The sequence below is a fragment of the Bradyrhizobium sp. JR4.1 genome (genome assembly GCF_040548605.1).
Lineage (GTDB): Bacteria > Pseudomonadota > Alphaproteobacteria > Rhizobiales > Xanthobacteraceae > Bradyrhizobium > Bradyrhizobium canariense.
The window spans coordinates 56672-114342 of record NZ_JBEPRY010000020.1 but is presented as its reverse complement, the minus strand read 5'-3'; the positions used below and the strand labels follow the sequence as shown (position 1 = coordinate 114342).

Annotated in this window: 48 protein-coding genes and 7 pseudogenes (1 of these 55 cut by a window edge); 30 read left to right on the top strand and 25 right to left on the bottom strand. The window is 59.4% G+C overall.

The window, feature by feature from the left end; all coding sequences use genetic code 11:
• Positions 1-519: 519 nt before the first annotated feature.
• From ABIB90_RS30645 to ABIB90_RS30635, 4 genes and pseudogenes are all read right to left on the bottom strand, one after another.
• Positions 520-834, bottom strand: coding sequence for a hypothetical protein (locus ABIB90_RS30645; RefSeq protein WP_245286323.1), 315 nt, complete (start codon positions 832-834; stop codon positions 520-522).
• Between the two features lie 306 nt (positions 835-1140).
• A pseudogene (locus tag ABIB90_RS41675) lies at positions 1141-1841 on the bottom strand (ISAzo13-like element transposase-related protein).
• 81 nt (positions 1842-1922) lie between these two features.
• Entirely contained in the window at positions 1923-2228 is a 306-nt protein-coding gene (locus ABIB90_RS41670; RefSeq protein WP_027520131.1) for a hypothetical protein, read from the bottom strand.
• Between the two features lie 107 nt (positions 2229-2335).
• Positions 2336-2527: pseudogene (locus ABIB90_RS30635) on the bottom strand (HesB/IscA family protein); the annotation flags it as partial.
• A 70-nt stretch (positions 2528-2597) separates the two neighbouring features.
• Between ABIB90_RS30635 and ABIB90_RS30630 the strand changes: the two are divergent.
• Together ABIB90_RS30630 and ABIB90_RS30625 are read left to right on the top strand one after the other, a co-directional pair.
• The gene (locus ABIB90_RS30630; RefSeq protein WP_156949087.1) at positions 2598-2741 is read left to right on the top strand and encodes a hypothetical protein; all 144 of its coding nucleotides are present in this window, start codon (positions 2598-2600) and stop codon (positions 2739-2741) included.
• A gap of 51 nt (positions 2742-2792) precedes the next feature.
• Positions 2793-4469, top strand: coding sequence for an ATP-dependent Clp protease adaptor ClpS (locus ABIB90_RS30625; RefSeq protein WP_354201959.1), 1677 nt, complete (start codon positions 2793-2795; stop codon positions 4467-4469).
• Between the two features lie 437 nt (positions 4470-4906).
• On the opposite strand, the gene ABIB90_RS30620 is transcribed toward ABIB90_RS30625, so the two are convergent.
• Positions 4907-5155: a hypothetical protein gene (locus ABIB90_RS30620; protein WP_156949085.1), complete on the bottom strand. Its 249-nt coding sequence runs from the start codon at positions 5153-5155 to the stop codon at positions 4907-4909.
• 1211 nt (positions 5156-6366) lie between these two features.
• Between ABIB90_RS30620 and ABIB90_RS30615 the strand changes: the two genes are divergently transcribed.
• From ABIB90_RS30615 to ABIB90_RS41665, 4 genes and pseudogenes are all read left to right on the top strand, one after another.
• A complete protein-coding gene (locus ABIB90_RS30615) occupies positions 6367-7911 on the top strand; it encodes a S10 family peptidase (protein WP_027520128.1) in 1545 nt (514 codons plus the stop codon).
• Positions 7912-7955: 44 nt separating this feature from the next.
• On the top strand, positions 7956-9542 hold the full coding sequence (locus ABIB90_RS30610) for a B12-binding domain-containing radical SAM protein (RefSeq protein ID WP_279661188.1): 1587 nt from the start codon (positions 7956-7958) through the stop codon (positions 9540-9542).
• Between the two features lie 74 nt (positions 9543-9616).
• Positions 9617-10774, top strand: a complete 1158-nt coding sequence (locus ABIB90_RS30605) for a radical SAM/SPASM domain-containing protein (protein ID WP_354201958.1) — start codon at positions 9617-9619, stop codon at positions 10772-10774.
• Between the two features lie 170 nt (positions 10775-10944).
• A pseudogene (locus ABIB90_RS41665) lies at positions 10945-11394 on the top strand (tyrosine-type recombinase/integrase); the annotation flags it as partial.
• A 278-nt stretch (positions 11395-11672) separates the two neighbouring features.
• On the opposite strand, the pseudogene ABIB90_RS41660 reads toward ABIB90_RS41665, so the two are convergent.
• Together ABIB90_RS41660 and ABIB90_RS30570 are read right to left on the bottom strand one after the other, a co-directional pair.
• Positions 11673-14880: pseudogene (locus ABIB90_RS41660) on the bottom strand (DEAD/DEAH box helicase).
• Positions 14864-15040 carry a hypothetical protein gene (locus ABIB90_RS30570; RefSeq protein ID WP_279661193.1) on the bottom strand — a complete coding sequence of 59 codons (177 nt, stop codon included), beginning with the start codon at positions 15038-15040 and terminating at the stop codon, positions 14864-14866. Before ABIB90_RS30570 ends, ABIB90_RS41660 begins: the two are co-directional and overlap by 17 nt.
• Here ABIB90_RS30570 and ABIB90_RS30565 point away from each other — a divergent pair.
• The 3 genes from ABIB90_RS30565 (at position 15032) to ABIB90_RS30555 (ending at position 17930) form a co-directional block, all read left to right on the top strand.
• The gene (locus ABIB90_RS30565; protein WP_354201951.1) at positions 15032-15739 is read left to right on the top strand and encodes a DNA-3-methyladenine glycosylase; all 708 of its coding nucleotides are present in this window, start codon (positions 15032-15034) and stop codon (positions 15737-15739) included. The genes ABIB90_RS30570 and ABIB90_RS30565 overlap by 9 nt on opposite strands.
• A 396-nt stretch (positions 15740-16135) precedes the next feature.
• A complete protein-coding gene (locus ABIB90_RS30560; protein WP_354201950.1) occupies positions 16136-16714 on the top strand; it encodes a helix-turn-helix domain-containing protein in 579 nt (192 codons plus the stop codon).
• Positions 16707-17930, top strand: coding sequence for a type II toxin-antitoxin system HipA family toxin (locus tag ABIB90_RS30555; RefSeq protein WP_354201975.1), 1224 nt, complete (start codon positions 16707-16709; stop codon positions 17928-17930). Before ABIB90_RS30560 ends, ABIB90_RS30555 begins: the two co-directional genes overlap by 8 nt.
• Positions 17931-18018: 88 nt before the next feature.
• Here ABIB90_RS30555 and ABIB90_RS30550 read toward each other — a convergent pair.
• A pseudogene (locus ABIB90_RS30550) lies at positions 18019-18984 on the bottom strand (ISL3 family transposase); the annotation flags it as partial.
• A gap of 141 nt (positions 18985-19125) precedes the next feature.
• Between ABIB90_RS30550 and ABIB90_RS30545 the strand changes: the two are divergent.
• The 4 genes and pseudogenes from ABIB90_RS30545 to ABIB90_RS30530 all read left to right on the top strand — a co-directional run.
• Positions 19126-19359, top strand: a pseudogene (locus ABIB90_RS30545) (IS110 family transposase); the annotation flags it as partial.
• A complete protein-coding gene (locus tag ABIB90_RS30540) occupies positions 19345-20382 on the top strand; it encodes a HesA/MoeB/ThiF family protein (protein ID WP_354201973.1) in 1038 nt (345 codons plus the stop codon). The pseudogene ABIB90_RS30545 and the gene ABIB90_RS30540, both read left to right, overlap by 15 nt.
• 22 nt (positions 20383-20404) lie before the next feature.
• Entirely contained in the window at positions 20405-20737 is a 333-nt protein-coding gene (locus tag ABIB90_RS30535; protein ID WP_354201972.1) for a ubiquitination-like system serine protease family protein, read from the top strand.
• Positions 20661-21509: an SDH family Clp fold serine proteinase gene (locus ABIB90_RS30530; protein ID WP_354201949.1), complete on the top strand. Its 849-nt coding sequence runs from the start codon at positions 20661-20663 to the stop codon at positions 21507-21509. The genes ABIB90_RS30535 and ABIB90_RS30530 overlap by 77 nt, the downstream gene beginning before the upstream one ends.
• Positions 21510-22203: 694 nt before the next feature.
• Here ABIB90_RS30530 and ABIB90_RS30525 read toward each other — a convergent pair.
• The 3 genes from ABIB90_RS30525 to ABIB90_RS30515 form a co-directional block, all read right to left on the bottom strand.
• Positions 22204-22380: a hypothetical protein gene (locus ABIB90_RS30525; RefSeq protein ID WP_354201948.1), complete on the bottom strand. Its 177-nt coding sequence runs from the start codon at positions 22378-22380 to the stop codon at positions 22204-22206.
• A 172-nt stretch (positions 22381-22552) separates the two neighbouring features.
• Positions 22553-23104: a hypothetical protein gene (locus ABIB90_RS30520; protein WP_354201947.1), complete on the bottom strand. Its 552-nt coding sequence runs from the start codon at positions 23102-23104 to the stop codon at positions 22553-22555.
• 269 nt (positions 23105-23373) lie between these two features.
• On the bottom strand, positions 23374-23625 hold the full coding sequence (locus tag ABIB90_RS30515; RefSeq protein WP_354201946.1) for a hypothetical protein: 252 nt from the start codon (positions 23623-23625) through the stop codon (positions 23374-23376).
• Positions 23626-24054: 429 nt separating this feature from the next.
• Here ABIB90_RS30515 and ABIB90_RS30510 point away from each other — a divergent pair, with 429 nt between their 5' ends.
• The gene (locus tag ABIB90_RS30510) at positions 24055-26334 is read left to right on the top strand and encodes a phospholipase D-like domain-containing protein (protein ID WP_354201945.1); all 2280 of its coding nucleotides are present in this window, start codon (positions 24055-24057) and stop codon (positions 26332-26334) included.
• A gap of 504 nt (positions 26335-26838) precedes the next feature.
• On the opposite strand, the gene ABIB90_RS30505 is transcribed toward ABIB90_RS30510, so the two are convergent.
• The 4 genes from ABIB90_RS30505 to ABIB90_RS30490 form a co-directional block, all read right to left on the bottom strand.
• Positions 26839-27102 (bottom strand): hypothetical protein, encoded by a 264-nt coding sequence (locus ABIB90_RS30505; protein WP_354201977.1) that lies wholly within the window; start codon positions 27100-27102, stop codon positions 26839-26841.
• A 135-nt stretch (positions 27103-27237) separates the two neighbouring features.
• Positions 27238-27474, bottom strand: coding sequence for a hypothetical protein (locus ABIB90_RS30500; RefSeq protein WP_354201976.1), 237 nt, complete (start codon positions 27472-27474; stop codon positions 27238-27240).
• Positions 27438-27944 carry a hypothetical protein gene (locus tag ABIB90_RS30495; protein WP_354201944.1) on the bottom strand — a complete coding sequence of 169 codons (507 nt, stop codon included), beginning with the start codon at positions 27942-27944 and terminating at the stop codon, positions 27438-27440. The genes ABIB90_RS30500 and ABIB90_RS30495 overlap by 37 nt, the downstream gene beginning before the upstream one ends.
• A 233-nt stretch (positions 27945-28177) precedes the next feature.
• Positions 28178-29836: a DUF6119 family protein gene (locus tag ABIB90_RS30490; RefSeq protein WP_354201943.1), complete on the bottom strand. Its 1659-nt coding sequence runs from the start codon at positions 29834-29836 to the stop codon at positions 28178-28180.
• A gap of 891 nt (positions 29837-30727) precedes the next feature.
• Here ABIB90_RS30490 and ABIB90_RS30485 point away from each other — a divergent pair.
• From ABIB90_RS30485 to ABIB90_RS30470, 4 genes are all read left to right on the top strand, one after another.
• Positions 30728-30874, top strand: a complete 147-nt coding sequence (locus ABIB90_RS30485) for a phospholipase effector Tle1 domain-containing protein (protein ID WP_354201942.1) — start codon at positions 30728-30730, stop codon at positions 30872-30874.
• A 177-nt stretch (positions 30875-31051) separates the two neighbouring features.
• Positions 31052-31252, top strand: a complete 201-nt coding sequence (locus tag ABIB90_RS30480) for a hypothetical protein (protein ID WP_354201941.1) — start codon at positions 31052-31054, stop codon at positions 31250-31252.
• Between the two features lie 66 nt (positions 31253-31318).
• A complete protein-coding gene (locus ABIB90_RS30475) occupies positions 31319-32017 on the top strand; it encodes an SGNH/GDSL hydrolase family protein (RefSeq protein ID WP_354201940.1) in 699 nt (232 codons plus the stop codon).
• Positions 32018-32061: 44 nt separating this feature from the next.
• Positions 32062-33093 (top strand): S1/P1 nuclease, encoded by a 1032-nt coding sequence (locus ABIB90_RS30470; protein WP_354201939.1) that lies wholly within the window; start codon positions 32062-32064, stop codon positions 33091-33093.
• A gap of 30 nt (positions 33094-33123) precedes the next feature.
• Here ABIB90_RS30470 and ABIB90_RS30465 read toward each other — a convergent pair whose 3' ends face one another.
• The 3 genes from ABIB90_RS30465 to ABIB90_RS30455 form a co-directional block, all read right to left on the bottom strand.
• Positions 33124-33552 carry a hypothetical protein gene (locus ABIB90_RS30465; protein ID WP_354201938.1) on the bottom strand — a complete coding sequence of 143 codons (429 nt, stop codon included), beginning with the start codon at positions 33550-33552 and terminating at the stop codon, positions 33124-33126.
• A 10-nt stretch (positions 33553-33562) separates the two neighbouring features.
• Complete coding sequence (locus tag ABIB90_RS30460; RefSeq protein WP_354201937.1) at positions 33563-33841, bottom strand: hypothetical protein; 279 nt, start codon at positions 33839-33841, stop codon at positions 33563-33565.
• Positions 33842-33905: 64 nt separating this feature from the next.
• Positions 33906-34403, bottom strand: a complete 498-nt coding sequence (locus ABIB90_RS30455; RefSeq protein ID WP_354201971.1) for a phospholipase D-like domain-containing protein — start codon at positions 34401-34403, stop codon at positions 33906-33908.
• On the opposite strand from ABIB90_RS30455, the gene ABIB90_RS30450 reads away from it, so the two are divergent.
• The 3 genes from ABIB90_RS30450 (at position 34402) to ABIB90_RS30440 (ending at position 35624) form a co-directional block, all read left to right on the top strand.
• Entirely contained in the window at positions 34402-34809 is a 408-nt protein-coding gene (locus ABIB90_RS30450; protein ID WP_354201970.1) for a hypothetical protein, read from the top strand. The genes ABIB90_RS30455 and ABIB90_RS30450 overlap by 2 nt on opposite strands.
• A gap of 84 nt (positions 34810-34893) precedes the next feature.
• Positions 34894-35061: a hypothetical protein gene (locus tag ABIB90_RS30445; RefSeq protein WP_354201936.1), complete on the top strand. Its 168-nt coding sequence runs from the start codon at positions 34894-34896 to the stop codon at positions 35059-35061.
• A 194-nt stretch (positions 35062-35255) separates the two neighbouring features.
• Positions 35256-35624, top strand: a complete 369-nt coding sequence (locus ABIB90_RS30440; RefSeq protein WP_354201935.1) for a hypothetical protein — start codon at positions 35256-35258, stop codon at positions 35622-35624.
• On the opposite strand, the pseudogene ABIB90_RS30435 reads toward ABIB90_RS30440, so the two are convergent.
• Positions 35569-36926 (bottom strand): annotated as a pseudogene (locus ABIB90_RS30435) (tyrosine-type recombinase/integrase). The gene ABIB90_RS30440 and the pseudogene ABIB90_RS30435 overlap by 56 nt on opposite strands.
• A gap of 245 nt (positions 36927-37171) precedes the next feature.
• Entirely contained in the window at positions 37172-37831 is a 660-nt protein-coding gene (locus ABIB90_RS30430; protein ID WP_354201934.1) for a hypothetical protein, read from the bottom strand.
• A gap of 295 nt (positions 37832-38126) precedes the next feature.
• Here ABIB90_RS30430 and ABIB90_RS30425 point away from each other — a divergent pair, with 295 nt between their 5' ends.
• On the top strand, positions 38127-39857 hold the full coding sequence (locus tag ABIB90_RS30425; RefSeq protein ID WP_354201933.1) for an ATP-dependent nuclease: 1731 nt from the start codon (positions 38127-38129) through the stop codon (positions 39855-39857).
• Positions 39847-41322, top strand: coding sequence for a UvrD-helicase domain-containing protein (locus ABIB90_RS30420; protein WP_354201932.1), 1476 nt, complete (start codon positions 39847-39849; stop codon positions 41320-41322). The genes ABIB90_RS30425 and ABIB90_RS30420 overlap by 11 nt, the downstream gene beginning before the upstream one ends.
• A gap of 113 nt (positions 41323-41435) precedes the next feature.
• Here ABIB90_RS30420 and ABIB90_RS30415 read toward each other — a convergent pair whose 3' ends face one another.
• Together ABIB90_RS30415 and ABIB90_RS30410 are read right to left on the bottom strand one after the other, a co-directional pair.
• The gene (locus ABIB90_RS30415; protein WP_354201931.1) at positions 41436-42401 is read right to left on the bottom strand and encodes a DUF2971 domain-containing protein; all 966 of its coding nucleotides are present in this window, start codon (positions 42399-42401) and stop codon (positions 41436-41438) included.
• A 17-nt stretch (positions 42402-42418) separates the two neighbouring features.
• A complete protein-coding gene (locus tag ABIB90_RS30410) occupies positions 42419-43048 on the bottom strand; it encodes a hypothetical protein (protein WP_354201929.1) in 630 nt (209 codons plus the stop codon).
• 213 nt (positions 43049-43261) lie between these two features.
• Here ABIB90_RS30410 and ABIB90_RS30405 point away from each other — a divergent pair, with 213 nt between their 5' ends.
• The 3 genes from ABIB90_RS30405 to ABIB90_RS30395 are packed head-to-tail and all read left to right on the top strand — an operon-like array spanning position 43262 to position 46539.
• Positions 43262-43513 (top strand): type II toxin-antitoxin system prevent-host-death family antitoxin, encoded by a 252-nt coding sequence (locus ABIB90_RS30405; RefSeq protein WP_354201928.1) that lies wholly within the window; start codon positions 43262-43264, stop codon positions 43511-43513.
• Complete coding sequence (locus ABIB90_RS30400; RefSeq protein WP_085360360.1) at positions 43510-43926, top strand: hypothetical protein; 417 nt, start codon at positions 43510-43512, stop codon at positions 43924-43926. The genes ABIB90_RS30405 and ABIB90_RS30400 overlap by 4 nt, the downstream gene beginning before the upstream one ends.
• Positions 43927-46539, top strand: a complete 2613-nt coding sequence (locus ABIB90_RS30395; protein WP_354201927.1) for a hypothetical protein — start codon at positions 43927-43929, stop codon at positions 46537-46539.
• On the opposite strand, the gene ABIB90_RS30390 is transcribed toward ABIB90_RS30395, so the two are convergent.
• Positions 46526-47725, bottom strand: a complete 1200-nt coding sequence (locus ABIB90_RS30390; RefSeq protein ID WP_354201926.1) for an IS256 family transposase — start codon at positions 47723-47725, stop codon at positions 46526-46528. The genes ABIB90_RS30395 and ABIB90_RS30390 overlap by 14 nt on opposite strands.
• A gap of 57 nt (positions 47726-47782) precedes the next feature.
• Between ABIB90_RS30390 and ABIB90_RS30385 the strand changes: the two genes are divergently transcribed.
• From ABIB90_RS30385 to ABIB90_RS30375, 3 genes are all read left to right on the top strand, one after another.
• A complete protein-coding gene (locus ABIB90_RS30385; protein WP_354201924.1) occupies positions 47783-48772 on the top strand; it encodes a hypothetical protein in 990 nt (329 codons plus the stop codon).
• Between the two features lie 458 nt (positions 48773-49230).
• Positions 49231-53487, top strand: coding sequence for an HTH domain-containing protein (locus ABIB90_RS30380; RefSeq protein WP_354201923.1), 4257 nt, complete (start codon positions 49231-49233; stop codon positions 53485-53487).
• Complete coding sequence (locus ABIB90_RS30375) at positions 53474-55438, top strand: hypothetical protein (RefSeq protein WP_354201922.1); 1965 nt, start codon at positions 53474-53476, stop codon at positions 55436-55438. Before ABIB90_RS30380 ends, ABIB90_RS30375 begins: the two co-directional genes overlap by 14 nt.
• Before the next feature lie 208 nt (positions 55439-55646).
• On the opposite strand, the gene ABIB90_RS30370 is transcribed toward ABIB90_RS30375, so the two are convergent.
• Complete coding sequence (locus tag ABIB90_RS30370) at positions 55647-56729, bottom strand: hypothetical protein (protein WP_354201921.1); 1083 nt, start codon at positions 56727-56729, stop codon at positions 55647-55649.
• 318 nt (positions 56730-57047) lie between these two features.
• Between ABIB90_RS30370 and ABIB90_RS30365 the strand changes: the two genes are divergently transcribed.
• The gene (locus tag ABIB90_RS30365; protein ID WP_354201920.1) at positions 57048-57416 is read left to right on the top strand and encodes a hypothetical protein; all 369 of its coding nucleotides are present in this window, start codon (positions 57048-57050) and stop codon (positions 57414-57416) included.
• Here ABIB90_RS30365 and ABIB90_RS30360 read toward each other — a convergent pair.
• Positions 57361-57671, bottom strand: partial view of a tyrosine-type recombinase/integrase gene (locus ABIB90_RS30360; protein ID WP_354201919.1) — the 3' portion only. It continues 1021 nt past the right edge of the window; 311 of the gene's 1332 nt are visible here — the last part of the coding sequence; its start codon lies beyond the right edge, outside the window; the stop codon is at positions 57361-57363. The two genes, ABIB90_RS30365 and ABIB90_RS30360, sit on opposite strands and share 56 nt — an antisense overlap.

Genomic DNA, 57671 nt, shown 5'->3' with positions numbered 1-57671 from the left:
GACACTGTTAGACATCCTTCACGCCCAGCGCGCTCCGATAGATCCACCTGGCGGTCGCCAGCATGGCCGTGCGTCGCGATCCCGCAACACATCGGCTGCGTTCGCCGCATCCGCCTGCGAAACGCCGAACCATGCGACGTCGAGGCGCGCCAGTGCTCGATCCAGGCGTGACGCATCCCAGAGGTAATTCAATTCATATGGAAAGACCTCGTCCTGAACCGCTCTAGCGAGCGCCGCTGGTGCGAACGCGCGCGGCGACCGACTACGAAGGACGACGGTGCCCGCAGACGACAGCTTTCGCTTGGTGGTCGTACCAAGCTGCCTGGCGTAATCGGCAGCGCCCTCCCCGCCCAGCTTCCCGACGATACGGCCCAAGCGGCATTGTGGCTGCCCCACTGGTAAAACCGCCGCAGATCAACTCGCGCGTCGCTGCGCCGCCTGCGGCGAGCCCTGGTACGTTGGTCGCACAACTGTCGTCAAGATGCAAAGCTGCCGGTGCCTCGGACGGTGCCTTCGAGCCTAAGCACGATTTGGAAAACGATCCCTAAACGGGTCGATACCGGTACGATCGAACGGCAGGAAAAAGTTCGGCTGCGACGCGCGCATCTGACGCTGTACGTCATCGTCAGCCTTGTCGAGCCGCGCATAGATCGCACCCTCGAGCAGCGCGTGGGCGATGGCCAAGCGCCCGCCCTTCGACGCCGCACCGGGGACAACGCTGCCGTCTTCATAAGTGAATGTCGCCCAACCGCAGAACAGCGTCTTGGCCGGCGAGATTACATATGGATTGGAGAACTTCATGCTGCTGAATTCAGCGCCGACCTGCACGGCCATCAGATGAGCCATCGCCGGTCAGAACATTCGATCCCAGGATCTTGCTAAGGAGCGCACAGCCGCCGGTCGCAATTACGACCGCCTCGGCGCGCACGGTCCAGCGATCATGCTTCTGCCGGCGCAGCCCGCTGGCGCCAGCAACGGCGCCATTCGCGTCCACGAGCAGTTCGAGCGTAGGACTATGATCTGCATCGAATTCAACCGATCCCGCCGGGGCGGACTCCCGTTCGGCACGGTGGGGTTGGCTAGTGCATTGTTGAGGGCAGCCATCTGGAGATCGGAAACGTTGACGCCTTGGGGATATTTCTATTCGTCCAGCTCGGCGCACACCTTGAGGCCGGCATGTGTTGTCATCGCGGCGATCAGCTGGACGATCGTGCGATAGCTACGCAGTGGCTTTCCCCGCGTTGATGGTGATGAAGAAGAAGAGACGATGCTCGATCTTGTTCCACTTGCTGGTGCCGGGCGGCAGGAACCGTGATCGGCAACTTGAACTCGTCCGCCAGTTTTTGAAGCTCGACCTTCCACAGCCGTACACGAGACCCGTTGCTGCCGGCGCCGTCGGCCGTGATCATCAGGTGTTTGGCTGTCGGATGACGCTTCTTCCGCATCGTCCGGCCACCATCGGCGGATCGCATTGACCGCGAAACTGGCGGTGTCGTGGTCCGTGCCGACGCTGACCCAGCCGACATTATTGGTGATGTCGTACACGCCGTACCGCACGGCGCGGCTTAGCTTGGGATCGATAAAGTCATGAATGTTGACGAGCTCAGGCCTGCCTTGGCGACGCCATTCCCGGCCGTTGTTCTTGAAATTGCCTACCAATTCCTTCTTCTTCGTGTCGACCGATATGACCGGTTCGTTCGCCACCAGGAACGTCGTGGCCTGCGTGTTGTGTATTGAAACTGCGCGTCGCGATCGATGTGCTGGCCGCCTTCTCGTGTCTTGTTGTTCGCTTGCAGGCTGTAGCCATGCCGCGCAGAAGCTCGCTGACAACCGTCGGACAAACCTTATGACGCTCCTTCACCAGCTCGGTCACCGCAGGCTGCGGGTCGTCCACAACAATGGCTGCATCGGATCGCCCTGCGTCATCGGTCGACCAGGCGCTTGAGATCGGCCGCGAGGGTTGGATCCCGGGGCGACTTCTTCTTGTGCCCGCCGGCCGCCTTACGGACACGTCCAGCCGGAACCGCCACGTTGTCGCGAATGTCAGAAAGTCCGTGATAAATCGTCGAGCGCGCCAATCCGCTGATGCCGGACATCAAGCTTACCACGCCGTGTCCCAGCGCTTTCGCCTCCAGGGCGACAAAGCGCCGGAGGCTCTGTTCATTCAGAACAGGGGCCATCTCCCGATAGCGCTTCCGCGCGGCGCGCGCCTGAGCGGCTCGAATCATCCCACGACGCTGTCGCGCGACTCATCATTGTGAATCCTGCGCAAATAATCCTCGCGATCTGTGGCAATTATGACTCAGTTGTTTATGGACGGGCCCTTATTGTCGACGACAATCACCTTGACGCCGTCGCGCTCGATCACGGTGCCGTCAGGCTTAGCCTCGTCGGCCAGGCTCATCCGGTATTTGAACGCGTCGCAGCCACCGGCCTCGACCATGATGCGCAGGCCGCTCGTCGGCTGCGCCGAAGCCGAGATCGAGCTCTTGAGCGCATTCATTGCGCTATCCGTCAGATTGATCATGGCTATCCTTTTTGCCTGGGTCGTTGCATAGGAATTGGCAAGTCGCATGCCAGCGCGCCCGAGCTTGACATTGTCCGAGATCGCGCCTGTTGGCTTTGCGGCGCGTGTAGGGTTGCTGACAAAGGTCTTCGAGGGATTGCGGCGGCTTTGCGTGTCTTCTTTATGGATTCAGCCGATGAAGCGTAAGGAACGCGGCGGCAAGCAATTTGCATAACGTGTCTAAGCCGGCCGAAGAGTCCGGTGATGAGCTTAGATCGGAAACCACATGACGAACACTGCCGAACAACTAGAACACGCACCGGGGGTCTTTGTGGACAATATCTGCGCAGGCGGTGCGCCCACTCAGCTTCTTTTGCACAATGACGGCAAGACGACTCTCGGTTTCGTGGTACGCCTGCTGCGCGAGGTATTCGACAAACAGGAGCGGGATGCCATTGCGCTCGCCAAACTCGTCTTGCAGCATGGCAAGGCCGTCTGCGGACGCTATCCTCCCTCAGTCGCAAAGGCGCTCCTCGAGGCGGCGCAAGAGCGTATCCGAGCTGAAGGATGTCCCCTGCTGATCGCGGGCGAAGCCGCGGGCGAACCGGACGGCTCCGACCTGTCCGACGTGCAATTCGAATATGCCTACGAAGCGCTTGAGTGGCACTTCACCAATATACCGCCGAGCGAACTCGCCACAACTGTGCGGCAATTCCCGGGCCACATGCAGGCCGATGTTCAGGTCGCGGTCGATAAGCTATTCGCCGATCCGGTCCGCTTCTTCGGCGCCTATGCAGAACATAGGTACGAGACGCTTTCATTCGCTCGGATGAAAAAGCGTGGACAGAATGCGATTTCGCTGGTGCCACCGCAATATCACCAGGTTGATACTGGCGAGACGGCGCCGGTCAAATGCCTGTACAATGGACTGTGGCTTTGCCGGGCGAGCGAATTTTTCTATGCCGTCGTGCTCTCTACTGAGTTCGAGTTCAAGCAAGAGCCGAGGATCCGGATTGAAATCGTTGCCCCTGCGGGGTCTGGCGGCGAAGCCTTTGTTCAGCGCAGCTTTGACGAACTGGAACGGGCGGTACACGCGGCACGTTCTTATCGCGGCAAGATTCTCTCATTCGAGAAAGGTGCGGATTACAGCGGCCGCTCAAGAGGCATCATGGTGCATCGATTGGCACCAGTGAGGCGCGAGGACGTGGTCCTGCGGGAACAGGCTATCAAATTGCTCGATCGCAACGTGTTGAGTTTTGTCGCCACGCGTGGCGCACTCCGCCGATTCGGCCAGTCGACCCGCAAGGGCATCCTGCTCTATGGCCCGCCCGGCACCGGTAAGACCCACACCATCCGCTATCTCGCCACCAACTTACCGGGACACACCACGCTAATCATCACCGCCGAAGAGGTCGGTGAGCTGAGCGCCTATATGGCGCTCGCGCGCCTGCTGCAGCCTACCATGGTGGTGATCGAGGATGTCGATCTGATCGCCAGCAAGCGCGACGACTTGACATCATGTGAGGAGGCCGCGCTGAACAAGCTCCTAAATGAAATGGACGGCTTGAAGGAAGACGCTGACATCCTCTTTGTGCTCACCACCAACCGCCCCGAGCAACTCGAGGGCGCCCTGGCCGGTCGCCCCGGCCGCATCGACCAGGCGATCGAGATGCCGCTGCCTGATACGACTGGCCGCGACAAGCTGATCCGGCTTTACGGCATGGGCCTGCCGCTTGAGGCGGAGATCGTAGCCGAGACGGTGCGCCGCACTGAGGGCGTCAGCGCCGCTTTCATTAAGGAGCTGATGCGACGCATTGCGCAATCATGCATCGCTCGTGACGGCGGAAACTCAGTGACCACAGCTGACATCGAGGAAGCGCTCGACGACATGCTGTTCACCGGCGGCCGCCTCAACGTGAAGCTCTTGGGTGGGGCCGGAGCGATGGCTGCGGGGCCTGCATGAAGGCGAAGGGAGGAAGATCACCCGCCAAGGGCTGCGCCAACTCCCGCATGCGCCGCGTGTCGACGACGCGTCTATGATTGATGAGCAGCGAGGCGGTTCGTGAACGCGAACCGCCGCGACAATCGCCCGCTCAACCGTCGCTCGTAATTCCTGTTCCATGCCGTCCTGCCCCTAGAGACGGGCTTCGATACCAATAAGGCAACGCCTCGCCACAGCCGACATGCAATGAGCAGAGCAGATATGCGGTAGCATGGAACTCTCATCGGAAGAGCAGGCTGAAATGGTGCTTGTCGGACGACCAATTGGAGCTTCGCCATCCGTCAAGGAACGAGAACGGCTGCGGGATTGCCGGCGAAAAGTCCCTCTGCGAAAGCGTCCACCTGGTGGTACATGCGCATGCAGTTTTCTCCGGCTAATGGCATCAGTTGACTCGTACCTCAAGATGGGTCCGACGAGCCGACAAGACGCGACACCAACTCCTTAGTTGAAGGATCGGCGTTTTCGGGTTTAGTGACGTCAATTCGCGGTACGCCGTGCGCCTTGGCAGCTTCAGCCAAGGCTGTGTTTTCGCGCAGCGAGCGTTCCACGAACTTCTCTATTGCGGCTTTCACTTGTTCGCCTTGCTCCGAATACCGGCTCCCATGCACGATACGCTCGCGCAGGACGGGATCTTCAACGTGGAACACACAACCAGAGCATCGCCGATCTCCCAGTCAGCTAGGTATTCAGGGCGAAGCGCAGCACTTTCAAATAGAAAACCATCTCCCATTTGGCGTTGCGCTCTGATCTTCTCCCGAATGATTGGCCGCATATTCTCATGATGCACCCGCGGGGAACCAATGGATCGTGTCATTCGATAGACGACGATAGAATTCTACTACGGCGTCAGGCACGCCGGTCCAAGGTCGCCCTGGATGACGCCCTAACATGTCGGTCGAAATCACTGGCAAGCCGGTGGCCAGGCCGATGCGATGCGCACAGGTCGACTTCCCGACATGCGAGGTACCAATCAGGAATAAACTATTCGTTTGTCACGAGGAGACCTCGCCGGCTGGAAGAGCCCTCTCTGGGGGCGGCTCTACCACGGCGATGCACTCCCAACCACGGCAAACGTCAAGTCCCTTCCCCGACAAGACCACCGCCATCTGGAAGCGATCGAAACGGCCTGTCAGATTCTTGATCCGGCTCGAACAGTTCCGCTCGACTCGATTGAACCCTCAAACATGGATTTTGAAAACAACCATGTCGCGTCTCATGATGAGGAATGACTGTACGATACGATATTCGATCCGAGACGAATGGCTGGACGGCCTACGACATCCGCACTGGTTTTGCTGCGCTAATCAATGACGTCGCCCAAAATGGCCTTCCCCTGGAAGACGCCGACGACCTGGCCGATCTGTTGAATCACCTACAATCAGAGCAAGCCTAAGTCAGCAGTCACTAAGGGTTTTGCGGGCGCCGCGATTTTCGCTCTGGTCGCCGCCCTTTGGTGTGGCGGAGGATAAACGTGTACGACGGGAGCTTCCACGGGTCTTCGAACTTCGCGACTTGGTCCAGTATTCATCATCGCGAGACGCGTATTTCCAGAACTTTGAGAAATCGCTGTCGGAGATCCCTCAAAAACTGAAGCAGTTCCCGCGACATCGAGCAGGACTTCCGATGTCGACGAAGGCCTTGGCCATGCCGTGAAGGCCGAGCGCGTTGAGCTGATCAGCGGTCAAGCCGCCAATCGGGGGCGATTGGCGATGGTGGGGGCATATAATCTGCACCCGCCGACGGTGACAACTACTGACTCTAGTAGGTTTGTTGTTTCCACGCATGAGCTAGTGACTAGGTCGTTTTGACAGACACGCCTTGCGCACCAACAGTGCAAGCCCTGCACAGGAGAACCTCTATGTCGTCGACCGCACTGCGCAGCACCTCTCTTGCGTTGATCCTTTTTGCCTGCGGGATCATGGGGAGCGTGCGGGCAGACAATCCGCCGCCGCCGCCCGCCAATGCCACAACGCCAGCCGGCCAGAACGCCGGCCCCGGCGAACGCGCCGGCCAAGCGCCGAGTACGCCGTCGGCGGCCGAGCAGCATCGCCTGCCGCCGGACTCCAGCACCAGGCAAACGCTTGATCTCCCTGGGCGGACGCTCTCTTTCACCGCGACGGCCGGCTCCATCCGCCTGTTCGACAAGAAGGGCGAGCCGGACGCCGACATCGTCTATACCTCCTATCAGCTTGACGGCACCGATCGCGGCACGCGCCCGGTAACGTTCTTCTTCAACGGAGGACCGGGCTCATCATCGGCTTGGCTGCAGTTCGGCAATGCCGGACCGTGGCGGCTGCCGATCAATGCAGACGAGGTCACGCCATCCACTTTTCCGGAGGTGAGGCCAAACGCGGAGACTTGGCTCGATTTCACCGATTTGGTGTTTATCGACCCCGTGGGCACAGGCTATAGCCGTTTCGTGGGGACCGGCAATGATGTGCGCAAGCGGCTCTTTTCCGTTAACGGCGACGTCAACGCCCTCGCGCTGGTGGTCCGTCGCTGGCTCGAAAAGCATGACCGGCTGTTGTCGCCGAAATACATCGTGGGTGAAAGCTATGGGGGCATTCGTGGGCCAAAGGTTGTGCACCAGTTGCAGATGCAGCAGGGCATAGGCGTCAAGGGCCTGATAATGGTCTCGCCAATCTTCGACTACGCCCGCACTGGCCTGCTGCAATACATCGCAACACTGCCGAGCTATGTCGCGACCCTGCGTGAAGCCGAGGGCCCGGTAAAGCGAGCCGATCTCGCCGACGTGGAAGCTTATGCACGCGGAGAGTTTCTGACCGACCTCATCAAAGGTCAGGCGGACAAGGAAGCGACCACGCGTCTGGCCGACAAGGTCGCGGCGCTGACCGGCATCGATCAGGCGGTGAGTCGCAGGCTCGCGGGCCGCTTCGACCCCGCCGCGTTTGGCCGTGAGTTCGATCGTAAGAACGGCAAGTTAATCGGCAATTATGACGCTTCAGTGCGTGGCCTCGATCCGTATCCGGACTCGGATTTCCATCATTCCGACGATCCGTCGAGCGACACGCTGCTCGCACCTCTGACCAGCGCCACTGTCGATCTCCTTACGCGCAAGCTAAACTGGCGGCCGGACGGCTCCTATGAGCTAGTCAACGACGCGGTCGGGCAGGCTTGGGATTACGGCCGCGGGCCTCCGGAGTCGCTGTCGGAGCTGCGCCAGATTCTCGCAGCGGACCCGAAGATGAAATTGCTAGTCGGGCACGGCCTGTTTGACCTCGTCACCCCTTATTTCGGATCACAGATCGTGCTCGACCAATTGCCGCCATTTGCCTCAGCACCGCGCGTCAAACTCGTAGTCTATCCAGGCGGCCACATGTTCTATTCACGAGATGGCTCGCGCCACGCGTTTCGTGCAGAGGCCGAAGCGATTATGAAGTAACCCGCACCGCGAACTAGCTCACAAGCAATACCGAGAGGTTCGCGTTGCGCGAGGCAGTCTTACCCTTACGCGGTATTCCGCCGATAGTTCTGGCTACGCCAGCGCCCATCACGCACCGTACCGCCGAGGAAAATTTGGGGCTCGGTTACCTGGCGAGTATTCTCAGAAGCAAGGGGGCGAATGTCCAAATCATCGACGGTTGGCTGGGCGGTCTGACGAGTGACGAGATCGTAGATTCGATAGCCCTGCTGCCGGTTCCGCTGTGGATCGGATTTTCCTGCTACCGATCCAATATGGCTCGGGCAATCGAAGTCATGCAGCTGCTTCGTCAGCGTGGTCTACAAACCCCGACGATCGCCGGCGGCTACGGGCCGACCTTTCACCCGGATGAGTTCCTGAACGCTGGGTTCGACGTCGTGGTCCTCGGCGAGGCCGAAGAAACTGTCTGCGAGTTGAGCGAGCACTTCGCATTCGGTAAACTGGACCTCTCCGACATTTCAGGTATCAGCTACAAACACGACGGCAAGATCGTTCGTAGCGGGCGCAGGCCAGCGGTCGCGAACCTTGACGCCATACCTTTTCCTAGCCGCGACACGATCCGCGCCTCACTTGAGCGGCGGAGCGCTGTGCCCGTGCTTTCGTCACGCGGCTGCGCAGCCCACTGCACGTTCTGCTCGATCGTTGCCTTTGCGAAAGTATCGGATGGTTCGCATTGGAGGCAGCGTTCGATCGAAAACTTCGTCGACGAGCTGGAGCAGGTTAGCCGCCTCGGGGCGACGTGTTTCAAAGTCATCGACGACAGCCTTATTGAGCCGCCTCGAGACGAGCTGTGGTGCCGTGAACTTGCCGACGATATTCAATCGCGAGGCCTGCGCGTGCGCCTGCGAGGTTCGATCAGAGCGGATCGCGTGACCGACGAGGCAATTAGGCAGCTCAAGCGAGCCGGCTTCTTCGCGTTTTCGTGCGGTATTGAGAATTATTCGGAATCCGCATTGAAGAGGATGGCGAAGAGTGCAAGCGTTGATCAAAACCTGCAAGCACTTGATGTCTTCAAGAAACACGCCATCTACGTGCAAGCCGGGCACATTCTCTTTGATCACGGCACGACGATGGAAGAGTTGCGGGAAAATCACCGTCGCATGTCGGACTACGTTTGGACGATCAGCAAGGGAATTTTCTCCGAGATGTATGCGGCCGAAGGAACGCCGTTCGCGAGGCTGCTGCGAAAACGAAATCTGATCGACGCCAACGACGATGGGACTGGCAACCGAAACTATCGTCTGGCCGACGAAGACGTGGTTCAGGCCTATACGGGCCTAAAGCGCTGGCACAAGAGCCATCTTCGCCTTTACGACAAAGCGATCGACGCCATCAGCGCGCCAAAGGCACTCGAGGACGAGGAACTGGTCGAATTCCACGCGCTTGCGACCGAACTGCGGCGGCACGACCTCGCCTTCATGGAACTCCTCCTGGACGCCGTTGAGTCGGGTGAGCATGACGTCGATGGCCTTGTTGACGCTCAGGTCGCAGGGAACAAGATCAAATACCAGACGCTGGCGACACGGGTTGACCACGCCTACGCGTCGGCCGGGCTGGTGTATGACGCCGACGCCAATCCTTTCTTCGGATGAGAAGGCTCAAAATGTCAAAGCCATTCGCGATCAGCTTCGACCGGCTCGAACATTATAAGCTCAACGTGGGCCCGGTGCAGGAGTTCGGCGACCTGCCCGAGTGCGAGGTTGCGATCAAGAATATCGGCTGGACGCTGGGGAACGATTGTCCATATCGCTGTACGCACTGCTACAGCATGAATGCTAGGGAGAAGGGGAGCGACCTTACCGTCGAGATGATCGATCGGATCGTCGATCAATTGAAGAAGCACGGCGTTGAAACGGTCAATCTCGGCGGAAATGAACCGCTCTTCACCAATGGGTTGAACCCCAAGGCGACCTTGCTGCCCTACATCATCAGGAGGCTCGCGGACGAGGACATCCTGGTGGGCCTCACGACCAGCGGCATATCGTTGGTGCGGTTGTACAAGGATCACTATCGGGAATTTCGTCTGTTGAACGATTGCGACATCTCGTTCGACTCGCCGTTCGAAGACGAACACAATGAAAATCGGGGAGCTAGCATCTTTCGGCAAGCTGTGGAGGCGCTCGATATCTGCCGCCGCGAGGGCATCTCGCGGACTTGCATCATGGCGGCGATGAACTGGAACTTCTCCATCGGGCACATTGAAGCACTCGCCAAGTTAGCGAAATCGCACGACGCCAACGTCCGGATCAACCCGATCAAGCCGACCGAGCCCGCGCATATGAGGATCGCGCTTCCGCCGAGCATGTACTATGCCGGTTTCGCCCGGCTGATGGAGTTGTGCGATCCCGTGGACCTGGGCGAACCTCCCATCGCGGCGGTGACCAACACCTCGGAGGCTCGGCGATGTCCTTGCGGACGAACGTCATTCAGAATCCACTCGATCTCGCCAGACGGCAAGGTCCATGTGAGTCCTTGCGTCTATCTACATGACTACAAATCGGAATTCGATCTGCTGACGAATGAGCTGTCGGAGATCATTTCCAGCCCGCAATTTCGCGTGTTCAGGCAGCGCAATGCAAATCCGGACATAGTCGAGGGATGCAGCGGGTGCTCGTTGCTCGCCAAATGCGGCGGGGGATGCGTGGCCAGGTCATATCTGTATCGTCGGCACATGACGGGCGGCACGACCATGCTTGCGCGCGATCCCTATTGCCCGGCGGAGCAAAGGCCACAGCAAGCCTTTCCACAATCGCCAGCTCTGAAGAGGGAGGAGCGATTGGTTCACATGGACTACCTTTGTACCTGGATCGGCCAGCCACACTAGCATTCTTCTCGACGAGATCAAGGGCGGGTTGATGTCTGAGAAACTTAGCAACCAAAGGAGCTGACTATGGGTGACGCACAAGGTGAGCGCGGCAAACCGCACCCCGGGCTTGCCGCGATCCGCAGCTTCTTCAACTTCGTCGCAACCAAGAACCCCGCATCGATCGCTCAGTGCGTGGAAATCCTTCACATCCCGGTCAAGCGGCTCCGGTGTCAGACCCCTGTTATCTGGCCCCGGCGGAGGTAGCAGCGATCCTTGCCCAGCCAAACCGCTCCACACTCGAAAGCATACGCGATCACGCACTGCTCTCGTTCCTCTACAACAGCGGGGCACGGATACAGGAGGCTCTCGATCTGTGTCCCGTTGCGATCCGGTTCGATAGCCAAAGTTGCGTTCGTCTTACCGGCAAGGGCCGCAAGGAACGCATCTGCCCACTATGGCCGGAAACCGTGCTGTTGCTGAAAACGCTGCTGGAGCGACAGCCGCGTGCATTGGACCAGCGGTTGTTCGTCAACCGCTATGGCGAGCCGCTCAGCGCATCCGACGTTCGGTTCAAGCTTGCGGCCCATGTGAAGGCGGCGGCCGAAACCACGCCAACGTTGCGGACTAAGCATGTGACGCCGCACAGCTTCCGACACGTCACCGCCGTACACCTCGTCTCGGCGGGTGTCGACGTCACCGTTAAGGCTCTGGCGAACGAGCTCGGCAAGGCACGCGCGATGGCCAACATCCTGGCTGCCCAATCGGTGGAGATGAGGGCCAAAGGTGAGGCGATGATCCAGCAGGCCGACAGACTTCTTTGCGAAAGCTGGAACGAGCGGATGTGGAGCGACGGCGACCTGCCGCGTCGAGAGCGTATCTGCTCCCGGCCACGGCGCTCCTTGACGAGTGGTCGGCGCTACGGGGGCCCAGCAGAAAGGAAGTCCTCTGGACCAAGATACGAAATGTCGATCCTTCCCGCCTCAAGCGACACCTGCGCTCGCGCCAAACCGATCCTTTCGGGATTGACGCCCCCTTTGAACGTGCCGAGCGGCGCGCCGTCCGCTGCGAGCACGCGTGCCTGTCCGGAGAATTCGTGGATTTGGACGTGAGTGCCGGCGGTGGCGCAACGCCGAGCCAGGCTACGTTCGCCCAGTACCGCCGATCCGCCCACGTGCGGTTGTCGCTGCGCTTGAAGCTCTGCAGGAACTGGATCCACATCGCATGGGTCTCAACGGTCGGCCAATCGCCGAGCGCGCTTCGCGCGTCGACATCCTTCGAAGCCAGCCACTGCCGTAGCTCCTGACCGCTCTCGAAGGTCGCGCCGGTGTCGCCGACCGCCTTGATCGCCGCGAGCCGCGAATTGATGAACGGCTGGAACGCAAAGGCGAGCTCGCCGATGCGCGTGATGGCCTTGATCGCCGCGTCGGCGTCGCCCGCGCGACGGCCGCGTTGGCCCGGACCAGGAGCGGGTTCGCCTCCGCCGCGATGGCGTCGAGCGAATGTCCGGCAGACCTACCCCGGCGAGGAAGTACCCCCGACCTCGTGTCGCGGTCGAATTTTTCCATATGAGCCGGCTGCGCGAGACCAGCCCCGCCTTCAACGCGTGCTGGATCGCGCCGTCGCGACGTTGCAGCCGACGATGCCAGAGGGAAGATTGCAGGATGTCGTCGAGCGCAGCCTCGATCCCGGCGTCCGGCACGTCGGCCTCGCCGATCAGGCTCAGGATTGCCGTGTCCAACGTCGCGACATGGCGTTCCCAGTCCTCCAAAGCCCTCTCGCGTACGTCTGCGCTTTCATTGGCGATCTCGGGAAACGTCCACGCTGTCGCATTGTTGACGACATACTCGATTAATGGGTTGATGTCGCCGCCGATGCGGGCGTGCATTCGGTTCAGCAGAGCCGCGATCAACTGGATCAGCCCGCTCTCCATGTTGCGCGCTGAGATCGCCGATCAGCGCTTCCCAGCTCCTCTGCTTCTTCGCGGCTTCGTCGTACATGGGAAACAGCACGATGCCTTCGACGTCGACGTAGGCCCGCCCGGCGCGTCCGATGACGTTCTTGAACTCGGACGTCTTGATCAACTCGCCGGAGCGATGCAGGGAACGCATGATCACGGCTGTCGCGGACAGATTCAGCCCTTGGGCAAGTGTCGGCGACGAGATGGTGACCTTGAGGACTTTTTCGCGCAGCAGACGCTCGATCTCCTTGCGGTAGGCGGTCGGCAGCGCGCCGTGATGCAGCGCGACCCCGATGCGGAGGCACTTGAGGATCGCACTGTCGGATCCGAGCCACTCTTCGCCCAGCGCGATCGCCGTCCTAAGCACGGCAGGGTCGGCTTCGAGCAGAGAGCGAAGCGAGCCGCGTTCGTGCAGATCGACGATGACGTCGGCGAAAGGTTCGACGCTTCGGCGCTGCGGGCAGAAGACGAGAACGGTCTGCTTGTCCTCGACCAGGCGCCATGCCGCAGCGAGGCAAAGCTCCTTCTGGTCGCGAGGAAACGGGATCTTGCGCTCGCGCTTCGGCCGCACTCAGTTCGGCGGGGCCGCTCCGACGATGAACCGCCGGACCCATGGTCGTTCGTCGCCGACGCGCAGGTTCAAATGCGCCGAGGACGACGATTTCGACCAGACGACCTCTCCGAACCGCAATCGGGTCGGTCGCCAATCGTTCTTGATCACGCCGCCCGACTGGTCCCGCCGCAGCCAGGCCGCGAAATCGTCGAGTTGTCGCCCTCAGGCAAAATGGCCGACAGACACACGATCCACCGCGTCGCCGCGTCGGAGCGGCGGAGCAGCCGCTGGATCTGCACTTCGTAGCGGACCTCGCGCTCCTCCAGGCCGATCATGTGCCCCTCGTCGAAGACGAGAAGGCCGACATCGTCGAGAAGGGATGGTTCGTTGCGAAGGGCGAAGTCGAGCTTCTCCGGCGTCGCCACGACTATATCGCGCTCCCGGATGGCGTCCTCGTCGAAGCCGCTAACGCCGATGCTGCCGTAAAGAGCAGATATCGTCTTGCCAAGAGGACCGAAGGTGCACTCGTTTCCGTCTGCGCCGACAAAGCGCGCAACGGGGTGACGAAGACCACCCGCTTGCCGCCGGCGAGACAGCGCAGGATGCAGAGCTCCGCTATCCCGGTCTTGCCGGCGCTGGTTGGCAGCGAAACGACCAAATTGTCGGTCTAATCCACGGCACGCGACGCCGCGTCGACCTGGGAAGGCCAGAGGTCCACTTCCGCTCTCTGACGGCTCTGCAGCAGCGCGATGAAGAGCTCGCGAAGGCGCGGCCAGTCCGCGGCTTCTCCGCCGGCCGGCTGCCGTGGCAACCGTTCGTGGAAGGTGTTCGACCACAGATCTCCGATGAGATGGACGGCGACGCGGTGGGTCCACCATTGCGGCAGCATGTTCAACTCGCCGCATATCGTCAGGCCGGTCCGGAGCCGTTCCAAGGCATGGTCGAGCAGACCGCGCTCTCCGCGCTCCACGCCTGCGCGAACAAGGACATCGCCGCCATGAACCCGTCCGTCAGCGCGGCATCGAGACCGTCGAATAGAAAATCCTCGCCTCCGGCTCGGTCGACGGCTTCCGTCGCCCCCTGGATGGCGTGGATGATGTGCTCATCGCTGCCCTCTCCGGAGGCCCAATAGTCAAGCGCGGTACGGCGGAAACCGCGGAAATTCCGACGCATGAGTTGGGCGAGCACCCGCTCCGTCGGAGAGAAGTTCTCGTCGGCTTCGACGATGGCCAACAGCGAATAGGCGCGCGCCGAATAATGCGCGAGATGATAGCTCGCCGCGGCCATGACGAAATGAAAGTCGCGGTCGACCTCGCCGCGATTGCCCTTGGCGATCACCGACTCGAGCGCGGTCGCGGCTTGTTCGAAAGCCGTTCTAGCTTGCGTCGCGTCGCCGCCGAGCTCCAGCAAGCGAAGTCCGAGTCCGAGAAGCGCGTATCCGTAGGAATGCAGATCGTAGCTGAGTTGCGGGGCGAATGCCGGGGCGTCCGGAGGCAGGGCTCCGTCGCGCCAGATGATCGCGCGCGCCTGGCCCCGCGCAACGAGACTTCCGCGAAATCCGGCGGTGGCCGCTTCCGCGATGTCGGCCGCTATCGCTTCAGACGTTGTTGGCATCGGCGATCACCTTGTCGTAGACCGCAGCTATGAACTTTCCGTGGTCATTCACGTGGAGGCCGATCCCCCATTGGCCGATCAAGCCGGAATAATTTTGCAGAGCGGTCGTCAGCATCTTTTCCGGGGCGTTGCCGGTGAAGACGAATAGCAGATGCGTCACGCTCTGTGCCGAGATGCCGTACTTTCGTTGCGCGTCGTCGATCTTTTCGGAAGGAAGTACGTCGAGGTCGATGCGGACTTTTTCGCCCCGCCCGCCGCCGAGGTGGCACCGCGACTGATCGGATGCGTGCTGCACCACGACAACCGAGGTGCCGAGACCGCGATCATGCTGATCGATGTCGAGGCCTACGGTGGAGGGAACGACCGTGCCTCCCACCTTCATCCCGAGAACCGCTCGCGCCGCAACAAGGGGGCCAAGAACCTGATGCCCCACGGGACTGCTCGCATCCATGGCAGCCGCGACATGTGGGGCCTCGACATCGTTTGCGAGGAAGAAGGTCAGGGCAGCATGGTGCTCGTCCGCGCGGGTCACCCCATCCTCGGGATCGATATCATGGCCGAGCGCCGCAGCAGGGCGGCTGGTGCGGACCGCGTCGTTAAGGTACGCGCCAGGGGCTACGAAAGAAGGCTCTGCAACGCGCCGTTCAATCTGGGCGAGGCGATGGGGCTCGACCCCGTGCTTGATGAGGCGTCGCTGGTCAAGCATCCCTTTCGTCTGCTTTGTCCCGTGAATCCCGTCGCCGAGCTGCTCAACGGGCCCAGAGTCAGGGTCACCCAGGACGGCGAACTCCTCTGGCGCTGGGGCCATCCCGATCACCAGGATTGGCTTAGGGACAAATTCAAAAAGAATTCGGAATGACGGACTTATCGGCGTCCCGACCGATTTCGAGCCTGATGCGCGCACGATCTATGGCCACGGTCGATCACCGGAAGTGGGGATGGCGAACCGCGAGAGGTTCGAGCGCGGGCTTGATCAGGTGGTCCGGACCACTGTGGAAGACGAGACGGACTTCTTCGCCAGAGCAGCGCGGCTTCGGCCCCGGTGCCGATATTCTTGTCGGCACTGCGACGATGTCTGGAAGCCTGATCTCGCGCCGTGGTCGCGATGCTTGGTTCTCCCCTTTGGAGCTCATCAGAGTGATATATTTTTGTTATCGGAACTTGAGTTTGATAAGTATACTTATCGGACTTGAGTTCCTTAGATTTTTGATATACTATTCTTATCAAGATGGTATTTTGATCAGGATTAAAGATCATGTCCTACCTGAGTGAAGAGCTTATCCGGACCGTTCAGTCGAAACGTACGCAAGAACGCATAAGCCAACGTGCGTTGGCCGACCGATCGGGTCTGACGCAAGCGCACATCTCCCAAATAGAGACCGGCCGCCTCGAACCCGGCCTTTCCAGCTTCATCCAGATGGTACGGGCGCTCGACCTAGAAGTCGTACTCGTGCCCAAGAAGCTGCTTCCAGCGGTGGAGGGCGTTCTGCGCTCCAACGCCAACGACTTCTCCAACAAGGAAGGCCCGTCGGGCATCTTTGTCAGGGCTGAACGAATCGTTTCCAAGCTGAGGAATCGCCACGGCAGCTCCGCGTCACTAGACCGCATCGCCGAATACTTCCGCTTCTTGAAGCAGGTCCACCTTTCGAAAACTGACCTGAGCCTCCTCAACGACATCGTCGACACACTCAGAGGCTACCGCTCCGAACCGATACCCAATTCCGTGCTGGAAAACTCCGCAGGCGTATTGCAAGATCTACGCAACCGGATCGCACATCCTGTAGAAGCCCCCCGTTCAGCCTACGCTCTCGATGATGAGGACGATGATGCCTGACGTATCGGTCCTCGACGTCCGCCTACACGACACCGCGATCGCGACCATCACCCTCGTGCAGGGCGACCGATCGCTGCTTGCCTTCAACCAGAACTATATCGACGACGTCGTACGCCCGACATTGAGCTTATCCTTCAAGGACCCGTTTGGAAACTTGCTCACGGCGTTCAAAACCTATCAGCAGGTCGTTCCGCCCTTTTTCTCCAATCTGCTGCCCGAGGGCCCGCTGCGTCGCTATCTCGCGGAACGGGCGGGCGTGAAGGAAAAGCGTGAGTTCTTTCTTCTCTGGATGCTCGGCCGGGACCTACCCGGCGCTCTGTCGGTCCATCCGGCGGAAGGAGAAGCGTTGCCACCTCAGGTGGCCGAGGATCTCACGCCGGACGAGCGGCAGAACATGCTGCGCTTCTCGCTCGCGGGCGTCCAGTTGAAGTTCTCCGCGCTCAAGAACGATCCCAAACATGGCGGCCTGACAATTCCCGTCGAGGGCGTCGGCGGCTCGTGGATCGTCAAGCTGCCCTCGCATCAATATGCAGGCGTGCCCGAGAACGAATATTCCATGATGACCCTTGCGAAGAAGATGGGCATGGAAGTGCCAGATCTCCAACTGATCGACGTCGAGGCGATCAAGGGGCTGCCGGAAGGAATAGGCGAGCTGAAGGGAAGGGCACTCGCCGTCAAGCGGTTCGACCGCTCTGCTGACGGCCCAGTCCATATGGAGGACTTCGCGCAGGTATTCGGCGTATTCCCGGACGAAAAGTACAACAAGGCCAACTACAGAGGGATCGCGCACATTCTCGGCATCGAGACCGGCGAAGCGGGCGTCGCCGAGTTCGTCCGGCGCCTCGTGTTCAGCACGCTGATTGGCAACGCCGACATGCACCTGAAGAATTGGTCGTTGATCTACCCCGACCGCCGGACGCCCGTCCTGTCGCCCGCCTACGATCTGCTGTCGACAATCCCTTACATTGCGGACGACAAGATGGCGCTGAACTACTCGCGCACGAAGAGGATGGACGAATTTTCCAAAGACGAGCTGAAGCATCTGGCGGCGAAGGCGAAAGTCTCAGAAAAGCTGGTCCTCGATACGGCTGCGGAAACGGTCCAGCGCTTCAAGAATATGTGGGCGGAGCTAAAGGCCGACCTTCCGCTGGAGCGAAAGGTCGTCGAAACCGTCGACGCGCACGCCCCATCGATCCCGATCTACAATGAGCTCTGAGTCGTGGCCTACGATGTCGGAAACCTCTCGCCGGCGGATTTCGAAGATCTGGTCCGCGACCTCGTAGGACGGGAATTCGGCGTGAGGGTCGCTGACCTCGCAATACCCTGCGGATGAGGCCCCGGCTATGGCCGGTGAGCCGTACGATCTCCTTTATGGAGACGCCCGTCTCAGCCTGTTTGAGAATTGCCGCGTTCGTGTCTTCTCGCCGAAGATAGCCCTCATATTGAATGCGCTCGGCGGCGGTCATTAAGTTGGGATTTATGGTGGCGGAGCCGACCGCGATGCGTACCTGGCGCATGGATTTGCGAACCGCATCCAGGAAGGCGTGGCTCGCGTTCTCCATGAGGTGCCAACGGTCGGCGACCTGGGTAGCGTGCGGGAGTGCCTTGGCCACAGCAAGGGCATATCCACCGCCGCGGTCGCGCGCGACCACAGCGATTTGTGGCTGCCCCGCGAGCCAGGCTTGCGCAGTGGCTGGCTCTCTGTCGGGTAAGAGAGTGATCGGTCGTCGCCGCTCGAGGTCACAGATGATCGTTCCGTACCGCTGATTGCGCCGCCAGGCCCAATCGTCGATGCCGATAACGCTCGGCGCAGCAAAGGGCGGACACCCGCGCTTTCTAACCACCCGAAGCAATGTGTCGTTGCTCACCGGCAGCATAAGTCGACGGGAAAAACTCGCCGCCGGGCGACCACCCAAGGCAAGGCCAAGGTGATGGACGATCAGATCGAGCCGGGTCGTTCGCCGCGCCCACGGTGCCAGAGCGCCCTCGTCGAAGCGCTCGGTGAAAATACGCCGACCGCACAGAACAGTAACGCAGCGGAAGCGGCGCGCCACGACCACCAGGCGAACCTGCCGCCCCGCCAGCGGCAGATCATTTAGGCGCCTCTGATATCGGCTATGGATCCGCCCAGAACTGGTCCCGCAGCTAGGACAGAGACTCGTCCCGCTCGTGGCGCGTACGGTGATCACGGTCGTAGCGCCATCACAAAAGGCGCTTTCCACGTCAAATCCGCGAGGGACCAGGGCCGACGGACGTAGGGCTCGCTGCATCATATTGATTCCTTTGTGAAACCAACGCGAGCCGACGCTTGAACTTCATCAAAAGTGATGGTGTGGAACGGCCCTTCGAACCGGCATCAAAAGTGCCTAACGTGGTCGCGTAGAGAGGCGCCACAAACGAAGGACCGTTCCATGGAGAAGATTATCACAGTGGGTTTGGATTTGGCCAAGTCGATCTTTCAAGTTCACGGCATCGCCGAAAACGGGAAAGTCTTGGTTCGTCGCACATTGCGGCGATCGCAGGTTCTGCCCTTCTTTCGGAGCCTTCCAGCTTGCGTGGTAGGTATGGAGGCCTGTGCGAGTGCCCATCACTGGGCACGCGAGATAGCGGCGTTGGGCCACTCTGTCCGCATGATGCCGCCAGCCTCGGAGCTGTACGTTACGCTCATCGCTTCGCCTCGCGACAACGGCATTGCGTTCACTGGCGAAGTACATTGGGAGGATGGCGGTAAAGTCGCCATCGATCGGGTATGGCGCGTCGGCGACAAGTGGCAGCTGATCAATTCCTTCAACTCGGAAGCGCCGCAGATTCCCGCGATATTCGACCGAAGCGTCCGTGCGTTCGGTCCTGATATCCAACAGACGCTCGGCCAGTTGCGGGTGGGCATCGTCGGCTGCGGGGGCACCGGCTCGGCCGTCGCCGAGCAGCTTGTAAGAATGGGCGTGCGCCATCTTACCTTGGTCGACGCAGATACGTTGACCGAAAGCAACATTACACGCGTCTACGGCTCGACGCCTAGCACGGTCGGGAAACCGAAGACGGCCGTGCTCCAGAGCCACCTGACGGCCATTGCGCCAGAGCTGCAGAGCCACGCGGTCGCGGCCATGGTCACGCTGGAAAACACGGCTCGGGAGTTGATCCCCTGCGATGTCGTATTCGGCTGCACAGACGACAATGCCGGGCGCCTAGTTCTTTCCCGGCTATCGACCTTCCTCGCCACGCCTGTCATCGACCTCGGCGTTTTGCTCGGTGGTGATGGCGCGCTTGCGAGCATCAATGGCCGCGTCACGACGCTTGCGCCAGGGGGCGCTTGTCTCGTCTGCCGCAACCGGATCGACCTTGCCCGCGCACAGACCGAACTGCGGACGCCGGAAGAAAGGGTCCGGCTGGAGAACGAGGGCTATGCACCTGTGTTAGGAGGCGTTGAGCCTGCGGTTGTGAGCTTCACCAGCGGCATCGCTTCGGCCGCCATTAACGAACTCCTAGAGCATCTGATTGGCTTCGGTCCCAGCCCGAGGCCGACAGAAGTGCTCTTCCGCTGGCACGAGCGGGAGATTTCAACCAACAACGCGAAGCCACGGCCAGGCCATTACTGCGATCCCGAGAGCCAGAAGATCGGCAAAGGCGAGAGCAGTCCCTTTCTTGAACAGGCGTGGCCCGGGAAATGAAGATCCGTTGGTGGCAGTGGATATGGCTGCATTGGCTGCCGCGCCAACCGCTGCGTTGCCTTGGCGAAGTCGAGTCGGCCGACGAGATCCCCGAAAAGCTGCCTCAGCACGCCGCTGTCGTTGTCAGGACTTCAACTCGCCCGAAGTGGGTCGCATTCGATTGCCCCTGCAAGAGCGGCATCGAATCATGCTCAACCTGGATCAAGCCCGTAGCCCCTGGTGGGGTTTATCTAAGGTTGATGGCCCTCTATCTCTTTCTCCGAGCGTGAATTACTATAATGGCCGGCGCAGATGCCACTATTTCGTTAGAAATGGAAAAATTGACTGGGTGGGGGATTCTTTCGGTGATCGATAAAAGTGAGGTGGTCTCGGGGTCAGCGGCAACGACCGAATCGGTTAAGGCTGAACGACCGCTGACAAAGACCCCTATGTATGCAGCGATGAACGCCGGCCGCTATCAAAGGCAGGAACTCATCAAGCGGATCAACGCTGCCGAGCGCACAAACCTTATCTGCTATGTCGGCGGCTTGGAGACTGAGATCGACCGTAACGATGTTATCGGCTTCGTGGAAATGCTCCACAACATCCCGGAAAATTCACCAATCGATCTTCTGCTCAATACCGGCGGCGGCGATGTCGACGCCTGCGAAAAGCTAGTTTCGCTTATACATGCAAAGGCACGCGACAAGGAGTTTAGGGTCATCGTCACGGACCTGGCGAAGAGCGCCGGAACTCTGATGGCGCTGGGAGCCAATAAGATCATCATGAGTGACGCTTCTGAACTCGGCATGATCGATCCGCAATTTCTTATGAGGGATGCGCGCGGAAATGAGCTTTTTTACTCAGTAACGGGCTATTTGGAGGCTTACGAAGAACACTGTGACGCGCTGCGCAGAAATCCTCAGGACCAGGTGGCGCTGCTCATGCTCGATGGCTTTGATGCGCGGACCGTCAAGAAATTTCAGGGTATTCGCGATCGAGTCAGGACGTTTGCGGAAGACATGCTAAAACGCCGCGGTGCGCCCAGCTCGACGATTTCGGCAGGAGCTGATGAGTTCCGCTCGATGGAAAACGCACGGCCAGCCTATCGACTATGCGAACGCCAAGCAGATTGGCCTGCCCATTGAATACCTGCCGCCCACCAACGAGCGTTGGAGCCGATATTGGGAGCTGTACTGTTTGCTTCGGCTGGAAACCCAAGAGGGCAAAAAAATCTACGAATCGGCATACGCTTCGCAGATCGTGTGATCACCAGCTAAGACAGGCGGGGCACCGGCTGCACGAATTGCATCGTCAGGGGCTCGTGCGCCCTGCCATCACTCCAACTCATTGTCAGCCAATTGGTCGAGGCCGGGTACGATATGACGATCCTCCCCCGTCGATATCGTGCTCCACGCAGAAACGGATACTTGCTCTCATCCAGTGGTTCTAGCAGCAGCACGAATCCCAGGCCTAAGATGTTTAGCGTCAGCGCTTCGATGTCCTCTTGGGCGCTTGTCAGCGGCTGTAGCTGGAAGCGCGTATGGTTGAGAGTTCGGTCGCCAGTATTCATGGTGCAATAGAGCCCCGCCCCCTCTGGCCAATGGCGGGGGGCGTCGAGCATGTCCAGTAGCGCTGCGTCGCGTGAGAACGCGCCAGATAGCCGCTCCCTGCCTCTCGCCAGATTTTTCGAGACGCCCGCGGCTTTGGCCGTCTTCAGTAACCAACGTTCGATGTCATGTCCCGAGACAAGCGCATGCCTTGAGTCCGAATCATGCTCTAAAAATGATGAGCGATGCGAAAAAGTATTCGGCCGGATCGTCAAGAAGATGAAGCGCACTGTTATGTTTGGTGCAAAGACAATTCGCTCGAAGGCTTTGCGGCGGTAGAATTTTCGTCTCGCCAGGCGCCAAGGCCGGCAATCGAGAAATCGCCGTCAGCCATTAAAACTCGGATGACCGCATCCGAAATAATATGCTCGCCCGAGATCGGACCGACGCACGAGCCCAGGTCCTTCATGTAGCATTTTCCTACAACTGATCCCGCAGGCAGGGTCTTAAGCCCAAGCACTGCCGGGGATTTGTACCAGTCCTCCTTTGAAATAACACAGCCGTCCAGACCGTGTCGAACCGCACGGGCAAGGACCATTCAAAACGGCCTCTCGTTTTCGCTTCGCCTCACCCACGCTCGATTAGGGTCTCACCCGAGTGTTGTATATGGTGATCCAAGCTTCATGCTCCGCCTTGAGATTTTCGACGAGGACCTTCACCGTCGCTTCGCTGATGGCCTGAGGCCTTCCATGGCTGAATTCGTTTCGACGCTTGTGAATGTCATTGAGCAGGTCGGCAACCGCCAGGAATCCGTGCTCGCGCAGATCGTCGAAATAGCTTGTGCCGAAGAATATCTTGTACAAATCGTAGAGTCGGCTCCCAACCCCAGAATATCGCCTGAGTTGGTCATCCAGCACGCGCTGTGGAAGCTTTCGCATCGCTGAACGGTGAAGTCTCTCGATACGGGTCTCGAAGTAACCCCAGAACAGCAGCACCAAGGCCGCCTGTGCAGATGGACGTTCCGCATCGGCAGAGTGTGCAAACGCTTGAAATTCGACAACCGGGCGCTCCCACTCCCGCTGAAGCATCTGCAGGTAAATGTAGTCTTCATAGCGCCCCTCAGCGCCCACGAAGGTTGCACCGACCCTAATTTCTCGGCCATCTAAGGTTACCTTCTGGGGCGACGTGTCCATTGGGCCCGCACCACATGCCGGGCGAGGCACATGTATCCTCCGAATACCGGGACAATCCGCCCCACACCTCACGTAGCCCGACCAAAGACCAGTCCACGAATCTCCTGGCAGCTCGTCGTACCACATCAGAAAACCCTCGCGTCGATCAGCCCTTTCGGGGATTGGGTGCGCGCATTAGCGATACCCGCGCCTGCGCTTCTCTATCCATTTCGAGATCAAGGCGAGATCAGCCTTACCACGAGTCGGGTAGCCGCGCCCTGAGCGATCGCCTAGCGGCCCTTTAGGCTGAGCGCGACGAAATCGAGGCGGAGATTGCCGCCGTCGCCCCGCCCGCGGTCGAATTCCACCCCAACGCGGCGAACGCCTACCGCGATAAGGTGCGCAATCTGAAAAAGGCGCTGGCCGACTCCGAAGAGGACAGCCGTTTGGCGGCCCATGAGGCCATTCGCGAGATTGTTGAGAAAGTCGTTATCCATCCACGGGGTGCGTACAAGCCGGTGGAAATTGAGATTTACGGCCAACTCGCCGCCCTGCTCAGAATTTCTGAGAGGGCGGCGGCCGATCCCCTAGAGTCTAGGGGGTACTGGTTGCGGGGATAGGATTTGAACGTAAGACCTCCAGGTTGTGAGCCTGGCGAGCAGCCGGGCTGCTTTCCAATGTCAACCGCAGGTCAAGGGGCAAGGAATCCGGCGGATGGGCCGCCCGGGGAAACCGACGCGATCACGCCGCTCGCGTAAGGGCGGAGCAGAACGACTGCAGCAGAGCTAGGGGTATGGACAATCATGGCCCCGGCTGTGATGCGGGACAAAGCAAGCATGAAGGGTGCCCCATGGTTCGGAATGCTCGGAGTGTTACCTCGCATGTACCCAACTTCAGATTGACTCTTCGCACGGTTGAAATAGCCTATCGCTCAGGCAGCATTTTAGATTTTTCATTTCAGGGAGATTTTTATGAACTTGATCAAGCGCGCCGGTGCCTGGTGCAATGGCGAGGTCGCCTACCTCGCATGGGACGTAGAAAAACCGATCAAGGGGTGCGTCGGCTTCATGGTGACGCGCGTTCACGAAACCGGTAGGGATGCAGGCAAGCGCCGGATCCTCCCGACATGGATCGCTTTCACCGACCAGAACAATCCGAACTGGAATGAACAGGACTCCTCCGTCTGGCCCATCCAGAACTTCCATTGGCGAGACCTTACGCTTCGCAAGTCGCGCGACACCACGAAGGTCCGACCGATCGACTTCAGGGTTCACTATGAGATAGTTCCGGTAGCCCTTGCCGACGCAAGTCAGAAACAAGTTCCAATCTCGCCCACGGCGCCTGCGAAAGACGCATTCGGGCAGCCGAGCTACCTCGGGCCCAAGCATCCGCTGGTCGCGATAGGCAGCCCGATCAAGACGAACGCGATCAATGTGACACATACCTACGGCAAGAACGTCAAGGCGACCTTCACCAACGGAATCCTCTCGACGCAAAACCTCGTCCGGCAGCTGGAAAGCGTGAAAAAGGGTCCGCCCAAGAACTCGATCAAGGATGCAAACTCGGACAAACCGGCCGGGCGCGCCAAGGCAGCCGGCCAGAAGGAGACCCACCTCCTCAAAACCCTGAAGGAAGAAATCCGGCGTCCGGATTCAAAAATCCGGGAATTCCTGATGGGAGATGTCTATAAGTTTGTGACCGAATTGGTCGACCGCGCCAGGAAGGAAGGGGGCCAGGTCTATCTGGCGCTGTACGAGCTGCACGACACTCAGCTGATCAAGCTCCTGGTCGACGCCATGAAATCCAAGCTCATTCACGTCATCCTGACGACGGCGGGCAACCTCAATCCCAATCCCAAGGGAGCAGCGAAGAAGGGCGCCAAGAAAGGAGTCTCGAAAAAGAAGGCGGCGAAAGCAAACAAGCTTCCGGTCCTCTGGGACACCGAGAACGACGAACCGCGCGCGCAGCTTCACAAGGCGGCCGGCAAGGACAAGGGTCGGATGATCGACCGAATGTTCAATTCGTCAACGAGAATCGGACACAACAAGCTCGCCGTCTATGTCAAGGGTGACAAGCCGATCGCCGTCATGACCGGCAGTACCAACTGGACTGAAACCGGCCTGTGCGCACAGTCGAACAACTGTATTATCGTCGAGGATGATGCCGTTGCTGCAGACTATTTCGCCTATTGGAACGCGCTGAAGAACGACGAACTGGCTGCTCCACGCGAGGGGGTAACTGTGACGGTGAGAGGCAAGAAGGTCCAAGGTGCCGAGCCGAACTCAAACAAGCAAGGCGCCAAGATACGGGCCGAGAATCAGAAGTCGCGGCAGGCACACAAACTCTCCTCCAGCGGCACCGCCAAGGCCTGGTTCGCCCCTAACACCAAGCAACCGACGGTGCCAAAGAAGAACCCCGGCCGGCCAGCCGATTTGAAGGAGGTCTACGACCGGATGGACGCCGCCAAGAAGGCGATCTATTTCCTCGTCTTCATGCCCGGCCGCTCCGGCGTGAACAATATCATCGGTAAGGGCGCGGCGATCGAAGGCGCCGGCAACAATGACGACGCGGCCGCGGCTATCGCGAGCGCCAGCGCCGGAGACGACGGCGAGAGCGCGCGGTTCGCAAAGAGGCTGACCTCGATTGCCAAAGACCGCTTCGTGCTTGGTGCAATCAGCGATCCGACCGCAATGCCAAATTACAAAGCGCCCAAGAAGGGCGAGAAGAGGTCGCCCGCGAAAAAGCGGGCCATCAAGATGCCGCCGCCCGCGATCTGGTGGCCGGGCGGACCGGGAACCCAGGTGGCGATGGTGCGCGCCGCGGCGGTCCGCATTCCGTTCGGCAATCTTCGGCCTGAATTATTGACGGCAGGACACGCCATCATCCACGACAAGATCGTCGTGATCGATCCCCTCGACAAGAAAAACTGCACCGTCATCACCGGTAGTCACAACCTCGGCTACAAGGCGTCCTATTGCAACGATGAGAATTTCCTGATCATCGAGGGCAACCGCGATCTGGCGGTCTCCTACGCTGTCCACGTATTGGATCTTTATGAGCATTATCTCATGCGCGCCCGCTTGGAGGAGAAAATCCGCCAGGACATCCAAGACGGCAAGCTCACGTCCTACGAGGAAGCCGCCGCACAGGTCGTGCCGCACGGACTGCTTTCACTGACCGACACCTGGCAAAAGGGCAAGCTGGAGAGCAAAGGTCCATCGAGTCTGAGCTACTTCCTAGCCAACGCGTAACCTGGCGGCTTCGGCGGGTCCATTCTCGAAGATGCTGAGGTCTCCGAAAGCTGGCTCGGCACCCAGTGCGAGGTGGTCGAGAAACACCTCGACCGCAAGCACGACCGGATGCGCGAGAACCCGTTCGCGTTCTTGCGCAACCTATTATCGCTAGGCGTGGTACCGGCGCATTCTCTAAACGAACGTATCTGGACGTTTGAGGCCATCGACCCGACCATGCAGAGACATTTCACCCGCAACGAGAGGCTGGAAACATGGGAAGCCATCAGCTGTTAGTGATCTCTTCGGAGGGCACAAGAGCAGGACCAACACATTGAGGACGAAACTCCGAGCGTCCAAAGGAAGGTAGTCCTTCGGCATACATCCCCATGTTTCCATCATGACCTGTCCAGAAGCAATCAGCGAGTGCCATTGCGACAATATTGATGGAAGTAGTTGCAGTTGATGCGCAAAGAGGGGGCGGGCAAGCACAAGCGCAGCGGCGGCGGGGTTCAGTCGTCAAGCCTAGACCCAGCGTGACGTCGTCGCTCGGAGCAGAACGATCTCGCTGTCATGCTTAGCGAACGCGGTGGCGAGCGCTTGTCGTGGCAGCGAGGCCTCACGTTCGAGCAGCAGCGCGAGCATTCGCCGTGGCCGAGGCTTGCGGCCTCGCCGGTCGCCGGTTGCTTCGATGTCGGCGAAGGCTTTGGCCAGACTGAGGGTCAGATAACGCCACTCAAGCTCGTTAGACGTCAAATGTACGGTCGCGGGAAAAACGATCTGCTTCAAGCCAGACTAATCGGCGCAGGCTGCACCAAAATTTCGTCAGAGCCCTTATTCCATGCCGAAACACACCGAATTTCGCTACAAAGCAATTCGGCGAAGCGTCATCCTGCAAGCGTTCCGCGACCCCTTCTTGAATCTCTATTCTTCGTCGTTCAAGCCGATAAACGACTGAAACAGCGTCGCGGCCGTGACTTCATTTCTTACAACGTCCATTTCTGCGGATGGTCCAGCCTTGAAGTGACGGCGTAGCGCTAGACATGCCTGAAAGGTTTCAACCCGCGAAGCGGCGGTTGTAATTTGCCTCAGGGCGGCATGATGGCGATCATAGTCTCCGGCTCTCACCATTTGGGGCAGCATGTCGATGATCGGAAGCACGGTCCCTCCCCCTTCTGCAGCCTTATGAGCGACGATCTGTCCAAGCACGCCACAGAGGAATCCGAAATCAGGGGCAACGCGTATGGCGAAACAGCGGGCACGCTGCGCCGTGGACGATTGATTTGCCTGTTGTTTAACCTCTCCCTCGTGCTTCCGAATGAAGTCGTGTAGGCCATCACGCCCGTTTCAGGATGGCCGCTGTGCTCCTGAAGCTCGCCGAGGGCCCCCATCAGACCGGTGACAAGCCCCTTCGTCAGACCTGCCGCAACCGCCGCGTTCTCCGCGTGCATGGCCCATTGCTCCCATGCGATCTCGTCCGGACCGTCCCTCTCCCGTTTGAGACGCGACAGCGGAAACACCCCGGCGCGATCACGCGCGCCGGCGCCGCTGATCAAACCATCGCGCAGCGCCTGCGTTATCTGCTGAAATACCGGAGCCTCGACCGTGACGGCCCGATAGGCCTCTGGCACGGTGCATTCGGCCCGACCGGGCGAGCGCGATCGATCCGAGCTCCGGCAATCGGCCCGCGACCGCCTGCCACAGGAGATCGTCGACAACATCGAAGTGCGCGCTGATACGCCGTGGCTCGTCCAAAAAGTCCCCCACCCCTTCCGTCACGGTCATTCGACCCGCCGCTGAGGGTCGGGCATCTCCGCGCTTAGCCGATTAAGAAAGCGTTGCCAACTACCGCAGCCACGCAGCTTTAGATTCGCTCTACAAGATGAACTTCCACTGGGAAACCCATCAGTTCAATGCGGCTCGCGACGGCTCGAAGACTCACTTTGCTAAAGAACGGAATGCTCACCGTCCCGGATTTTTTGTATCGATCCCGCATGATCCCGAACACAACGGTAAATTCGCTCGGTACCGGCTTCGAACGCCCATCGGGCAAAATGGCATCAAAGCCAGCCTTCTTCGACTTCGCCTGCCGCTTCTTTACCTCTTTGCGCAACTCGATCCGGAACTGCTCATCTCGGACAAAGGACTCGGCCGACACGACACCCTGATTCCATAGATGACTGATCGGAGCCGACGAGTGCCCGTCCTTCAGATGAATGAATTGCCTGGTCGTCGAAAGAAAATCGCAGGGTTCCAGATTCGCGCCAGGCGCGCCCGCAGGTGAGAGCTTCACCTGATCCAAATTAAGCAAGTTCTTGTGTGCATCCAGCTCCGCGATGAACTCGCGCTCATTCTGAGTGTTGGTCGACGCCACGAACGGCTTTTTCGCCACGAGCTTGAGGAAATCATTCTCTACAGCCGTATGAAATGTCTTATCGACCACGAACCAGTCACCGGCAAACAGGACGTAGGTATTGCCCTTATACGTTAGTTCGTAGACGAAGCAGTCATACAGCTTGCGCTTCTGCTTCTTGTCCCCTCCGCCATCAGCAATGACGCGGATGTCGTGGCTCGCGCGGAGCTCGGCCATATCGGCTATCTCGGCAATTTGTCCGGCCTTGAGCTCCTCGACATAATCCTCGATCGCGATTTGCCCGTAGGCTTGCTTGCGACCCGATTTTAGGCCGATCCCGAAATACCCCACCTCGACGCTCTCTTCCGGGCTCAATATATCCGGCAAGGTGATGTGAAGGTCCGATGCGTTCCCCTTCACCAATTCTTGTAGCTCGGCAAATACGGCCGCGTCGAGTTGCTCGATAAGATCTTGCTGGCGAACCGGCGTCACGAAGTCGATAAAGCCGAAATCCTCCCTGTAATCCGTTGCGTGATAGAGCCTGAGAGCCGTTTTGCATTTCTCGACCACATCGGCGGGAGACGTCTTGGTGTGTAGCGTCAGAGCGTCTTTTCCAGCAAGAGATCTTGCGAAAGAATTGTCCCTCGGCGATCCTGCGGCAAGCCTCAAAAGGTCGCGGTCAACGTCAATGCCGAATCCTCGCAGGTCGGCGTCCCGACTTGCCTGGATGCGCTTTTGAAATGTTGTGGCATCAAGCGTCGCAATATCCACGCTGCGCAGATTCGAGCGTGCGACTGCATTCAGAACGACTTTCAGACCGAAGCTTCTTTCGAAGGCGTCGGGATCAAGCGAATGATGACCCGTTCCGAACGTAAGCGCTACTGTGCGCGTCGCCTTTCGCTTGTCCTCGGGCGGCACATCCAAGAACAACACAGCCGCACAGCTCTGGTTTACCAGCGGCCGGAATTCCCCAACGGCAAAATCACGGACGAATTTGAACCAGGCCGGCGATACCGCCGGCGCCTGACCAACAAATAGCCTTCCAGCTTCAGATGCCCGCTCCTCAAGCCCATGGTCGTCTCGGAGCGACTCATCAATGCTTTGCCCCTCTCGAAGAAGCCTTACGGAAAGGCTCATCGACTTGTTTGTTCTTTCATCCTCGTCAGCCATTCGCGCCCCCTGCCCGTTGCTCGCAGCGAGGACACCTGGATTGACCCAATGTGGAGTGGAAGAACCTGCTCTTACTAATCTGCATTGACAGTCTTGAGCCTGCCCAAGCTAGCCGGCTCCGCGTGGAGATCCCTAGCGAGGATTTTCACTCTTCCCCTCTTCCTAGGGTTGTCTATGGCGCGAACCGGCGGCTTGTTCGCCTTCGCCATGCCTCACAATCCATTCATAGCAGTCATTAAATATACACAACTTACTGTTTATGCCCTGAAAAAGGGGCAGGTCTGCGCCACTTGAGAACCGGCTGGGCCAGAACTCTTTGAGCGACTGCGCTGTTGGCCCACATAGTTCGCTCAAGCCGGCCGGCCAATCGTCAGCTACTCGACGTTGACCGATACTCCATCATCTTCAGCCATTCTACCAAAGTAGCCGAGGATCGGCGCAGATTATATGCAATTTTTGCTCGTATCGATTGAAATGCGCCGCCGACCTGTGCCACACTATCGCTGTAGTTGAACCGCGCGCGGAAACGCGCATGTGCGATTTCATGCCGATGCAATTGAAGCGATCCACGTTTTAACAGCGTAGAGCCGATGGATGTTTGGCGCTGCTTGAGCCCATGCGCGAGCTTTTCAAGTGAAACTTTCCGAATGCCGCACACATTGCGAAGCCCTCGCGAAGCGCTCAGCCAATCAACACTCGTCCCGGGTCCCCGACCCGCAAAAAGCACGAACGAGAGCGAAGCCGCGGTTGGAAGTGAATCCTTGATTTGCAATTCGACTTCGTGAGAACGCGACAGCTAGGGACGTAACATGGAAGAAGAACTTACTGGTTCGCATCAGCAGCCTAGGGCCGTCGAAGAGGGGATCGCTCTGTCGCTTCGGGCGGCCGCGAGTGCCCTGGTCGCCGACGGCGGAGAAACAAGATCAGCGCGATGCCCAAGGCAATCTGTTCTTTGAACAAGTGTGGTTTCCCGGCGTACATGCCGATATCGGCGGGGGCATCTGGAGAACGAAGCCAGGCTCTCCGACGTGGCTCTGAACTGGATGGTCGCGGGCGCGTCGCTGATTCCAGACGGGCTCAAGCATGACGGCGGCGTCCACCGTGTTTCCCCGAACCCTACCGGCCAGCAACACAACGAGCAGGCCGGTGGATTCGTGAAGGCCGGGGGTGCGTCAGCTTCCAGTGGATCCAAACACCGGTGCGTCAAGCTCGCCAATGCACAAATCGGTCTATCGGCGGTTCGAGGCCGGTCCGGTGCTGCTGTTCGACCGCATGGCGGCGTACATTCCCGACAACATGCGAGTCCACGTGGACTTCAGGCATTACTTCGATCGAAGCGCCCCGCAGCCGCCGAAATGCATCGCCGACGACATCGAGCTCAAATGGGAGAAGGCCAACCATGTCGGTCGCCTCTAGCGTAATCGCCCCGTCACATTTCGACGCCAAATTCCATCGAATCTCTCGAGCGCGTAGCTGAACCTCATGCCCGCAGTCGATCAGACCGCCATTCAGGCCCAACTGAAGCGGTTTCAGTACCACATGCGGTGGCTGTCGGGACGCTTGGCTGGCGTCGGAGCGATCAAGATCGTGGCCATCGGCTCGTCGACCACGGCGGGTGAAGGCGACATCGTACCCTATCCGCAGCGTCTCGAGCGGGCGCTGCGCGCAAGCTTTCCGGGCAGGAATTTCGATGTTCTCAACCGCGGCGTCGGCGGTGAAGAAGCTCCGGACGAGCTACGAAGGATTCAGGGAGACGTACTCGGAGAGAAACCATCGGTCGTGGTATGGCAGGTTGGTACTAACGCGGTTTGGAAGAACCAGGATCTCGACGCCACCGCCGGCGCGATCCAACGCGGTCTCGCGATATTCGCAAATGAATTGATGGACGTCGTGCTCATGGATCTTCAGTACGTGCCGGCCGTGCTCACTCCGCCAATGGAGGAGCGAGCACACCGAATGGTGGCATTGATTGAGACGGCAGCGAGCCGGGCCGGCTTCCCGGTCAACGTGTTCCACCGCTTCGCGTTGATGAAGCAGTGGCATGAGGCAGAACGGATCTCCTTTGACCGGATGGTCGATCCCACCGATCCCGACCGCCTCCACCACAGTGACTGGAGCGCCCGCCGGATGGCAGAGGCGCTCGCCAACACGATCGCGATCGCCGCGACCGTGGGCTCATGAATGGAACGAAGTGTTGCACTTTTTCCCACGCGAGGATCCCGATCATGGCTAGAATTGCCGCCACCATTGTTGTGCTCTTGAGCCTCTTCTTGGCAAAACCCGCGTCCGCTTGGGGACCCGACGGACACCGCTTGGTCGGGTCGATTGCCGACCAGCTCCTGACCCCGAATGCTAAGCAGCAGGTGAAGACCTTGCTGGGCGTCGACCTACGGCAAGCCGGGCCATGGCTCGATTGTGTGAAGAGCGTGCACAGGCAAAACGATGGCAGCCTCGCCTACGTCGTGGATCCCCAGTACGAACCTCCCTGCACCCCCTTCGCGAACGACCGCAACGCCATGGTCGATTACGCCGGCCGAAACTGGATCGATTGCGTCTATCCGGAAGGAGCGAGCGCGACCGCCAATCTTGGCTGTCACAATACGTACCACTTCGACGACGTGGCCGTTCAGCGCAACAAGTTCGATCGAAACTATGCGGGTACCAATGATCATGATCTGGTCGCGGCTACCAACGCCGCGATCGCCGTGCTGCTTGGCCGGCCGGCTCCGCCGCCCTTCGACATCAAAGACAAGAAAGAGGCTCTGTTCATACTCGCTCATCTCGTGGGCGACATGGCACAGCCGCTTCATGTCGCTGCGCCGTACCTCGATCCCAACGGAAGCCTGGTTGATCCGGACGTCACGCACACGATCGACCCGTCGACCGAAACCGCGGGCGGCAACTGGATCCACGATAAAGGCATCACCATCGGAAACGACGCGTTCCATCATGCCTGGGACGACACCCCATCCGATCTGGGAAACACCGCCCCGCTGGCTTTGGTGAACGTCGCAAAGGCCGTTCCGGCCGATACGGACCGCATCGAGAACTGGTCAGCAATTTGGGCCACGGACACGATCGCGGTGGCGAAACAGGCGATGTCGAATGTGACCTACACGAAGATAGGTCCCAGGAAGTGGACGATCTCCTTCTCGGATCGAGCCGCGTACCTTCAGTCGGCGGATGCTATCAAGCGACAGCAGCTTGCCAAGGCGGGAGCCCGTCTCGCCGAGATCGTGAACCACGTTTGGCCCTAGCCAGAAAAACACTTTCGCGGGAACGATCCGTCAATCTTCGTACTCGGCAGCCGAGGGCGGCTCTTTGGGAGACGGCTCGGGCGTCGTCGTATTCCGCTTCTTGATCCGCATCGCCGGGGTAGTCGCATAAAGATCACGCGGAGAGGCCTTGTCGAGGTCCTGCAGATCACGATAGTTGGCCAAGAAATCCAGGATGCTCGGCCTCAGTGGCGGTGTGTCTGGCGGCGCTCGAGGTTTTGAGCTTGCGGTCAAGGTCGAGCTTGGTGAGCTCGATTGCATGCTACGCCATTCGACCTCTCTATCTTGTCTGTCGCGCGCACCTACGACAAATTTGGTGATCACCCCGGTAATGACGCCAACGATCACGGCGGCGGTAGCACTTACGACGGCTGCTACGGCCGTCAACGTAATCGGCTGCAGCTTAGACAGCTCTTGAAAAAACTCTTGAAGCGCGCTCATGGAGAGGATCTCAGGCTGACACGGCTCCGCCCGCCTGACCTTCCGTTTTGCCGACAATGAATTTCCGTTCCAGGACCTTTCCGGTCGAATCCTTGGCGATCACGACCAATTCTGCCCCGCCCACGCCCTGCGGCATCCGCATTTCTTCGTGATACGGTGGGTCGGGACAATCGCTATCGTGCACCACCTTCCCGGTCAGCCGGACGGTAATGCGGGTTACGCCGATGCCACCCAGGATCGTGAACCGGAAATTCCTGCCTTCGACGGGCGGTTTTGCATCCAATTCCACTCGTGAAACCATTCGCTAGTCAAGGGATATCGTACCACTCAGCGTGGCAGTGCCTTATTGAACGCTACTGTGGACACCATATTGCCAAGTGCTTCTTGCGCGAAGCGGATAGATAGCGGCCCTGCCACGCGGGATCGTCCGATAAGTGCGACCACGGTACCTTGCCCTGATCGAACTGCCGCTTGACGTAGGCACGCCAGGAATAGTGCTCGTAGGTGGCAAGACAGGCGACGCTGTACGCCTCCGCCAGAGATCGATTGCCGTGCACCACGACAAAATTGTCGTCGTTCTGCTCGCTGGCGGAGGCGGAAAAGTTATGGGATCCGGTGACCACCTTGCAGTCGTCTGAAAAAGGGTCGATCACGATCATTTTGGAGTGCGTAATCGCATGGCCGACGCCCGGGTCGCGGCTGCGTCTTCGATCCCGAGATGAGATCCGTGCTTCCGAACGTCGAGGAGAGCTTTGGTTTTGCGGAGACACAAGTCGTCTCGTTTTCCGACCTCTACGCGGGGAAAATCGTCGCCCCCTCGACCGCCAACATCCTCGCGATCTTTTTGACATCCGCGATCTTCTGGCGAATGAGGGCATCACCGACGATCTAAGGCGCGCTTTCATCGTCTATCTCATCAGCCATGACCGGCCGATTTCGGAGGTTGTGGTGCCGCGGCGAAAGGATATTCGCCAGGAATTCGAGCACGGCTTCGAGGGTATGACTGCAGATCCGGTCTCGCTGGATGAGCTATTGAAGGCCCGCGAGGACTTGATTGCCGAGGTATCTGGAAAGATGCCGAAGGAGCATCGGGAATTTCTGATCGGATTCAAGCGCGGGAAGCCAGATTGGGCTCTGTTGGGCGTGGGTGGAGCGGCAGAGCTTCCCGCAGTCCGTTGGAAGCAGATCAATCTTGATGAGCTGCGTGCCGCAGATCGCGAAAAGCTTGTGGCTCAGTTGATCGCAGTTCTCAATTGAGGACCATGAACGTGACGTCCGTCGACACGATCATCTGCTGTTCGGCGGGGTATGGCCTGCGGCATGAGGCCTCCGAGCCAGTCCATGCTCGCGCGGATGTCAAGCGTCTTCGGCGCGCTGTTCGACCGCGCGCAGAATGCCTCGATCCACCGACTGCACGAGGCGCAGCGCTCCGGGCAGATCAACACTTCATTTTTTCCTATCTCGGCCAACTTGAACTTGCCGACCCCAAAGGCTGGGCGCTTGTTCTAACCTAGATTATCCCGGCGCCCCCGGGCTTGGGCAAGGATTTTGATTAACCGGGAAGTCCTCCGAAAACAGGCACGATTCGTCCTATTTGTACGACAAAGCTACCCAGCAGCCATACCTGCGCTCTCGATTTCTGTATTGCTGCTGACGTCTGCTATCTTATTGCCTCAAACCGGATCAGGGTTTGGGGCGGAGGCATGAACGGTGAAGACGAAAAGCCTCCGACCGAGGCAATAGGGTCGCCAAGTAGTGCCGAGATGCCGCCTGCCACAAAGCGGCGTCGCAAGAATCGTGGCGTGCCGCCGCCCGCGACGTTCGATATCGATGCGCTGCCGGCCAGCTCCAATTTAACTGCATTAGAGGCGGCCGCCGTTATCCGGCGCACGCCTGGCGCACTGGAGCAGTGGCGGCGTGATCCGAACCACCCGCTGAAATGGCGCTACGTCGATGGCCGCCCGCTTTATCGTGTCGATGCGGTGCGCGACTATCTGGCCAGATCCGATAAGACCACTAAGCTGCCCCAGCCGCATAATGCTCGCGGAGACGGCCGAGCAGCTCGGCCTTGATGGGGTCGAGCGGATTTGTCCGCTGCAGCCGCACCACCTTACCGACCCGTTCCGCGCCGACTAACTGCGCGATGTAGTCATGAGCCGCTTCGAACGCCATGTTTCGGATGATCCACTGTTCATCGTGATTGTAAACCTGATCGATTCCACGCGGCTTTTGCCCCACACACAGCCGCTGGATTTCGTTGTCGTAGCCGCAACGAGACATGATGGTTCGCAAGCTCCGCCTTAAGTCATGCATGGTGAACTTGGCGACATCCGCTTCCTTGATCAGACGGTTGACCATCTTGGTGAAGCCCGACATCTGGCCGCCGGTCTTTGGTGATGGGAAGACATAGTCGGAGGTTGCCCGCTGGAAATGTTTCGCGGCCGCGAGCACCTCGTCAACGAGATGGGTACGCGGCACGTCGTGGTGCAGGCCCATCTTGGTCCATATGGCATCGAAGGTGATGCGGTCGTCCATGACGTGCTTCGACCACTCGATCATGGTTGGCTCGCTGCGGCGCGGGCCGCCCAGTAGGCACATCCGTACCAGAAGCCCGAAAGTCCCGAGCTTGCCGGATGCCTGCCAGACCTTGATGATCTCCTCATCGCTCAGCGCGCGGCCCTTCGTTCGGCGCCCAACTCTCTGCGCTCGGGTTTCCTTGGGCGCGCGATAGCCGGCGAGTACGTTGTGCTCCACGTAACCCTCGCCGACGCACCATTCGAGGAAGGTGTGCGTGTGCTTGCGCACGTCCTTGGCTGCGCCGCGCCTACCGGTCTTGGCGATCTTGTCCACCGCCGCCATGATTTGCCGTCGCGTCAGCGCGCCGATGGCGAGATCGAAATGATCCTTCAGACCGCGTCGCAGCGCCGACATTGCCGGTTTCCAATTGACGACCTGGCGTCCAGTCAGGGACGTTTCGTAGGGGCCATCTTCAATGATCAGGGGGCCAGCGTGGTGCACTGCCTCTCTGCCAGCTGTTGCCGCTTTGCCTCGCGTTTGGCCTCGTTCGGATCGACCCCAATGACTACCTCGCCGGCGGCGACGGTAGCGGCCTTGCGCGCGGCCTTCTCATTGAACTTGGGCCATGCGCCCAGCGTCTTGCGTTGGGTGCCTCTCGTCCCAGGCTTGGTGAACAGAAAGACCCAGGTCCGTCCACCAGTCGCGCGCATCCTGATGGCAAGCCCCGGCTGCTCTGTGTCGTGCAGATAGAACTGCGACTTGCCCGGTGGCAGCGTGGCTGCACGTATCGCCGCGTCAGTGAGCCTCAGGTAGTTCGTCGTCACTTCGGCTCTGAGACCCTTCTCGCTGTTTCCCATCGTTTGTGCCCTAACTTCTTGTGCCCTGGGACACGTCGAAGGAGACCCAAGAAACGGATCACAAACCGTTCCCTCCACGTTCCCAGCTCTGTTGTGCCCCACGGGAAGATTCACGCAGGGCACGGCAGGGGCATACAAAATGTAGCAAGGCCAGCTATGGCCTCCTATGGGCCATCATGGCCGCAAATCCCTGCGCTGTAAGGACTTTTGCAATAAAACTATGGCTTGATTAGGTTAGCTAAGGCCTACGGATTGTGGTTCCACGAGGAAATCGCGACCGCCCAATCGTGTCGATCAGCCCATCCCTTCTGCTCGCGAGTGATGCCGTGGGCATAAGGCTCATTGGTGCGGATGAAGGTCTTCGCTGCGGGGTCGAACCACGCTGCATCGTGATCGGAGCCCGGCATCCGATGCTGGACTTGTCCCCTGGGGAAAGATCGTTTCGCCTTTGACGGGACCAATCGGGCTGCCTCAATAAACTGAATAGTCCTGGCAGCCTCGCACGCCGCCTCCCGCGCCGCCTCCTGCGACGACGCGGTATATGTGTCTGCGAGATGATCAGGACCTTCTCGACGCATCGTACCGAGCCCCCCGCGATCTTTGTATTGCGCCGGCTTAACAAGCGCGTCCAGAGGTCCGCCGAGCGGCATTTTCAGGATCTCGCAGCCCGTAACCTTCGTCGTACGATCCCGCCAAAGAACGGAGATGTACAGTTCGACCGATGGCCCGGCGGCTCCGAAGCCGTCTCCAAGCTTGCGCAGTGCGTGCTTGTAATTTTCGAAGCCGGCCGCCTTTGATGCCTTGTCCAAGGCGACAGCATGCTGAATGCCGTCGGACTTCTTGAATCGCTTGGCGAGCTGCTTGATGCCCTCAATAGAGGACGGACGAATGTGATCGTTCGACACGTCAGGTCTCCCGGCCCTTAGCGAAGTGTCGCCCGTCAACCACCTCTCGAGCCCGACATGACATGGCGGGAACGATTGATCTGGACAGCGCCTCAACGGCTTCGCTACGACGGGCGGCAGGCTCCTGCCGGGAGCCGAGTCGAGGATACCACAACCGAGCTTTTCGCGAAAGGATGCACCCCAGGATGCGGGAGGACCTCAGGTTGCGCTACTGTATTACCTCTCCTGGAGGGACCCGAGATCGTGGCAATCTCAAACTGAAGGACAGGTTGTGCGGTACGGCCTGGGGGAATGAATGCGCATCGTCTACTTGGAAGTAGAAAATTTCCGCGGCATCAAAAGGCTGAAATGGGCACCATCCCCCGGCATGAATTGTCTCATTGGCCCCGGGGATTCGACCAAGACCACCGTGCTGGACGCGATCGAGCTGTGTCTCAATCCCAGGTCCTACATTTTTGCCGACGACTGCGATTTCTTCGATCTCGACATCAAGGCACCGATCCGGATCTCCGTAACGCTTTCTGACCTGCCGCCGCACTTCAAGGCCGAAGATCGATATGGGCTCCACCTCCGCGGCTGGGATGTCTCGGCCAAAAAAATCATCGACGAGCCGGGAACAGGCTTGGAGGAGGTGCTCTCGATCAACGTCGTTATCGATCAGACCTTGGAGGCCCGGTGGTCGATACATAATGACAGGATCGACACGCTCGATAGCGATCCACCGACGGTCCGGTTCAAGGACGCCAGGCAGCTCGCGACAAACCGCCTCGGCCCCTACGCAGAGAGACACTTGGGTTGGGGTCGGACCTCTGTGCTTACTCGCATCGGCGAGGCAGGTGATGGCTTCAGCCTGCAGCTCGCGGAAGCGGCCCGTGCCGCCCGTTCGTCGTTCAAAGCTGGCGACCGAAATGTCTTCAAGAGCGCAGTCGATCGAGCGGAGGAGCTGAGCAAGCTTTTCGCAGTGCCGGTGCGGGGCAAGTTTACGGCGGAGCTCGACGTACAAGGTGTCAGCATCACTTCAGGCGGCATCTCACTTCATGATGGCGATCTGCCATTACGCAGGCTCGGCACAGGCTCCGCACGTCTCCTTGTATCCGCTCTCCAGCACGACGCCGGTCCTCCACATATTGCGATCATCGATGAGATCGAGCACGGCCTTGAGCCGCATCGTATCGCGCGCCTACTGCGATACCTCAAGGCGCCCAGAGCCGCCCCTAACGCGGCTCAGCCTCAGATATTTGCAACCACACATTCCCCGGTCGTGATCCGCGAGCTGACTGCGGCCGATATCTTTTCAGTCCGGTCCGATGCCGGCATCACGACCGTCAAATCCGTTTCTGCCTTTGCAAGGGATTCCGACACGGCACAACGCCATCTCAGAGGAAATCCCGAGGCATTCCTCGCCCGCAAGATCTTGGTTGGTGAAGGTCGTACTGAACAAGGACTCGCCCGCGGTCTGGATGAATGGTGGCAGGCATCCGGCAAGGACTCATTTGCCTTGCAAGCGACTGTCGCAATCGATGGGGGAGGCAAGGACAATGCGCCCCTTGTCGCCGAACATTTGCGCGACCTTGGCTATGAGGTCTGGCTTCTCCTGGATTCCGACGAAGAGCCGAATGCGACAGATCTGGAACGCGCCAAGGGGAAAGGCGTGGTTGTTCACCAATGGCCTGACAGGTGCTCGACGGAAGAACGCCTGTTTCTCGACCTCCCCTGGGCTTGTGTACGCTCGATGATTGCACTCGCCATTGAATTCAGCAGCATGGAGAGCGTGAGAGCCGTCATCGACAACGCCCTATCCGCAGCTGGGCTTCCTACTGCCACAGCGGTCAGACTCGGCAGTGACCGCGATACCGCGCTGGTCCGACGCATCCTCGGCAAGGTCGCGAACGACAAGAAATGGTTCAAAACCATCGAGCGCGGCGAACGGCTGGCCGCGCTGATCGGGCCTCTTCTTGGCGCGATTTCCGACAAACCTCTCAGCGGAGGTATTGCCGCCATGAGGAAGTGGGTCGATGGCAAATGATGACGATATTGCGCGGCTCGCTGTTAGCATCCGTCGTGGCAGCATTGTCGCTGCAGCTGGATGCGGAAAAACGGAACAGATTGCACTGGCCGTCGGAATCTCTGATGGGCGCCGGCTGATCCTCACGCACACGCATGCAGGTGTTGATGCCCTGACCAAACGCCTTCGTAAGCACCAAATTCCGACCGCGAAGTACCGCATCGACACCATTGCCGGATGGTGCTTGCGATTTGCAGCATCCTTTCCACAACGTTCGGGGTTCGCTGGGGTTGTGCCGACAACAAGCGCCCACTGGGACGATGTCTATCATGCCGGCGCGCGCCTGCTCGATAGCGGCGCTGTCGACGGCGTCCTGCTCGCATCCTATAGAGGATGCTTCGTCGACGAATATCAAGACTGCACCAAACAGCAGCATCAAGTTGTTTCACGGCTCGCCAACCTTCTGCCGACTTGCGTGTTCGGCGATCCATTGCAAGCGATCTTCGATTTCGGAGATCAGCAACCGGTCGACTGGGATAGCGACGTATTCCCGCTGTTTGAGCGTTCGGCCGAGCTTCTGACGCCATGGCGCTGGAAGAACGCGGAAAATCTAGAATTGGCCGAGTGGCTGCAGGGCGTCCGTACCGCCCTTGAGAACGGCAACGATCTCGACCTGCGATCAAGACCAGGATGTGTAACTTGGACGTTTCTGCCCGCGGCAGCTCAAGGCCGTCAGAGAACCATCGTCGGGGAATGCCTCGCTTCCATGCGCGACCCCGTGCAAGGCAGCCTGATCGTCATTGGCGACAGCACAAGCGAGAACCGGCGTTCCGCACTGGCACAAAAACTTGCCAAACAGGGTTTTGGCAGCCTCGAAGCGATCAGTTGCAAGACCCTCTATGCCGCCGCCAAGACGATCGATCGGACGACCGGGTTGGCCCGAGCAAAAGCAATCGTCGACTTCGCGTCCAAATGCCTGACGGGCCTCGAAAGGGCGGAGCTCCTCAAAGCGCTCGGAGCCCGCCAGCAAGGTCGGCGCCTGGGACAGGCCAAGTTCAGTTCGCTATTTCCACTCAGCGACGCCGTGATCTCCAGCGGTTCGGAAGCGAGCATTCTCGCCCTTCTGCAAACGCTCCACGACAGACCCGGGGTTTATCTGTATCGTCGTGAGATGTTCTATGCGATGCGATCAGCCCTGCAATTGAAGGCGACGCGCCAACTTGCCACGCTGAGCATCGCGATTTGGGAAGTTCAAAATCGGATGCGGCATGCGGGGCGTCGCCTCGGGAACCGAAGCATCGGCAGCACGCTGCTGGTGAAGGGCCTGGAGTTCGAACGCGCGATCATCATCGCAGAAGACGCGATGACGAGGAAGGATTGGTACGTCGCACTGACCCGGGCGACAACGAGCATTCGGATCATATCCTCGGCGGAGCGATTCCTACCGTCACGGCATCAAATCGAACGTAGCCGCAGCGCTCTATAACCAGGTCGGTGACCGGAGGAGATCTATCGATGTATGCTTTGCACGTAGGTTGAGTCTCGTCTCCGTACATGCTGAGGAGTTTCGGCATACGGACCTTAGCGAAGGCAGAGCCATCAGGACGGCTGCCCCTCCCTCTGGGCAGCGGCGATGGATTGGAATGCTTCGTGGATGTCACGAGATCGCCTCGGAAAAACGGCCCTCATTTCTCCGTCTTCCAGCGGATATTTCTTCAAATTGAAGGTCCCGTGGAGTTCGCGCATTTCATAAAAACGAACGGGGCGTTGCCTACCATCCAGGGCCGTAACGATGGCGTACTTTACGGCTTCCTTGCAGCGCATTCCGAAAATCACCTCTTCGAGCTCCAGCAAGGAACGCTGCACTCCGCGCTGTCCAATCAAACGCCATTCCTGCTCGTATCGCCAGCTCGCCGCCTTTCGCAACAGGACGGCCTCGTCGACCTGACGACGAGCGTCCTTGTCGCCGTCGAGCATCGCCAAGATCTTGCTGGCATCGACCAGCCGCGTGCCGCCGTACTTTACCTTATGGAGATGATCGAGCGCGTCGGACGGCACCGAATACCCGATGCAAACACCGTGATGCTGGTCACCATAGTGGCTCCACATCAACGGGCAGGTGGCGCGCTGAGCCATGGATACAATGCCCTTGTCGTATTGCAGCAGCAGCTCCTTCTCCAGATAGTTGCCGAGCAGAAACTGAAGGGGATCATCTATTTCATAGCTTGGGTCGGTCGCGTTGTAGCTTATTTCCGAGATGACCTGATCGGCCTGTAGGCGGCTAAGTCGATCGATATGATCCAGGGTTTTCGGACCTTTGTACCTGATTGTCCGGGCCGCGGCTTTCATCTCCGCGCTCACGCGCCGCTCGACGAGTTGGCGTAACGCGCGCTCGAGATCTGAGGCAGGAAGATCGGTGTTGAGCGACGGCCGAGTATCGAGCGGATCATTGAATGTGCTCGGATCGGCATAAAAGAGATTGTCCGCAATGATCATATCGAGTGTGAGATTATTGAACGCGCGGTATTTAAACAGCCGCCCCGGAATGCTTTGTTTTTTGGCCATTGCTCCCCCTTGATCGGCTATTTGGGTCCAGAGTTCTGAACCACCTGAAAATAGTGTTCCACGTTGTCGCCGGTCAGCATCACCTTCTCCGCCCAATCGATATTCATGAAGGGCTTGCCGGTTGCTGGATGAATGGAGTCAGGGTCGAAATCACCCTCGAACAGATCGCGGCGAAGCACATAAAGCTTTCGCGCATATTCGCTGTTATGCTTGAGGCAATTGACCAGAAGCCTCAATTCCTCGAGGCCCGCTTTGTCGATGACAATCAACGCCTCTGTCAGTGCGGCAACCAAATCGGCATGGTTTGGCTTCTTTCTCGCCTGCGGCACCCATCGCCGCGCACCGCGCTCCCATAGGTGGTAGATTACGACCACGAACGCCTTTCGAACTAGGAGGAGCGCGGCTTCGGCCTCCAGGCGGCGCTCTCCGAACTCTTCGCCGTAGTGACGTCCGGCGCCGGTTTCCTCATCATACTCTTCCCACTGGGCCGAGCCCGCATCGACCCTACGCTGAAAGTCGTCCGCCTCCTGTTTCACGTCCTCCAGCTCCTGGAAAAAGGGAGCGCATGCGGCATGAAAGGCCGCGCGCATCTGGCGGATACGATGATCAAACAGGGCACGACGCATTGTTTTCAGGATGAATGTCATGGGCAACCGGTGTCGAGCGGGGAGCGGGCGTCCGCTTTCAAAGGGCTCGTAGAATTGAGGGGCAGCTCAAGCGAGCAACCCTGCGACAGGGAAGACTCGCTTCGGGCGAGGTCTGCCGCTCGAAAAGATCCCTCCCCGGACGGCTATCAAACCGAACGCCCTTGTAGAATATACAGCATTGTTGTATATTACAGCAGTGATGGAGGCCGATCAATGACCCAATATTCGACCAGTGATCTTTCCAGGAAATCGGGGGATGTCATCGCTGAAGCCCTGCGTCGGCCCGTCACTATTACCCAGCGGAACAAGCCGCGTCTGGTGCTGCTCAGCATCGAAGACTACCGCAAGCTTACGGCCAGAGCCGATACGCGGAACGCCGGCCGTCTCGAGACGATGCCTGACGACCTGTTTGACGACGTCAAGCGGGCCATCGACGCCTATGAGCGGGAGCGCGACGAGACGTGAGCCGGGACGAGCTTCGTACCGGATGCGTGATCCGATTTCCCTATTTGTGGGTGCGCGAAGCTGAGCGCGGAGAGACGGAAGGCCGCAAGCCTCGCCCGGTGGCTGTGGGTGTGCGGATCGCCAGGCCGAAAGGTGAGGACTTGTTGGTGCTGTTTCCGATCACCAGCCAGCCGCCATCCTCCGATCGTTTTGCCGTCGAAATTCCCGAGATGGAAAAGCGTCGTGCCGGTCTCGACGCTTCGCTGCGCCTTTGGATCATTCTCGACGAATACAATCAGGACGTCATTGGCCAGTCGTTCTACCTTGAACCGGACCCGCCGCTCGGCCATTTCAGCAAAGCGTTTTTTCTGCCGTTGATGAAAGAATTCATTGCCCGCCGCGCACGCACGCGCGGCGTTAACCGTCAGGGTTAGATGGACGAGCCTGTAAAGAAACCAGATCTTTCGCCGGAGCAGCAGAATACGGCGGCCCTGATCCGGCAATTGCTCGGAAAGAGCATGGCCGATCGCTACGTCGATTTCTGTAGGCTCGCCTCCGGCGCACTTCCGCTTCGGGTATCCATCCCTCTTGCGGCTCACGCCTTGCGGGAGCTTGAGTCGGTTCTGCGTCAAACCTTGGCCGGACCGATGGAGATTGGCGCCGATTCCACGCAGGACGACCTAGCAAGAGTCGAAGCCGCCAGGAAACATTTGCACGCGGCGGGTTTCAACGAGGACACGATCAATCGTGCGGTCAAGGAGCTGCTGCCGCGATTGAGCCACAAGGCACAGATCCAGGCCATCGTCACACGGCTTGGATTGGCCGCCGACGGCGACATCGCGCGGGCCTGGACTGCGATTTCGCAAGCGCACGGTAAAGCGCATGGTCGCGCTCTCTATCAGTCGCTGGCGGTAGATGCGGAATTTCGCGCCCGATGGCAGGACCCTTTCGACACCGTCATGCGCGGGCTGATGATCGCGCTTCAGGGAAAATATGCCGCCCTGATGCAGCGCGTCGATCAGCTTGCAGCCATGCCCGATCGCGGCGCGGCGGTGACGAGTTTCGTAAAAGAGATTCCCGGTGCGCTTCCACTGCTGTGGCACTTCTTCAACCAGCTCCAGGCTCCGGACTGGCTACCTCACCTCGCAAAGCACAATCTATTGGCAGCGCCGACATTGCCGCCCGATGAGGACGCTGAAAGCGAAGGGCTGTTGCTGCGACAATGGCCAGCGGGTCGCTATCTCCTGCGGATGGCCAATTCTCCGGACTCAGAAGCGCGTGCCCTCATCGTTCGGGCACTGCGCGATGTTGGCGCCTCGCGTCATCCCGACGTGCACCAGATCGGAATAGAAGTGCTGGCTGCGCTTCCGCCGGATGATGCGGCGTCCCTCCTCGATCTTGCCGAGACGTGGCTGACCCGCGACGCGCGATTTGTCATGGCGCAGGGCCCCCACGATCTCCTCAAGCGGCTCGCGCTCGGTGGTCACGCGCCAGCTGCGCTGCGCGTCGCTCGCGCGCTGTTTCAAGTGTTCGACCAGGACGGCCAGCTCGGCACGCTGTTCAGCCGGCATATGTACGAGCATTTCCTTCCGGGTGCCGTAAAAGCACTGGCTCCCGTTTGTGGGGTCGAGACCGTCGCTCTCCTTTGCGATCTTCTGGACCAGTCGATCCGCATCAGCGGCCGGTTCCGCGATGAACCGCCATCGGACTACACCACTTATCTGTCGCAACAGATTTCCGAACACGGCACGAAGCATGATGTGTTGGGAGGCTTGATCTCCGGCATTGCGCTTGCTGCAAAGCTTGCGATCGAGACGGCCCCGGCGTGCACGCGCGAGGTGGTCCTACAGATCAACAGCCACCCGGCGAGAATTTTCGTCCGGCTGGCGCTTTACGTTCTCTCGTTCAATCCCTGCGAAGCACCGGAACTGGCAAAAGCCTATCTGACCGATGCCAATTTGATCGAGGCAGGCTGGTGCCGGGCTGAATATGCTGCGTTGGCGCGCGCATGGTTTCCCTCTCTTCCCGCCGGCGTCCAAGAGCAAATTCTTGCGATCGTCGATGGCGTCCCGGCCAAATATCGGAATGGATGGAAGGAGCGATTTGAGGCTCAAAACAACAAGCCTCCGACCGCAGAAAACGCACGAAAATTCAACGCATCCGTGGTCCGCGACCTGCTTTGGCTGTGGCGGTCCGCCCTGCCTGACGAACGTCAAGCGGCGCTCACGAGCATCGTCGAAGAGCTCGGTGACCCGGATGCATGGCGGCGGCAGTTCGACGAACCTGAAGCGCCGCCGCCAGCAGCGCCGAGCTTTTCCTCGGCTCCCATCGACGACATCATTGCCTTCTTGAAGACCTGGCGTCCTCCGGAGGATGGGAAACGTGAGACCGCGACGGCGCTGGCACAACGTCTACGCAATGCCGCGATCGAGAATGCGGCGCATTACTCCGCCAATGCAGCCCGCTTTATTGTAGTGCCTTTGCTTTATGTCCGTGCCGTGCTGGAGGGATTGGAAAATGCCTTCAACAACCGGACTGATATCGATTGGGACGGCGCGGTCGCTCTGATCGCCAAAGTCATTCAGTCGAGCGAGCGCCCATCCGGCGGACTGGAGGGTGACGACGCGGATTCTTCATGGGTTCGGAAGGCTGCCGCCGATTTGCTCGCATCCGGATTGCGGCAAGGCGCGCAAGGTATTCCTTTCGCGCATGCGGCCCTCGTGATCGATTTGATTCAGGATTTCTATCGCACGGCCCCACGACAGCCGGAAACCGAGGCTTTCGAGGAGAGCTATCGAAGCTATCCGTTCTATGGAGCAAAGGGGACGACCCGCGGCACGGCTGTGGAGCTTGTACTTGTTTCGCTGTTTTGGCTGAGCAGGGACGCTGGCAGCGTAGTCGGGCGATCGCCACAAGCGGCACTTGATAACCTTCCGGCGTTCCGCGCTATCCTGGATGCGGAATTGGATCGTGTCCCGTGGCGTGGTGTAGCTGGCGGTGGATCACCGCGTTCGCCGGCGAGAGCCGGGCTGGTCAGCTGGCGATAGCCGTGAGGCTGACGCTCGGATCATCGCTCAACGGCGCGATTGTTTCCAGCGTCATGTAACGGGCGCGCTGGACGGCCCATTCATCATTCTGTTCGAGCAGGATCGCGCCGATGAGGCGAACGATGGCGTCCTCATTAGGGAAGATGCCGACCACCTCGGTGCGCCGCTTGATCTCGCCGTTGAGGCGCTCGATTGGGTTGGTGGAGTGCAGCTTGGTCCGGTGCTGCGGCGGGAACGTCATGTAGGCCAGCACGTCGGTCTCGGCTTCGTCCAGGAAGCCTGCGAGCTTCGGCAGTTTGGGCCGGAGCTGGTCGGCGACCTTGCGCCATTGCGTCCGCGCGGCCTCGGCATCGTCCTGGGCAAACGCGGTGGCGATGAAGGCCGAGACGACGCGCCGGCCGCTCTTGCCGGCATGCGCCAGCGCGTTGCGCATGAAGTGGACGCGGCAGCGCTGCCAACAGGCATTGAGCACCTTGGCCACGGTGGCCTTGATGCCCTCGTGGGCATCGGAGACGACCAGCTTGACGCCGCGCAGGCCGCGGCGGGCGAGCTTGCGCAGGAACGCCGTCCAGAACGTCTCGGCCTCGGACGGCCCGATGTCCATGCCGAGAACCTCGCGCCGGCCGTCGCTGTTGACACCGACCGCGACAATCACCGCGACTGAGACGATGCGGCCATTCTGGCGCACCTTCACGTAGGTGGCGTCGATCCACAGATACGGCCAGTCACCCTCGATCGGACGGGCGAGGAAGGCCTTCACCTTGTCGTCGATCTCGCTGCACAGCCGGCTCACCTGGCTCTTGGAAATGCCGGTCATGCCCATGGCCTGCACCAGATCGTCCACCGAACGGGTCGAGACGCCCTGCACGTAAGCCTCCTGCACCACGGCGGTGAGGGCCTTCTCGGCCATCCGGCGCGGCTCCAGGAAGCCGGGGAAGTAGGAGCCCCTGCGCAGCTTGGGGATGCGCAGCTCGACCGCGCCGGCACGCGTCTCCCAGATCCGGTCGCGGTAGCCGTTGCGCTGGGCCAAGCGCTCGGAGCTCTTCTCGCCGTAGGCGGCCCCGGTCTGGCCTTCGACTTCCAGCTCCATCAGCCTTTGGGCGGCAAAGCCGATCATCTCGCGCAACAGATCGGCGTCAGGGGTCTTCTCCACGAGCGTGCGCAGGTTCATCATATCATCGGTCATCGGTGGTTCCTCGGTTGCGTTGGCGTGTCGCAACCCGATCCTACCGGAGAACTGCCGGTGACCACCGCAAAGCCGCCCGCCCGCTACGGCGCTATTTGGAGGCGCGCGTCCGGGCGGCTTTGCTCTACCGAGCTACACCACCACCGGGGACACGACCCGGAATTGCGTGACGTCGCCTCAAGCGGCCGCATTCCGCGCGCGATCATCGGTCGCTACCTGACATGGCTCTTCTACTTTGGGGAGTCTTGGGTCCGCGCTCATCTCGCGGAGCTGTTTCCGGCGGGCGACGTCTCGCTGCGTGACGCAACATGGGTTTCACATCTAACGACTGATAGCCAACCGGTGAAGGAGCTGGCTCCGGAAATGCGCGACTGCTACGTCGCCGAAATTTGCCGGCTCGGCCAGGAGGATGGCCCTGGAGACCACCTGCATGTCGAGGAACGTCTCGCCGAATATCTGGTCATGCTTTATATTTGGTCGGCGTTGCCGAATGATGTGTTCGAGCTCTTTTGGAACACCGCGCCTGCCAGCGCCCGGAAACACGCGATGTGGTTTCTCGGGACGCAGCTTGGCTTATCGACCGATAAAATTCCCAAACCATTCCGCAGCCGCGCTGTCTCGTACTGGGATCGGCGTCTCGCTGCTGCAAGAGCATCCGCAGACCCCGACCATTTCCGCGAGGAGTTGGAGGCGCTCGGGCAATTCTTCATTCAGGGTAACATCGACGGCACTTGGTTGATGGATCAGGTGCTGGCGATGGCCGACGGCGGGTTTGCACCGTCAGAGCCGTATGGCGTGCTGGATCATCTATCGAAACTCTCCACCGGTCATCCGGAGCGGGCGGTCGAGGTTCTGGCGGCCCTTGTCAAGAATCTACGATTCGACCGTTGGGTGTACATGACCCAGCAGCAGGCTGTACGGCGGATCCTCGAAAACGGCTTGGCGTCTGGCTCCGAACAAGCCCGTTCTTTTGCCACGGAAGCGATCAGCTATCTCGCCGCCCTTGGTGACGGCGGTTACTTGGATTTGCTCCCAAAGGATAAGTGACGACCACAGAGGGGACGGCCATCGTCTTGAGCCCAAGCCGGTGTTTGTTGCCGGCGGCCATCGCAGAGCGGGAGCTAGCGCAACACGAGAAGCATGTCCTGGCTCTTTACGAGGGATGCCGGGCAGCCGCTGGCCATATTGAGGCTCTTGCCGCGGCGCGGTCTCCCTTGTCCTCACCGCGCATTAGGATCCTTAGGGAAGCGCCGAGCGAAGGCCGTTTTGCAGGATTTCGTCACGTCTCAAGGGGCGCGCAGCCACATCCATCTCGCTGGTCGGCGGTAGTAAGGATCACCGGCACGCTCGGAGCGCCGCAATATACCGATCTATGGCAAACCGCGATACGCCCGCTAGAGTGTGCCGATTGATGTCCAAACTTTCGGAACCACGACTCTGTGTATAATCTTCACCTAGAGTAATGCGCTGATTCGCGCCTCTTTCCTGTCCGATCGCCGCCCCTCATGTCCGACGCCAACAACGAACAACTACGCCCGCCACCGAGCTGGGACAAGTTCGAGGAGATTTGCGCCGATCTCTTTTCGCGCATCTGGGATGACCCCCAGGCGGTGCGTTACGGCACGAGCGGGCAGGCTCAAAACGGCGTCGACATCTATGGCAAAGATGATGGCGCGGATTCCGGCGTGCAGTGCAAAGGCAAGCGTGATTGGCCGCCGACGAAGCTGACCATCGCGGAGATCGAAGGAGAAGTTGAAAAGGCCAAGGCATTTCACCCAAAACTTAAGTCCCTCATTATCGCAACAACGGCCGAAAATGACACACGCGCGACGGATCGCGCCAATGCCATCACGGCTGAGCACGAAAGGAGTGGTCTTTTTCGGGTGACGATCTATGGCTGGACCGAGCTAGTCCGGCGCCTGAACGATTATCCCGACCTGCTCAAGAAGCACTTCAGCACCTTCACGCTGCGGCGCTTGGAAGAGGGCATGCCCGATGCCGTCGCCGATCGCGTCATTGAGAGATTGAGCGAGGCCAAGACCGCGATAGATCCGAGCGACCGGGAACAAGCGCCACCGGCGCAGCCCAGTGCACTTAACGACCGGCTGGCCGACGCGCTCGAACGAGATTTTGCAGCCAGATATGATCAGACGCTGCAGCGCTCGATGTATCCAGAACTCGACAAGAATGACGAGTTTGCGACGCTTGCTGCCGATGTCCTGGCAGCGCCTCCCGGCTCACCCTCTCGAGGACTTTGCCGCCAAATTCTATTGCGCGCCTCTCGCGCCGCATCGATCAAAGGCCGAATCGAAGACGCCGCGCCGCTGTTGGCAGCAGGGCAGGCCATCGACGGCGAAACCTCCGACCTGCCGGCGCGTGCGCGATTAGCCGTTGCTCAAGGGCGCCCGAACCAGGCCATTCAGTTGTTGCGCGACGAGGCGGACCCGGATGCGCGGGCCGTTCTTCTCAGCATCGTCATTGTAGAGCGCGGTGACGACGAGGCCCTGCGCTGGTTCAACGAGAGCGGCCTATCGCTGTCAGAATTCGCAGCGCCCGCGGTCCATATCATGGCCTTGATCTATCTGCGCCGAAACGACTTCGATGGCGTAAACCGCGTACTCGACCAAGCGACAACAGCACATTTAACTCAATCGCCATACCTTTATTTCTTGCGCGGAGCGATGCGCTTCGCGCGACTGCTGCCCAAGCCGGAGCAAGCGACGGCCTTGAGCGGCTTACCGCTCCAAGTCCATCATGCAAGACCCGTCGTTGGGGACATCGAGCTTTCCGCCAAGCTTGACGAGGCTATCAATGATCTCCGGCAAGCCTTGCCGCTAGCCACGAATCTCGGCCTTCGGTTTGCCCCGCGCGTCATCGAATCGTACATTCTCTGGTGCGAGCTTCTCCATCCGTTGCGCAAGGATGCAGCCTTGGCAAGGCTGCGCCGCGATATGACCGATCCCGCCTTAGCCGTCTCGAGGGTCCAATACGCGCTAGCCTACGACAACGATTACCAACCTGACGGTCTGGAAAGCTATCTGCAGCGACGTGACTCGTTCGGCGGGCTCACCGACCAAGAACTTCATGCGATGTTCGCGATCCTCCTGCATAAGAACGACGCCACCGGACTCGCAGCCCTTATCGCAGCAAAACGCCAGCAGGCCGAAGCCTCCTTCGGCAGAGATGAAATCCTCTCGCTCGAAATCCACGCGCTTGCCAAGAAGGGGGATGCAACATCGGCAGCGATTGTGCTCGAAAATAGCTTGATGGCGTTCGACGCGAACCGGATCGCTATGCTACGCGCCGAGATTGCCAAAGCTCAAGGTGCGGACCCGGTCGCGGAGCATTTGCATCTCTACGAAACGACCAAAACGCCCGAGTCCCTGCGCGCACTCGTGGCAGCGCTCTTGGCGAAGGAGGACTATATCGGCATCGCAAAATATGCCGAACTCCTCTTTGCCGAGACCAACGATCCCCGCGATATAGCGTTCGCAGCTAGAGCGGCCCTGCGAGCCGGCGATGGGGACACCTTCGTTCGCCTCGTCGAAGCCCATGGAGGTTTACAGTACCGCGATGCCGATATGTTGCGCAGCTATGGTTGGCAACTGTTTCGCCTGGGACGATTGCGCGACGCCAAAGTTATCGTTGACGATATGGAGCATCGGTACCCAGCGGCGCGCGACCTATCACTTGAATTTGCCATTGCGCTCGACTCCGGCGAATGGGAGACGCTCGCCGGCCCGTTGAGCGCGGCGCTCGATCCAGCGCGGGGCTTAGACGGTTTGGCCCTGATCCGAGCCGCCCATCTTTCTCAAGCCTCGAACCAAGGTCCGATAATGGACCTCGTCTCGGCCGCAGTCGCCAAGGGTGAGAACGATCCACACGTCCTCCTCGGCGCGTATCATCTCTTCATCGAGGAAGGGCTTGAGGAGCAGCGCCCGGAGGCTGGCGAGTGGTTCCGTAAGGCATTGGCTTTGTCCGGACCAGACGGTCCCATCCAATCGTTCGAGCTGAAAGACCTGTTAGCCCAGCAGACCGATTGGAATGAACATACTACCAACATAAGTCAAAACCTTATGCGCGGCGACCTCCCGCTGATCGTGGCGGGTCCGGGACTTCGCACCACCGTCGTTGACCTTATTTTGCGAAATCTTGTTCGCAACACCACGCTTGCCGATGGTCGTAGGCGCACCGCGATCCCGCTCTTCACCGGTCGACGCTTGCCACAGGCGGTCGGTGCACCCGCATCTGTCGCGCTCGACATCACCGCACTTCTTGTTTTGGGGTGGTTGGGGCTCTTGCCGAAGGTCATAGACGCGTTTCCCAAGGTTGTCCTGCCGGCCGGCGCGCTGATCGAGCTGTTCGAGGGCCGTAAGCGCATCCGCCAAAGCCAGAAGACCCGTTTGCAGAAGGCCGTCGAGGTGCGGGACGCCATCGCCAACGGGCGGATCAAAGTGCTACGTACGCCCGGCCTCGCGCGCGACCCCGTTTCATCTGAGATTGGTGCTGAACTGGCCGCGCTGCTACGCGAGGCCCAAGCAAGGAATGGCGTCGTTATCCGTCCCGCTCCGATCAACAAACTGGGGCTCGAGGAGCGAGCCGAAGCGGATGTGAGCGCTTACGCTAGCTGCCTATGCGACATGCATGGGCTGCTGAAAGCGCTTGCCAATCTGAACGTCCTCGATGAGGAAGCTGAAGACTCGGCCAAGCGCTATTTCGATCTCCAAGATCGCGCTTGGCCTCAGCCTACGACGCCTGATCCCGCCCACCCGGTCTTTCTGGATGGCCTTGCGCTAGCATATCTCCAGCACACCAAGCTCCTGCAAACATTCCTTCGTACATTTCCTACTGTCTACATCCACGTATCGACTCAGGATGAAGTCAATGTCCTCATCGAGTACGATCAAAATGTCGACGCTGTGTTGCATATCATTGACGATATTCGCAATGCGATCCGCCAGGCGCACGCGGCCGGCCATGTTGTTTTCGGGCCCCGTCGTGATGACAACGACAACGAGGTCGACGGCCTGCAATCAACATTCAATTTACTCACGAATTTCTCGGGCGCAGAAACTGTGGTCTTTGATGATCGCGGACTCAACAAGGAACCTTTCATCACTGATGTAACCGGCCATCGCGCGCGCGTATGCAGCACGCTCGATTTGCTAGAAGAATTCGCCGAGCGCAAACTGCTTACCGAAGATCAATACCGGCGTCTGCGCTATCGACTTCGAGCGGCAGGGGCGCTTCTCGTCCCGGTCAATACAGATGAAATCGTCGCGGCTGCGGCGCGCAACCGACAGAACGAAGCGCCGGAGTTTCGAGCGATCCGCGACGCGCTTGAACTTGCTCGGGTAGCTGAGATGCCCCAGTTTCCCGCCGAGATGCCCTGGTTCCTCAGCTACGTCCATGCAGTCAAATTGGCGGTCGCACGCATTTGGAATACCGAAACCAGCGAAGATCGAGCTCGCAATCTGGCGTCGCAGGTCCTTGATCTCGATCCAGCTCCGGAAAACTGGGTTGCTCGCTGGAATGAGCTCCCGCCTCCGAATTGGACCACCACCGTCCGCCGCGCACTGATCGGAGGTCTAGCGTTACCAGTCGAGATCACGGATCATTCGAAGATTCAAGCTTACCAAGCGTGGCTTGAAGACGTTTTGATGGAAGACATACGCAAGCTTTTTCCCGATACCTATCAGCAAGTTATCAACTACCTACGGGAGTTCATTCTTACTCCGTGGAGCGACGATGGCACGGATTGATCCCGACGACATACCGCAAGAGGAACTTGCGCGCTATCGGACGCGGTTCGCACTGCGCCGCCTGTCGACGGAGGTGCAAAGCGCCGTACTTTCGGATGGGATCATTGCGGCCCGCATGGAGCTTGATCTCTCGCATCCCGTTCGCCTTCCCGAAGGTATCACCATTGACCGGACAGTACTCTTTGCAGCGTTCCAGCGTGCAGCCGATGGCGAGCCCATAACTGAGATCCTTGATGCCAGCGGCGTAAAGCGCGATACGAAGCTGGAGATCGAAGGTGATGCCGCAGTGCTGACCTATGGCACGCATCGTGTCTCTTTCCCTCAAGCGATACTTCTCTCGGCCAGTCCCAGCCGCCGTAAGGAGGCCGCCGCGCAACTTGCCCATCGTTTTACGCTCTCGATGCAATCGCACGCACAATTTGAGGTCATCATCGCCAAGACTCCCTATACGCATGATGATTTCTTCGATGCCTGCAACATCTTGTTGAGCGCCCCAGAGCCATTTTCTGATGCTTTAAAGGACACAGCCAAAACCGGCACGCTTGGAATTTCGAACTTCCTGCCCAGTCATGACGCCTATTGGGAAAACATCACCGCCAGACGGCTTGCATCGGACACATTGGCCGAGTTCGTGGCAAATGAGTTAGCAGCCGAGCGTGCGGCGAGCATTAGGCTCGATCCCGCTGTAGCCGTTGATGTCATGTCGTTGACGTTTGGCGCATATGAGCTTGTGCCTCTTGATGCCCTCCGCGCAATCGACCCCGACGGCCTTCTGCAATCCCTTCGCAGACAGCTAAGTATTCCCGACCCACACGCATTAGCCGCCGCGCTCGATATTTGCGCAGATCGGGCCTCTGCGGATATCCGTTTCGTCGAATTGGGCGATGAGATCCTCGACCAGCTTCTCGCTGACCCCAAGCGCCTGCACGGGGAACTGGCGACTTATGCGACCGCCTACATCATCGCAGGAGCACATCTCGCCAAGCACGAGAAACTGCGGCAAGAGCCCGTATATTGGCGGCGGCTTGCTGCAGCCGCCCATGCTGCGCTCGTCACCCGCGTGCTAGGCTCAACAGCCGACGACGATGGGGAGCATCCACTGTTTGATTGGGCGATGCGACTGTCCGGAAAGACTTTTTACCTTTCCGTTCTAAATGATGCGCATGCGGAGCCCCGTTGGCGACCCGACTGGATCACGGCCAATTTTCTTGCAGCCGACATCTACGGCCGGTTGCGTTACGTTCTACAGCGTCTCGGCGACACCTCGCCTCCGAGCTGGCGCAAAAAAATCGATGACGCAAAAGATGCCGTCAATCAAGATGTACCGCCCTACGCGCATGCATTCCCGTCTTTCCTGCAAGGAGGCCGTAGGAAGCCAACAGAGATGCCGTCTCCCGACGAGCCGATCGGCGAAATGTTTGTTGAGCTTGCCAGTAAACCAACCGTCGACAATTTCCTTATGTTCTACCAATTCGCGAATGCGTTCGGCTTTCCGCCCGCGGCGCGCAATTCGGTTCTCACCGCCATTCAAACTCTTCGTGCAGAGATCGCGACCACAAATCCCATACTCGTTCAAGGAGCGCTGCAACTCGGGGCCTATATCGCGGCCGGGAATCGCGACATTGAACTTGCCGACGCGGTCGCAACCGTTACGCTGGAACGCCTCGTTAGCACACTCGAAACCGAACGCTTAACGCTTACAGCCACCATCTTGCTCGAATGCGCGGCAGCGTCGGAAAACCGAGCGGACGCGCTTGCGACATTGGCCCGTCGCCTGGAGAACATGGCATTCATGGCTCCGGCGGCAACCTTGGCCGACGGGGTCGACATTCTACGCATCTTGCAATCTATCAACGAAGAGCTCGCACCACTACTGGCGCGCGCTATCGCGACAGCAAGGCTCGGCGCCCCTCGTGTTGCTGCTGCTCAGGTTTCCGCCGAAACAAGCTAATGGGAGGCGCATCGCAAATATCCGCCGATATCGGCCGAAGGCCAAAGCTAATAGCGTTGCGGACAGACAAAGTTCGATTCAGGCTCGGCTGATACCGGCAAGATCGAGAATAGCGTCCACGAACTCCCTCACGACCGCTTCCTGGGCTTCAATCCCAAGAGCATGAAGGATGGGCCGAACTTCGATACCATCCGTATGGATCGGGCCCTCAGCCGAATTGTCGATGCCGACATACGCGTCTTGAAGCCCGACAGCTCCCAGCACAATGGTATACGGCGCCGAGATACCCATGCCAACGCTCAGAATCTCGCAATAGTTCGACTGCGCGGCGATAGATGTTTTCCAGTTTTGTCATCGGGATCAGGGGGCGTCCGCGCTTGGTTGAGAAGAAGTGGGTGGATATGCCCCATATCTCGCCGGTTCCAAAAAGCTGCGTGATCGATCGTGGCGTCGTTGCGGTGCCGCTTGGCTCGACAGCAACCACGCCGTGGCGATTTCGATCCAAGTGACCGCTGTAGCGGTAGGGCGAAAGCACGTCGGGACGGTGACGGCTGGCGATGTCCATGAGCTGGGTTTGCTTCAGCGGCGGGCGAGCCGCTGCGGGCATGACCCGCAGATAAAATACGCTGGACTCACCAAACCGGTACTCGATTTCGTCCTCGGTACCAGTACCGACACGACCGAGCACCTCGGCTACGTCAAAAAAGACCGCGGGGTTGGTAGTTGATGTGGCCTGTTGAAACGGGGCGCCAGTCACAGCGGTAGCTCCTTCGAGATACGGCCGAAGGGCCACGACAAGTTGGCTGACCAGCTTCTTCTGCTCAGCCTCGATCTCCGCCTTTTCTGCTCCCGGTGCAAGACTGAATTGAATCGGGCCAGCCTTGTGTTTCAAATCGAAAGGTAAGGCGTCCCGAATTCCATAGTGTGTGTTCTGCACCATCAGGATTGCCTCGCTACCCAGCGCGTGATGCGCGTGGCCATACTCGATCGCGACATTAGAATTCATAAGCCGCTTTGAGCCATCATCCGATGCACCGACAAGGGTGACATCCGCCACGAACACGGCTGAGCGCTCGATCTTCTCAAATATGGTGGAAGCAAGATCAGGACTACCTGAGATTCCTTGTCGATCTTGATCCAAATGCAGCCGTTCACGGGACTCGGCAGCGGTGGGCTCCCCTACGTCAGGAGCCTGCTTGAGCGTCTCGATCGCAAGCAGCAGGGCGGCGCGCACGAAATGGCGGCCAGTCTTACCGGGTGTGTCGGATTGCCAAGACCAAAAGATTTTCATGAAGCTTCAACCGTCACCGGCAGCCCAAATGCTCGTTTCCGAGGGGAATCGGGCCTTTGATGATACTTCATCGTCAGGTTCTGCCAAAACGTCATCGGCCAGCGCCTCTGGAGCAGACGGGTCCCCGGCGACTCACGAGCCTACCGCGGCGCGAAACTCACCGTTGGCCAGCTGAGCGCGTTCGCGGTCATCGGAACCGGTTCGTCCTATTTATACGCCACAGCGACCCAGGAGCCGTCCAGCGCACCTGACTTCTATCTTGTTGGAGCAGTTTACTATTTTGTTGTGTTAGGCCGATCATGGGTTCGGGGCGTAGGCATGCGCGGCAAAGACGACAAAACTCAGGTTGAGGCATTTGGCGCGCCAGATTGCACGCAAACGCCGCATGCCGCGAAGCGCCTTCGCAAGAACCGCGGCGTGCCATCGCCCGCGACATTCGATATCGACACGCTGCCGGGTAGCTCTAATTTAACGGCATTAGAGGCAGCTGCGGTCATCCGGCGCACCCCCGGCGCCCTAGAGCAGTGGCGGCGCGATCCGAACCACCCGCTGAAATGGCGCTACGTCGATGGCCGGCCGCTCTATCGTGTCGACGCGGTGCGCGACTATCTGGCCCAGCACGATAAAACCACTAAGACGCCTCAGCCGCATAATGCTCACGGAGACGGCCGAGGAGCTCGGCCTTGATCGGGTCAAGCGGGTTCGTCCGCTGCAGGCGCACGATTTTGCCGACCCGTTTGGCGCCGACCAACTCCGCAATGTAGTCGTGAGCCGCTTCGAACGTCATCTTGCGGATAATCCACTGTTCGTCGTGATTGTAGACCTGATCGATTCCGCTTGGCTTTTGCCCAACACACAACCGCTGGATTTCGTTGTCGTAACCACAGCGTGACATGATGGTGCGCAGGCTGCGCCTTAGATCATGCATGGTAAACTTGGCGA

Bases quoted from the DNA above. Each gene is read 5' to 3' on its own strand.
- ABIB90_RS41670 (WP_027520131.1), bottom strand. From the start codon at position 2,228: ATGATTCGAGCCGCTCAGGCGCGCGCCGCGCGGAAGCGCTATCGGGAG.
- ABIB90_RS30445 (WP_354201936.1), top strand. From the start codon at position 34,894: ATGCTCGCGCGGATGTCAAGCGTCTTCGGCGCGCTGTTCGACCGCGCG.
- ABIB90_RS30645 (WP_245286323.1), bottom strand. From the start codon at position 834: ATGGCCGTGCAGGTCGGCGCTGAATTCAGCAGCATGAAGTTCTCCAAT.
- ABIB90_RS30410 (WP_354201929.1), bottom strand. From the start codon at position 43,048: ATGACATTCATCCTGAAAACAATGCGTCGTGCCCTGTTTGATCATCGT.
- ABIB90_RS30510 (WP_354201945.1), top strand. From the start codon at position 24,055: ATGAACTTGATCAAGCGCGCCGGTGCCTGGTGCAATGGCGAGGTCGCC.
- ABIB90_RS30490 (WP_354201943.1), bottom strand. From the start codon at position 29,836: ATGGCTGACGAGGATGAAAGAACAAACAAGTCGATGAGCCTTTCCGTA.
- ABIB90_RS30365 (WP_354201920.1), top strand. From the start codon at position 57,048: ATGCGCGGCAAAGACGACAAAACTCAGGTTGAGGCATTTGGCGCGCCA.
- ABIB90_RS30525 (WP_354201948.1), bottom strand. From the start codon at position 22,380: ATGAAGGACCTGGGCTCGTGCGTCGGTCCGATCTCGGGCGAGCATATT.
- ABIB90_RS30420 (WP_354201932.1), top strand. From the start codon at position 39,847: ATGGCAAATGATGACGATATTGCGCGGCTCGCTGTTAGCATCCGTCGT.
- ABIB90_RS30555 (WP_354201975.1), top strand. From the start codon at position 16,707: ATGCCTGACGTATCGGTCCTCGACGTCCGCCTACACGACACCGCGATC.
- ABIB90_RS30520 (WP_354201947.1), bottom strand. From the start codon at position 23,104: ATGGACACGTCGCCCCAGAAGGTAACCTTAGATGGCCGAGAAATTAGG.
- ABIB90_RS30380 (WP_354201923.1), top strand. From the start codon at position 49,231: ATGTCCGACGCCAACAACGAACAACTACGCCCGCCACCGAGCTGGGAC.
- ABIB90_RS30375 (WP_354201922.1), top strand. From the start codon at position 53,474: ATGGCACGGATTGATCCCGACGACATACCGCAAGAGGAACTTGCGCGC.
- ABIB90_RS30615 (WP_027520128.1), top strand. From the start codon at position 6,367: ATGTCGTCGACCGCACTGCGCAGCACCTCTCTTGCGTTGATCCTTTTT.
- ABIB90_RS30465 (WP_354201938.1), bottom strand. From the start codon at position 33,552: ATGAGCGCGCTTCAAGAGTTTTTTCAAGAGCTGTCTAAGCTGCAGCCG.
- ABIB90_RS30440 (WP_354201935.1), top strand. From the start codon at position 35,256: ATGAACGGTGAAGACGAAAAGCCTCCGACCGAGGCAATAGGGTCGCCA.
- ABIB90_RS30415 (WP_354201931.1), bottom strand. From the start codon at position 42,401: ATGGCCAAAAAACAAAGCATTCCGGGGCGGCTGTTTAAATACCGCGCG.
- ABIB90_RS30625 (WP_354201959.1), top strand. From the start codon at position 2,793: ATGACGAACACTGCCGAACAACTAGAACACGCACCGGGGGTCTTTGTG.
- ABIB90_RS30395 (WP_354201927.1), top strand. From the start codon at position 43,927: ATGGACGAGCCTGTAAAGAAACCAGATCTTTCGCCGGAGCAGCAGAAT.
- ABIB90_RS30560 (WP_354201950.1), top strand. From the start codon at position 16,136: ATGTCCTACCTGAGTGAAGAGCTTATCCGGACCGTTCAGTCGAAACGT.
- ABIB90_RS30470 (WP_354201939.1), top strand. From the start codon at position 32,062: ATGGCTAGAATTGCCGCCACCATTGTTGTGCTCTTGAGCCTCTTCTTG.
- ABIB90_RS30370 (WP_354201921.1), bottom strand. From the start codon at position 56,729: ATGAAAATCTTTTGGTCTTGGCAATCCGACACACCCGGTAAGACTGGC.
- ABIB90_RS30480 (WP_354201941.1), top strand. From the start codon at position 31,052: ATGCACAAATCGGTCTATCGGCGGTTCGAGGCCGGTCCGGTGCTGCTG.
- ABIB90_RS30405 (WP_354201928.1), top strand. From the start codon at position 43,262: ATGACCCAATATTCGACCAGTGATCTTTCCAGGAAATCGGGGGATGTC.
- ABIB90_RS30390 (WP_354201926.1), bottom strand. From the start codon at position 47,725: ATGACCGATGATATGATGAACCTGCGCACGCTCGTGGAGAAGACCCCT.
- ABIB90_RS30530 (WP_354201949.1), top strand. From the start codon at position 20,661: ATGGCCGGCGCAGATGCCACTATTTCGTTAGAAATGGAAAAATTGACT.
- ABIB90_RS30425 (WP_354201933.1), top strand. From the start codon at position 38,127: ATGCGCATCGTCTACTTGGAAGTAGAAAATTTCCGCGGCATCAAAAGG.
- ABIB90_RS30565 (WP_354201951.1), top strand. From the start codon at position 15,032: ATGCGTCACGCTCTGTGCCGAGATGCCGTACTTTCGTTGCGCGTCGTC.
- ABIB90_RS30455 (WP_354201971.1), bottom strand. From the start codon at position 34,403: ATGTCAAAAAGATCGCGAGGATGTTGGCGGTCGAGGGGGCGACGATTT.
- ABIB90_RS30475 (WP_354201940.1), top strand. From the start codon at position 31,319: ATGCCCGCAGTCGATCAGACCGCCATTCAGGCCCAACTGAAGCGGTTT.
- ABIB90_RS30535 (WP_354201972.1), top strand. From the start codon at position 20,405: ATGGCTGCATTGGCTGCCGCGCCAACCGCTGCGTTGCCTTGGCGAAGT.
- ABIB90_RS30540 (WP_354201973.1), top strand. From the start codon at position 19,345: ATGATGCCGCCAGCCTCGGAGCTGTACGTTACGCTCATCGCTTCGCCT.